The organism is Lysinibacillus sp. BSL11 (assembly GCF_052928325.1).
This window is the reverse complement of record NZ_JAVGCX010000015.1, coordinates 1-57,671: the sequence shown is the minus strand read 5'-3', so window position 1 is coordinate 57,671 and position 57,671 is coordinate 1. Positions and strand designations below refer to the sequence as shown.

Genomic DNA, 57,671 nt, shown 5'->3' with positions numbered 1-57,671 from the left:
AAATTTTTATTTTGAAGAAAAAACGAATAAATGTTCGCTTTTTTCTTGCGCGTTTTCTCAAAAACAAGTATAGTAGAGATAGATAAAAACAGTGAACAGTTTTCGAAGGAGGAAAATGAATGAGTGATCGTAAAGCAGCCTTAGAACAGGCTCTAAAACAAATTGAGAAGAATTTTGGTAAAGGTTCCATCATGAAACTTGGTGAAAAAACTGATTTAGAAATTGCAACATCTTCAAGTGGGTCACTAGCACTTGATGCTGCATTAGGAGTGGGTGGATATCCACGTGGACGTATTATTGAAGTATACGGTCCCGAATCGTCTGGTAAAACAACAGTTGCTCTACATGCCATTGCTGAAGTACAGGCATCAGGTGGACAAGCAGCATTTATCGACGCGGAGCATGCATTAGATCCAATCTATGCACAAAAATTAGGTGTGAATATTGATGAGCTATTATTATCACAGCCCGACACAGGTGAGCAAGCACTTGAAATTGCAGAAGCATTAGTGCGTAGTGGAGCTATTGATATTATTGTTATTGACTCGGTTGCTGCCTTAGTGCCAAAAGCTGAAATTGAAGGGGATATGGGTGACTCTCATGTCGGCTTACAAGCTCGTCTAATGTCTCAAGCTTTACGTAAACTTTCAGGTGCGATTAATAAATCAAAAACGATTGCTATTTTCATTAACCAAATTCGTGAAAAAATTGGTGTCATGTTCGGTAATCCAGAAACAACACCAGGTGGACGTGCGCTTAAATTCTACAGCTCTGTCCGTTTAGAAGTGCGTCGTGCAGAAGCTATTAAGCAAGGTAATGATATTGTTGGTAACCGTACTAAAATTAAAATTGTAAAAAATAAAGTAGCACCACCTTTCCGTACAGCTGAAGTAGATATTATGTATGGAGAAGGGATTTCTAAAGAAGGCGAGACAGTCGATTTAGGCGTGGAATTAGACATTGTGCAAAAAAGCGGTTCTTGGTATGCATATGGCGATGAGCGCTTAGGTCAAGGACGAGAAAATGCTAAACAGTATTTAAAAGAAAATACTGCTGTCCTAGAAGACATAGCAAATAAAATCCGAGCTTCTTATGGTATTGCGGCTTCTTCTTATACAATTGCGGCCCATGATGAAGAAGAGATGGATGAAGAATTAATGTTGCTTCTGGAAGAAGAATAATTAATGATTGCATTGTTCCCACTTTATTGAGGGGGCAATGCATTTTTTTGTCTATATTCTTAAATTTTTACACATAATAAGAGAGAGGCTATGTGTTTATTTCTTATGTACTGTTTTTTTATTAATTGTATTTAACATGAGAAAGTTTCTAGTGAAATAGTAATAGGGAAAAAATTCACTGAATGGATAGGACTTACTTTTTTTGGCTTAGATGGCGAACAGACGCCTGACTATCCTTGACAGAGCTTGAGGCTAGCTATACAATTAAATATGTATAATTTCTGAATTATGACTTTAAATAGGCAGTACATTTTATCCTCATTTAGCAAATGTTTTATAGTGAAATATCCTTTAAAATGGATGTCTAAACGCCTACTGGATGAAGATAATGCCTTTGGCCAATGAAACGGGTTTTGCATAAATTCTAACAAAACCTGGTACATTTTAGCTAAGGCGACATAGATGTATGCGCCGACTGAAACTGTAATACCCAAATAGCAAGAGGAGGTGTTCATATGGATGGAATTACTATCATCTCCGCTTTGCTTGGACTCATCGTTGGTGCCGCTGTTAGCTATATCTACATGAAAAAAGTGAATGACTCAAAAATCACTGGTGCTAAACATGTCGCTGAAACAATCGTTGAAGAAGGAAAACGAGAAGCGGAGGCAATGAAGAAAGAAGCACTACTTGAAGCCAAAGATGAAACTCACAAATTTCGTACTGAAGCTGAAAATGACATTCGTGAACGTCGTTTAGAACTTCAAAAACAAGAGAACCGTTTATTGCAAAGAGAAGAGAATCTTGATCGCAAAGATGATGCTCTAAATAAGAGAGAAGCTGGCTTAGAGCGCAAAGAACAAGCTCTAGCTGAAAGACAACAGCATATTGAACAGATGGAGAGCAAAGTGGACGAGCTCATGGCATCACAAAAAACAGAGCTAGAACGTATTTCTGCTTTGACTAGGGATGAAGCTAAATCAATTATCCTCAATGAAGTAGAAAAAGAGTTATCAACTGATATTGCTGTGATGACGAAAGAAGCTGAAACACGTGCGAAAGAAGACTCAGATAAAAAAGCACGTGAAATTTTATCATTAGCACTACAACGCTTTGCTGCAGATCACGTAGCAGAAACAACTGTATCTGTTGTGAACTTGCCAAATGATGAAATGAAGGGACGTATTATTGGTCGTGAAGGCCGTAATATCCGTACATTGGAAACGTTAACAGGAATTGATTTAATTATTGATGATACGCCAGAAGCGGTTATATTATCAGGCTTTGATCCAATTCGCCGTGAAACAGCTCGACTTGCACTTGAAAAACTTGTACAGGATGGACGTATTCACCCAGCTCGTATTGAGGAAATGGTGGAAAAAGCTCGACGTGAAGTGGATGAACAAATCCGCGAAACAGGTGAGCAAACTACATTTGAAATTGGTATTCATAACTTACATCCAGATTTAATGAAAATTTTAGGCCGCATGAAATATCGTACAAGCTATGGACAAAATGTTCTAAAACATTCAATTGAAGTCGCACATTTAGCAGGATTACTTGCTGCTGAACTTGGTGAAGATGTGGCATTGGCTCGTCGTGCAGGCTTATTACACGATATTGGAAAAGCAATCGATCATGAAGTTGAAGGAAGCCACGTTGAAATTGGTGTGGAATTAGCAACAAAGTATAAGGAACACCCAGTTGTCATTAATAGTATTGCTTCGCATCATGGTGATACTGAAGCAACATCTGTTATTGCGGTATTAGTCGCTGCAGCTGATGCATTATCAGCAGCTCGTCCAGGTGCACGTAGTGAAACACTTGAAAACTATATCCGCAGACTTGAAAAGTTAGAGGAAATTTCAGAAAGCTATGATGGCGTAGAAAAGTCTTATGCAATTCAAGCTGGACGTGAAATTCGTATTATTGTACAACCTGAAAAAATTGATGATTTAGCATCTCATCGTCTTGCCCGTGATATTCGCAAACGTATTGAGGAAGAACTCGATTACCCAGGTCATATTAAAGTAACAGTTATTCGCGAAACACGTGCTGTGGAATATGCGAAATAAATAATAAAATAATAGGCATCCCTTGACCAAGATCAGGGGATGCCTTTTTGTATGTGAAGAAAATTTGATGTGATCTACCGAGTAAGAATAAATGGATGATTCCAACAATATAGTATGGAATAAAGCATAGTGAACTAGCTTCAACATGAATACCCTTATAAAAATTAATCAGCCTAGTCATACTCCATTTTTACAACTGGTTTATGTTTTGACAAGGAGTGAAGAGCTTTGAAAGAAACAATCACATTACAAGATATATTGAAAATAGTCCGAGAAAACTTTCTTTTTATCATAAGTTTTACACTTTTTGCAGCGTTGGTTACGGCCTTTATTAGCATCTTTGTGTTAAAACCTACCTATGAGGCAGAAACGCAAATTTTAGTTAATCAAAAAAATATAGAGCAACCACATTTAGGTGTACAACAGGTTGAAACAGATCTCCGACTTATTAATACGTATAACATTATCATAACAAGTTCTGCTATTTTATCTAAAGTTATAAATAAGCTAGATTTGGATGTCACACCTGCAGTTTTAATGGATCAAATTACTGTATCCAGTGCCAATAACTCACAAGTTGTCAATATTAATGTTGTAGACAAGCAAGCAGAGTTGGCTGTCGATATTGCCAATACAATAGCAGATGTGTTTCAAGAGGAGATCCAAGTTTTAATGACGGTTGATAATGTTAATATTTTGTCAGTTGCACAATTAGATAAGGAACCTGTACCGATTGCGCCAAATAAAACCCTTTATATAGTAGCAGCCTCGTTTATTGGTTTTGTTATAAGTGCTGCTCTCATAATCATAATAGAGAGCTTAGATACTACAATCAAGACGGAGCAAGATATCGAAGAGCTAGTAGGGCTACCAATTATTGGCTTGATTAGTCAAATTAGTGATGCTCACCATAAAAGCACTAGGGTAAAATCTCGTAAAACGAGGAGAGGATCATAATGTTTTGGAAAAAAAAGAAAAAGAAGAAGTTAGTGAAAATGGCAAGAAAACTTGTGACGATTGCCAATGGCCATTCTTTTATTTCAGAACAATTTCGAACAATCCGAACAAATATTACTTTTTCAATGCCTGATAGAGAGATTAAAACAATATTAGTGACATCTGCAACACCAGGTGAAGGAAAGTCAACCAATGCAGCCAATATAGGAGTTGTTTTCGCACAAGAAGGAAAACGAGTCGTCATCGTAGATGCAGATTTGCGAAAACCAACAATGCATTATACGTTTCTATTGCAAAATGCTAGAGGACTATCAAATTTACTAACAAGGCATTTTACAATTTCCGAAGTCGTCAATAATACAGATATTGCTAATCTATATGTCTTGACAAGTGGGCCTATCCCCCCCAATCCAGCAGAGTTACTAGCTTCTACCTTAATGGGGAGTGTAATGGAGGAACTAAAGAAAGGGTTTGACATCATTATTTTTGATGCGCCACCACTGCTATCTGTAACAGATGCTCAAATTTTGTCCAATAAATGTGATGGTACATTATTAATTGTGAACAGTGGAGTTGCAGAAAATGAAAATGTGTTAAAAGCAAAGTCATACCTTGAAGCCTCAAAAGCAAATATTTTAGGCGTAGTATTAAATAACTATAAAATGCCACTCCATCAATATTATGAGCAATATTATCGTTAATTCAAGTATCTAGACAGGGAAGTGAAGTACAGTGATTGATATGCACAGTCATATATTATTTGATGTCGATGATGGTCCGAAAACGATTGAAGAGACACTTTGTTTATTTGAGCAGGCCGTTTTGGAGGGGATTTCAACGATTGTTTCCACTTCGCATGCTTTACATCCATTGTATAATGTCCCCTTTGATGTCGTGAATGAGCAAATTGTACAGTTGCAAATGACAATTGATCAACGTAACATGCCGTTAAAACTTTACACGGGACAAGAGGTACGCTTGGCAGGTAACATTCTAGAATTGTATGAAAAAAAACAAATACATACATTAGCAAATTCCAATTATTTGCTGTTGGAACTTCCCTCTAATCATATTCCCAAATTTACAAAGGATATCATTTACTCGTTATTAACAGCAGGCATAACACCAATTATTGCACACCCAGAGCGAAATAGAGTCATTTCAGAAAATCCAAGTCATTTGGAACAAATTATACGCGAGGGGGCACTTGCACAAATTACATCAGGAAGTTTAGCAGGATTGTTTGGAAAAACCATCCAAAAACTTTCGCTAAATTTAGTGCGCTCGAATCTTATCCATACATATGGTTCGGATGTGCATAACTTAAGTACACGTCCTTTCTTATTTGAAAAGGGACTTAGATTTTTAGAAAAACAAAAAGATTTGGATATGGTAGATTTTTTGCTTGAAAATAACGAACGAATCATTAATAATCAGCCATTAATTGTATATGAACCAGATGATACTTTCACAAAAAAATGGTGGAAGTTTTTTTAAAATGGGAAAGCATCTTTAAGTTGTAAGGATATAAAAGGTAGCAAAAAGTAGCTGAAGTGCTAGAGACATTCAGTGTTTAAGGGGGGGCATATGGGATGCGAGTTGTTTTTATGAGGAGTAACCCTGTTTCTCCAGATCCAAGGGTTGAAAAGGAGGCACATTGTCTTGCAAAAAATAATTGGAATGTTCACATTTTAGCATGGGATAGAGATAAGAAATATAAAATAAAGGACCAACTGTTAGAAGGTGAACATGCAATTCGTATTACAAGGTTTGGTATTCCGGCAACATTTGGAGGAGGTTTGAAAAAGAACTTAGTTCCATTTATAAAATTTCAACTTAAACTTTTTCGATGGTTACTTCGCCATAAAAATACGTATGATATGATTCACGCTTGTGATTTTGATACAGCGCTAATAGGTACAATATGTGGGAAATTACTTCGTAAAAAAGTAATCTACGACGTATTTGATTCGTATACATCACCATTTTATGGACCAGAGAGTATTGGAAAGGTCATTACTAGTATAGATATACGTCTTATGAATAGTGTAGATGCAGTCATTATATGTACAGAAAAGCGCAAAGAACAGATTGCTAAAGCTTCACCTAAAAAAATAGAGGTCATTTATAATACTCCACGTTATATAGATTCAAATAATTGCTTAGATTTGAATCCGAAAAAAGTAAAAATAGTTTATGTAGGTATACTTACTGAAAATCGATTGATTAGTGAATTGGTTGAAGTAGTAAAGAATACACCAAGTTATGAGCTGCATATTGGCGGATTTGGTAAGTTAGCTGATACTTTGCTGCAAACTTCGAAAATGCATGACAATATCCACTTTTATGGTAAGTTACCCTATGAAAAAACAATAGAGTTAGAAAATAGTTGTGACATTATGACGGCTATTTATGATCCTACTATTTCTAACCATTATTATGCGGCACCCAATAAATTCTATGAAGCATTAATGCTTGGTAAGCCTTTGATTATGGTGAAAAATACGGGAATGTCAGAAATAGTTGCAACAAATAATTTTGGAGAACTTATTGATTACAATAGAGAGAGTTTACAAAAAGGAATTGAGAATTTGGTAAAGCGTAGAAAAGAATGGCCAGAAATTTCTCGTGAAATGAAGGCACTGTACGAAGAAGATTATAGCTGGGCGAAAATGGAGAAACGGATAACAGATTTATACAGTAATTTATAAAAGCAATGCGGAGTGTGAGCAGCAAAGGGAGCGGCTCGTAGCGGTTATCGATCCGTTTTTTATCCACAAACGTAAGAGCAATATGAAAATTTACAGTAGTATTTTTAGGGGGACTAATATGAAAATATTAATTGTTGCACAAAATTTTCACATGGGTGGTATCCAAAAGGCGCTAATTAATATGCTAAAAGAAATCAGCCTCTACGAGAAATACGCGATAGATGTTTTTGCATTTAGTGGAGGGGAATTAATGAACGATATTCCCTCCAATGTGAAGGTAAATACAGGGAACTTACTGTTACAACTAATTGCTACACCTTTTGCTGAAGTGAAAAAAAGAAATAACGTATGGCATATTATTTTACGTATTGTGTGTATGATAGTTGTTCGATTAATAGGTTCCCACAATTTCTATTCGATTCTTTTAAAAAAACATCGCAATAATTGTCATTATGATATTGCCATTTCTTATTTTAATGATGTACCCAATCAATATTTCAATAAAGGGACCAATTTATTTGTAGATCAATTTGTGATAGCAGATCGTAAGTTCGCATGGATTCATACAGATCCCATTAAAGCGAATTTTAATTATGAAGCTTGTGTCAAAACCTATAAAAATTTTGATCGATTGTTATGTGTTTCAGAAGCATGTAAGGAAAATTTAATAAATTTCCTTCCAGAATATCAACATAAAATTCAAGTGGTTTATAATTTTTTCCCAATCGAAGAGATTAAAGAACTGGCATGTCAATATACACCGTTTCTTAAATGCGAGTTGGATTTAATATCGGTTGGGCGAATTGAAAATAGTACAAAAAGGTTCGACCTGATTCCACATCTGTGTAAGTTGTTAAAGGAAGCTTCTATAAATAATTTTCGCTGGCGCATTTTAGGTGATGGACCAGATCTACTTTCGAATCAGCAATTAGCTTTGCAACTAGGTGTAGAGGATGTAGTTGAATTTGTAGGGGAAATGAAAAATCCCTATCCATTTATAAAATGTAGTGATGTATTCATTTTAACATCAGCCTACGAAGGCTATCCAATGGTCATAGGGGAGGCATTAATTGTACAAACGCCTGTTATTACAACAGACTTTGCCGCAGCAGGTGAACAAATTTGTCATGGTCATAACGGATTAATAACAGGCTTTAACATGAAAGACATCTTTCACGTCATTTCTAGTGTTATGAAAAATACAGAATTACTACACAATATGAAAAATTACATAGAAGAAAATCACTACACAAACGAAAAAGCTCAAGAGCAACTAGTATTGGAGTTTGATGCTACATGATAGTGGAATCTAAGAAATTTAGTGTGCTCATTTGTATAATTTCAAGTATCTTTGTCGTATTCAAAATATATACAGGTCAAAATCTATTTCTCTGGCTCTTCTTCCTTTTAACCAGTATAGCGATGCTGCTAGATAAGCAGCAGCATCGAATTGACTATTTATTGTTTTTTATTTCGTGGGTTTATGTCATTAAATTCGATATATCAGGATATTCATTACTTGTTGTACTTAGTTCTTTCTATATTTTGTTAAGTATTCTGACGCTCTTTTTACAAAAGCAAGGTATTTCAAAACGACTGTTATTCACCTATTTTTTATTTGCATTTTATACGGTGGCCGTAACGTTAGTTAGTGGTGGTAATCTTATTGCAGTTTTAGGCTTTGTGTTGAATTATAGTGTGCTCTTTTGTGCAATATTGACCCTCAATGATAAGGCATATTTCAGAAGGTATACGTATATCTATACATCGGGTTTACTAGCTGCTTCAATCGTGCGCTTGATCAGTTATTCCGTTCCAGAAATCGATCATTTTATAGAATCAATGACCATTGTGAATACAGTGAAGACAATGAACTCGATTAGTACAAGATTTACGGGTTTAGATTTAGATCCAAATTACTTTAGTTTGCAAATATTAATAGCTATGGCTTGTTTATTAGTGCTTTTTAATCTGGATGGAAAAAAGGAAAAAAAGTCAATTGTATTACTCGTGATATTAGCTTTTTTTGGCATACTGACATATTCCAAAATGTTTATTATTACATTAGTCGTTTTTATTATGATGACATTTATTGTCTTCATTAAAAATAATGTGAAGACAGCTATTAAATTTTCGTCTTTTATCGTGATTATTTGTGGGGTTGCTCTCTATTTTTTTTACGAGAAGTTATTTGAAATTTATTGGATTCGGTTTTTTGGGTCAGGAATATCGACAGATGCCATTACCACTGGTCGAGTGAGTAGTTGGGGCCTATTTATAAATGAAATCTTTCAAAACACGAAAGTATTTGTTTTGGGAGCAGGATTTGGCACAAGCTTTGCGAAGGTGAAAATGGCACATACAATGTACTTATCAACCCCTTATTATATAGGTTTAATTGGAGTGGCCTTGTCAGTATTATACATTTCTAGCCTCTATAAAGTACTTAGAGGGAATGTTGGAAGTATGAATACATCAGGCTTTCAAATCCTCTCAATTAACGCTATTCCTCTCTATATCGTATTAGTAGCGAATATAGGACTTGATTCATTTGTCATGGATTATTTTCCATATCATATTTTATTAATTATGTTTGCACTGACTATGAGTAAAAGTAAGGGAACTACTATGAATGAGAGGTGAGGTGAGTGCCATTTTTAAGCATTATTGTCCCCGTCTATAATACAGAACCTTACTTAAAAATGTGTCTTGATAGTATTTTGAGACAGGATTTCGTAGATTTTGAGTTGATATTAGTAAATGATGGCTCGACTGATAACTGCTCGGTAATCTGCGATGAATATGCCGAATCTGATACAAGAATTACCGTCATTCATAAAGCAAATAGTGGTGCTGTCAGTGCCCGTAAAGCAGGGCTAAGGGTCGCCAAAGGACAGTATGTTGGTTATGTAGATAGTGATGATTGGATAGAAGTTGATATGTATAAATCATTATGTAATACTGCACGTATTTTTGATGTAGATATTGTTATTTGTGACATTATAGAAAATTATCCACTCCAAGAAGTGAAGAGATCACAGCTTGTCGCGCCCGGTTTGTACAGGAAGGATAGGATGGAAAAAGAAGTATATCCGATTATGCTATATTCGGGCGAGTATTACCGTTTTGGATTATATCCATCTTTATCTAATAAAATATTTAAAAGAGACCTATTAGAGAAAAATCTATTTGATGTGGATGATCAAATTTGCATGGGGGACGATGCTGCTTGTACATATCCTAGCTTACTTGATGCAGAAAGTATTTATATATTAGAAAATCAGTATCTCTACCATTACCGTCAGCATTCTTCTTCCATGACAACTAGTTATGATCAGTTGTTTTTTAAAAAAATACTTGTGTTATATGAACATTTGAAAGTTTTAAAGTACAGGAAAGCAGACCAGGTTCCTAATTTTGCTGAACAACTTCAGTATTATTTTACTTATTTAGTGATGGCAGCGGTGAATAATGAATTGAATAGATTCAACCATAAGCGTTTACATGAAAAGCGTACCTTTATTAAGAAAATGTTGATTCATGAAGCGTTTCATGGATCGTTGCATGCGATTCGAGTGACAAATATGCCGCTCAAATTAAAGGTCTATACTTGGCTATTAAAGAAAAAACAAATTCTTTTACTTTTTATGTTGAATAGGCTTAATCGGCAGATCAGTGATTGCAAAGGTTTAATTCCTACTTTTACTAAAAGAAAAGGTGCTTATCAGCATGAGAACTAAGAGAGTAGTTTTAAATTTAATGTCTAATGTATTGCTACAAGTTGTTGCAGCGGTTATTAATTTCATTTTACCTCGACTATTTATGACAACATACGGCTCTGCTACAAACGGGCTTGTTTCGTCGATTAAGCAATTTTTAAGTTACTTAAAAATAGTAGAAGCTGGGGTTGGTAATGCATCTATAGTGGCACTTTATAAGCCACTAGCCAAGGGTGATAAAGACCAAATAAATGGAATTCTTTCAGCGACTAATCGTTTTTATAGACGCTCGGGTTATGTCTTTGTTGGATTAGTCGCCATTTTGTCCATTTGTTATCCGTTATTAGTAGGAGATGAAGTGAATACGCGTACGGCTCTTTACATGGTACTTATTTTGGGAATTAGTGGCGTGTGGGAGTATTTTTTTATAGGGAAATATTTGGTTCTACTGTCGGCAGATCAAAAAAGCTATGTTATTTTTCGCATTCAAACAATGTTGCTTTTTGCGAGTGCATTATTGTCAGTTACTTTAATAGCATTTGGTTTTTCCATCGTCATTGTTGTTGCTAGTTCAAGTGCCTTATTATTACTGGATGTTCTTTTTTTAAGGTTGTATGTTAAAAAGAAATATCCATATTTCGATTGTAAAAAACAAGCTAATACGTTAGCAATTAAAGATAAATGGGATGCTTTAATTCATCAAATTGCCTCGTTAGTGGTATTTAACACACCGTTTATTTTAATAACGATTTTTCTGGGCTTAACAGAAGTCAGTGTATTTACAGTTTATAGTATGGTGTTTAATGCAGTCACATTGTTTATATCTACTTTTTCAGGGGCGATATTAGCAGCTTTTGGCGACATTCTTGTCAAAGAGGATAAGGACGTTCTTCGAAAATATTTTCATCATTTTGAATATGTTTTTTATGGCATCATTGCTTTTAGTTACACATGTACAGCTATTTTAATATTGCCATTTATAACGATTTATACAGCAGGTATTGAAGATGCCAATTACATAAGGCCCTGGTTGGCAATATTGTTTGTCATTGTAGGAGTAGCGAACACAATTCGGATTCCTGCAAATACGTTAGTGAACGCTGCAGGACATTTTAGAGAGACGAAAAAGCGTGCCATTATGGAAGCATTAATTAACCTAGTAGTTTCTCTTGTTTTTGTACAGTATTTTGGCGCAGAAGGAATATTACTGGGAGGAATTTGTTCATACGGGTATCGTACTTATGATTTAATCATTTATTCTTCAAAAAAGATTTTACACAATTCACCTAAAGATACTGCCAAAAAAATTGTGCAAAATAGTATCTTTGCACTTACTGCAGCGACACCATTTATATTTTTTATCGAGCTCCATATTACATCTGCAGGTTCATGGCTTTTAGCCGCTATATGTATTTCCTTGTGGACGATGTTTATTTTATTAGTAGGTAATTTTATTATTGAGCCTCAAACAATGCGAGATATTTTGGTGCAATTAAAGCGAACAATTACCGATAGTAAATAATTTTATCCCTGCATTTAGTAAGGTAAGAGCATAATTGAAAGGCAAATTGATTCCTTTGAAATGGCAGGTGAGGGTGATGAAGCGAGAAATCAAAGAAATATATTTACTACGATTCGTTGCTTGCTTAGGGATTGTGTTAATGCATAGTGTTACGTTGGCATTGAACATGAATGACATAGAAGAAGGTCCACTATTTGTAATCCTGACATCTATTCAGCTGATCTTTATGTTCGGGACCCCTCTTTTTATATTTATCTCAGAGTTTGTCATTGCCTATTCCTATTCAGATCGTTTGCCGAAAAAGTTTTATGTAAAACGTTATAAATATATGTTAACTCCATTTCTTTTTATTGGACTACTTGATGCCGTTCTTAAATCAATCGAATCGCCTTCTATTGAATTTGCCAAAAAACTACTATTAAATTATTTGGAAGGTGATTTCCATGGTTATTTTATCGTGATCATTTTTCAATTTTATATCATACATCCATTTTTTGTGAAATTTATTGTATCGAGATACCCTGCCTATAAAGTAATAATGACTGCGTTTTTCATTAATTTTAGTTACTTAGCCTTTTTTAATTTTTTAGATCCATTTAAGTATTTTCCTGATTTAGCGTATACTAGTTTACAATGGGATTTTTTTAATAAGATGCCATTTCCTGCGTGGATTGCTTATTTTGTAGTAGCTTATTACTGTGGAAAAAATTATAATAAATTTCTATCGTGGTTACAGCGTTTTCGTTATTTGTTACTAGCAGTATTACTAATCACAGTAAGCATTTTGCTAACCTCTCAATTATCAGGTATTATTGCGGAAGTTCATTCAAAGAGAATAGACGTTATCCTTTATACATTCAGTGTAGCTTTTCTGTTATTTTTCATCGCGAGTAACAGAAGAAAAATGCCGAAATTTATCATTTTTATTAGTCGTTATTCCTTCGGTATATATTTATTACATCCCCTAGTTAATAGCCTATTTAAAATTTTTTTAACGAAGTTTATCGAAACATTAAGTGTATTTTCTGTCATTGCCATTTCATTTATTGTCAGTCTCAGTTGCTCCATTTGTATAACATATATAATGAGTAAATGGAAATTCGGCGCGTTTTTTATAGGGCAACTCAATACCAATGGGGACTCCTCTAATAAAAAAGATGCACAATTTCCCATCCAGCAATCCTAGATAAACCGGTGCTAATCAATAAGATAATAGTATTTAAACGTGTAAATTGAGTAAGGCTTGCGTTTTTACTTTGCGATTGCCAAAGCAAAGATGGTAAACTAAAAGATGTTATTTAGAGAAAGTGTGGTCTTGCATAATGAAAGTTCTATTTATTGGTGATATTGTTGGTTCAATTGGTCGAGATGCGGTGGAAAAATATTTACCTCGCTTAAAAAAGAAGTATAATCCAGATGTTGTGATTGCAAATGGGGAAAATGCTGCGGCAGGACGAGGGATTACTCGTAATATTTATAATAGCTTGCTACAAATGGGTGTAGATGTTATTACAATGGGCAATCATACATGGGATAATAAAGATATTTTTGATTTTATTGATGACGCGGATTACTTAATCCGTCCGGCAAACTTTTCAAGTGAAGCACCTGGTAAAGGTATGGTCCAGATTTCTAAAAAGGGTGTGACATTATCTGTCATTAATTTACATGGTCGCGTATTTTTACCACCACATGAGGATCCATTTGCAATGGCAGATCAATTGATTGCAGAGGCTCGACAAATATCTCCACTTGTCTTCGTGGATTTTCATGCTGAAGCGACTAGTGAAAAAATCGCCCTTGGTTGGCATTTAGATGGAAAGGCTTCAGCGGTTGTTGGGACACATACACATGTGCAAACAGCAGATGCAAGAATTTACCCGCAAGGTACAGCTTATATCACGGATGTTGGTATGACAGGGCCGTATGATGAAATTTTAGGTATGACGAAGGAAAGTGTCATCTATAAATTCCAAACAAACATGCCATCTCGTTTTGAAGTTCCGAAAAAAGGGCGAGAGGTTTTAAGTGGTTTCTTTGTAGAGATGGACGATCGAACAGGAAAGGCTATTGCCTGTGAACGCATTTATATAAATGAAGACTATCCATTTCAAGGGTAGATAAGTCGAAGAATGTTTTTTTACGTTTCTTTTACGGGGATATAGGTTTCTTTGTCAAACTAGTCTATTTCCGTTTTGCGGAGCATAAAATGTGCTACGGACAATAACTTGAGGTCCAAAAAGGGGGACATGAGTTGTTGAGCGTAAACACTATTCGCGAAACGGGGAGGAATAATTGTGGATTCATTAAAAGTATCATCACGCTCTAATCCAAATTCAGTTGCAGGTGCATTAGTCGCGGTAATCAGAGAAAAAGGGCAGGCAGAAATGCAAGCAGTTGGGGCAGGTGCACTTAACCAAGCCGTGAAAGCAGTGGCCATCGCACGCGGATTTGTAGCGCCAAGTGGCACAGATTTAATTTGCGCGCCGGCGTTTGCCGATATTTTGATTGCTGGAGAAGAACGAACAGCATTAAAGCTGTTAGTGGAAAAACGTATTCGATAAAAAAGTAATGAAGTAAAATGCTCTGTCACATACTATTGTGGCGGAGCATTTTTTCGTTTTCCTGTTTTACATATGATAGATGTCACTTGAAATAGGGGCGTGATTTTGCTTAGATTTGAAAATTACAACTTTATGAACAGGATTTTCAGTCAAAGGTCTGATTTTCGCCTAAATCGTGGAGAAACAATAGTCCAGACGGTTTCTTCGTGTTAAACTTATGAAGGAAAAATAATAGTACACATTGGATTTAAGGAGTTGTTGACATGTTACATCAGCTTTCATGGAAAGTCGGTGGGCAACAGGGTGAAGGGATTGAGAGTACAGGTGAGATTTTCTCAATGGCAATGAATCGTCTAGGTTATTTCCTATACGGTTATCGTCACTTCTCTTCTCGAATTAAAGGTGGCCATACGAATAATAAAATTACAGTTCGTCCAACAGAAGTACGTTCAATTGCGGATGATTTAGATATTTTAGTGGCATTCGATCAAGAAACAATTGATGTCAATTATAAAGAGCTTACAGAAAAGGGTATTATTTTAGCCGATGCAAAATTTGATCCTGTTAAACCAGAGGATTCAAAAGCACCATTATTTGCAGTACCGTTCACAGAAGTAGCAGCAGAGCTTGGTACTTCGTTAATGAAAAACATGGTGGCTATCGGAGCAACTGCGTCATTGCTAAATCTAGAAGATGCAGTATTCCAAAATGTTGTCGATGATATTTTTGGTAAAAAGGGCGAAGAAGTCGTTCAAAAAAATATGGAAGCCATTACACGTGGTCGTCAAATTATGAATGAGCTTTTAGTTGATCGTATAGGCGAATGGGAGCTTGCACCTGCGGATGGAAAACGTCGTATGTTTATGATTGGGAACGACGCAATAGCACTTGGCGCAATAGCTGCTGGGACACGCTTTATGGCAGCATACCCAATTACACCTGCTTCTGAAATCATGGAATACTTGATTAAAAAATTACCGAAATTCGGTGGTACGGTAATCCAAACGGAAGATGAGATTGCAGCAGCAACAATGGCTATTGGCGCTAACTTTGGTGGCGTACGTTCCTTTACCGCTTCAGCTGGTCCTGGTCTTTCATTGATGATGGAAGCAATTGGTCTTTCAGGTATGACAGAGCAACCTTTAGTAGTAGTGGATACACAACGTGGGGGCCCTTCAACTGGGTTACCAACTAAGCAAGAACAATCTGACTTGATGGCTATGCTTTACGGTACACATGGAGAAATCCCTAAGGTAGTCATTGCACCTTCTACAATGGAGGAAGCTTTCTTTGATACGATCCAAGCATTTAACATTGCAGAGGAATTACAATTACCAGTAATCTTAATGACAGATCTACAATTATCTTTAGGAAAACAATCTGTAGAGCCATTTGATTATAATAAAATTGAAATTCGTCGCGGTAAAATTGTGATGGATGATCTTGAGGAAGCGGCAGATAAAGCCTACTTCAAGCGCTATGAAGATACAGAAGATGGGATTTCACCTCGTGTATTACCGGGTACATTACATGGTATTCACCACGTTACAGGTGTTGAACATGATGAAACAGGGAAGCCATCTGAGGCAACGGGTAATCGCCAAACTCAAATGGATAAACGCTTCCGTAAATTAGAGAGTTTGAAATTTGATAACCCAGTCTTTGTCAATGCACCACATGAGGAAGCCGATATTTTATTAGTAGGCTTTAACTCAACAAGAGGTGCTATTGAAGAAGTGCAAGAGCGACTGAATGCCCAAGGAATGAAAGTGAATCATGCACATATTCGATTAATTCACCCATTCCCATCTGCAGAAATAGCACCTCTTGTTGCACAAGCGAAAAAGGTGATCGTTGTAGAAAATAACTATACAGGTCAATTAGCTAATATTATGAAGATGAATGTTGGTGGTCACGATAAAATCGTGACAATCACTAAATATAACGGTACACCATTCTTGCCAGGTGAATTAGAAAATCGTGTGAAGGAGTTGACTCGCTAATGGCAACATTTAAGGATTTTCGTAATACAGTGAAACCAAACTGGTGCCCAGGCTGTGGAGACTTCTCAGTACAAGCAGCTATCCAACGTGCTGCTGCAAATGTCGGCATTGAACCAAATGAACTTGCTGTCATTTCAGGAATTGGTTGTTCAGGTCGAATTTCAGGATATATCAATTCTTATGGATTCCATGGTATTCATGGCCGTGCACTTCCGATTGCACAGGGATTGAAAATGGCTAATCGTGATTTACATGTTATCGCTTCTGGTGGTGATGGTGATGGATTTGCTATTGGTATGGGGCATACAATTCATGCCATCCGCCGTAATATTGATATAACTTATATTGTAATGGATAACCAAATTTATGGTTTAACAAAAGGTCAAACATCTCCACGTTCAGCTGCTGGATTTATTACAAAATCTACACCAGGTGGAGCGATTGAGCCATCATTGAAACCATTAGAGGTAGCGTTAACAAGTGGTGCAACATTTGTGGCACAGGGCTTCTCTACAGATATTAAAGAATTAACAGCACTAATTGAAGCTGGTATTAACCATAAAGGTTTCTCATTTATCAATGTCTTTTCACCTTGTGTAACGTATAACAAAGTGAACACATATGATTGGTTTAAAGAAAATTTAACAAAATTAGCAGATGTTGAAGGTTATGATCACTCAGATCGTGGTATGGCAATGCGTACAGTGATGGAACACGAGGGCTTAGTAACAGGCATTATTTATCATGATACTGAAACAACGTCGTATCAAGAAAAAGTACCTGGCTACTCTGAGTTACCATTAACAGATATCGATATCAAAATGAGCGAAAATGATTTTAATGATTTAGTAAAAGAATTTATGTAAATTTGATAGGGTCGAAGCATTTGGAATGAAGTCATTCCAAATGCTTTTTTTATGCTTTAGTAATCGATCGCAAGTAAGTAATTGTTATGGAATCCTTATAAAATCCTTATATTTATTTTTTACACTAAGGTCATCGAAAGGATGATGACTAATTATGAAAGATTTGATGTTGAAAACAAACAATCTGAATAAAGCGTTTAAAGGACAAAACATTGTAGATAATTTATCGTTAGAAATTAAACGTAATTCAGTTTATGGCTTACTTGGACCTAACGGAGCGGGAAAATCTACAACCTTAAAGATGATAACGGGCATGCTACGACCTAATGCTGGAGATATCATTTTTAATGGACATCTATGGTCACGAAAAGATTTGCAGGATATCGGGGTCTTAATTGAAACACCACCCTTGTACGATAATTTAACAGCTAAAGAGAATCTAAAAGTTCGAACGATAGCGTTAGGCATACCACAAAGTCGGATTGACGAAGTATTGGAGATTGTAGATTTAACGAATACGGGGAAAAAACGAGCAGGTCAGTTTTCTTTAGGGATGAAGCAACGATTAGGTATAGCAATTGCGCTGTTAAACAAACCGAAACTGTTAATTTTAGATGAGCCGACAAATGGTTTGGATCCAATCGGTATACAAGAGCTTCGTAAGCTCATTCGCTCCTTTCCAGAACAAGGTATCACTGTTATATTGTCTAGTCATATTTTGCCTGAGGTAGAACAAGTCGTGGATGATATTGGCATTATTGCTGGTGGCAAGCTTGGCTATCAGGGACCAGCTCCACAAGGTCATGAATTAGAGTCACTCTTCATGCAGGTTGTCACTGCCAACAGAAAGGCAGGTCATTAGTATGTTAGCCATCATGAAAGCAGAACAATTAAAATGGAAGCGAACTTTTATTCCCAAACTACTTTGGCTTACGCCACTTATAACCTTACTTATAGGCGCTGTACTTATGGGAGGGGAGTATTTTCAAACAGGAGCTTATAACTGGTGGTATACGATGCTTCTGCCAGGTGCACTGACGATTTGCTGTGCCTTAGTGATCGAAAAAGATAAGAAGTTGAAATACCATAGTATACTTGCACTACCACTTGGCCTCAAAAAGGTTTGGTTGGGAAAAATACTTTCATCAGGTGTATGGCTTTTCATTATCACTAGTATGTTCTTTGGAGGAATTACAGTAGGGGGCTGGCTATTTGGTCATAGCTTACCAATAACAAGCAGCTTATTAAGTTCTCTAGTTATTTTCGTAACGTTTTTGTGGCAAATTCCCTTATGTCTTTTTCTGGCAGCTAAATTAGGAACCTATTTGGCTATTTTGCTCAATGTAGTTGCCAATATCGTAGGGATTGTAGTATTTGCTGATGGAGAGCTATGGTATTGCTATCCTTTTGCAATTGGTGCACGTCTATTATGCTCAACTCTCGGTATATTACCAAATGGTCTACCAGTACCTGAGGGTAGTTCTTTACTCAATAACGATGTTATATTTCCTGGATTATTGATAACGATCACTTGGTTTATCATAATCACTTCACTCACGACAAAGTGGTTTCAAAAAAGGGAGGCCAAATAGCAAATGGACATGTTACGATTATTGAGAGCGGAAAGTCTTAAAACAAGACGAACTCCATTACTACTTACACATCTACTTGTCCCCATTGCTATTTCTGGATTGTTTTTAGCTTACTATTCCTATTCACCATGGGATTTTCACGGAAAAGTAACTGCCTATTTTCAAGGCCTAGCGTGTGGACTACCTATGATTATAGGATTAGTATGTGCAATGGCATCCGATCAGGAGGCGAAGGCAGGTCATTATCAAAGCATGCTAGTCTCAACAAAAATAAAAATAAAGGCATACTTGAGTAAGCTTATATTATTATTGATGTATAGCTTTGGAGCCATCTTTATGTCTGTAGCTATTTTTAGTATGGGCTTTAGAGAATTATTACATGAAGTAGATTTTGACTATTTATTTTATAGTGTTGCTGCCTGTATTTTATTCAGCAGTCATATTATTTTTTATATTTTACATTTATTTGTAAGCTTCCAATTTGGAAAAGGTGCTTCGATTGGTTTAGGCATTGTGGAAGCCCTGCTGGTCGCTTTGTTGCTTACTGGTTTAGGTGATGCTATTTGGCCCTTTTTACCGTATGGATGGAGCGGTCACTTTGTTTCTTTATGGATTTTAACTTCGGCGGGCACAAATTTAATATGGCTCGAAGGAAGTATCCAAACTAGTATAATATGGTGCTTAGGTGGAAGCATACTAGCTTTTGCATTATCTTGCCTATGGTTTTGGAGATGGGAAGGTAGAGCAGCTGAATAGTAGGAATGGATGGTTGAGGATAAATTATGGCAAATATATTAGTAGTTGATGATGAAATTGATATTTTAATGCTGGTTAAAAATGCACTACATAAAGATAATCATTTAGTAAATATTGTGTTTAATTCGACAGAGGTAGAGAAGATGGATCTAGGCTTTTTTGATCTAATCTTACTTGATGTGATGATGCCTGCTATTGATGGCTATACGCTATGTAGGCAAATTCGCCATGCTGTAGATTGTCCGATTCTTTTTCTTACCGCTAAAACCTTAGAGGAAGATATTATGTTTGGTCTTGGCTTAGGTGCAGATGACTATTTAATCAAACCTTTTAGTATTGGGGAACTACGGGCAAGGGTAAATGCTCATATTCGACGTGAAAATAGAGAGAAACGGAATGTTCTTTATCATGGTAAAGTTCATTTTAATCTTTCTGGTAAAGAACTATTTGTTCAAAATGAGAGGATTCCGTTAACCAAAAGTGAGTATGAAATATGTGAATTTTTAGCACGTCATCGCGGGCAAGTTTTTTCTAAAGATCAAATATACGAAACGATTTTTGGGTTTGATGGCAAAAGTGACAGTACAGCGATAACAGAGCATATTAAAAATATTCGTTCAAAGCTGCATGCATTTGATATAGAAGTCATTGATACGGTTTGGGGGATTGGCTATAAGTGGAAACCGTAAAACCGAGGAAAGGAACACGTCTGCATACATTTTTTCTGAGATATTTATTTTTTCTTTGCATTGGCATCATTCTTTTAGTGGCACTATTAATAGGTCTATTTATGTTTGCCTTTTCAGCTAGTATTATTTTACCTGCAAATTATGCAGAGACACAAATCACGTTAGCAAAAGATCGAATTGCTACAAGCAGCTCGGTAACGGATGAGATGATCCCTGATCTTGTAGAATATGCAGTGGTTTCAAATCAGGGAGAGTTTATTTCAGGCAATTTAACAAAAGAAGAGGCTTCCTATGCATGGCAGTTAAAACAAAAGGGAGAGAAGCAAGGAAGTTCTCAATTTTATGCATTTATTGAGCGCGAACAAGAAATATGTATTTTACGCTATAGTTTAGTACCTGAGTATCGCTCTGCCATCATAAGAAATTATTTACCTAATCCGCAATTAACGGTTTTATTAGTTTTTATTATTGGAGTTGTTGTACAAGCAGCGGTACTTGCTGTTCATTTTGGCAGAAGACTAAAACAAAAAATGATGGGCTTACAAGAAGCTATTGAAAAAATACAACATCAAAATTTGGCATTTCATTTACAACCGTCTGGAATCCAAGAAATTGATGATATTGCTCTTTCCTTCGAACAAATGAAGGAAGCATTAAATACTTCTTTGACACAGCAATGGCGGGCAGAAAGATTGCGCAGAGAACAAATATCAGCACTGGCACATGACCTGAAAACACCATTGACGATTATTCGGGGAAATGCCGAACTTTTATTGGACACCGCCCAAGATGAAATGCAAAAAGAATTTAACCATTATATATTAAAAAATACGGTTGAAATTGAAAAATTCACAAAGCAATTAATGGATCTTTCGAATGTGGAGCAAGGTATTGTCACCTCAAAATCAAATGTCGCCATGCATTCTTTTATTCAACAGGTCGAACAACAAATGAAAGCTCTTGCTTTAGAAAAAAATCTTGAAGTTACTGTAGAAATGGTCAGGCTACCTACTTCCATTATGATAGAGGAAGAGCTTTTTTATCGGGCTCTATTAAATGTGATTGTCAATGCGGTTGAGCACACACCAAATAACGGGAAAGTCACTTTATCTATTGAAGGAAAGGTGAATGTTATTCATTTTACTGTGAAAGATAGTGGTACAGGTTTTTCAGCAAAAGATTTAAAAGAGGCTACCAAACAATTTTATCGTGGAGACCCAAGTAGAAATACAACAGATCATCATGGTATGGGTCTTTATATTGCAGAGTCAGTTATTAAAAAGCATGATGGGGTAATAACACTCGCTAATGATTCGATAACTGGTGGAGGAAAAGTGACAGTCACTATTCCTGTTATGAGGATGGAGTAACAGTTTATTTTTTCCAATTTACTTCGGGTAGAAATCAAAGTCATTGCTCTAATGAAGTCCTTCATGTTACCCTAGTAATAAATTTAGTCCTTTTTATTGGAAGTAAGGTTTTACAACTAACTATCCTTATAAAGGGCTTTTTTTATAGAAAAAAAGTTTTAAGGGTACTTAAATGGAGGAGTTTTTTTTATGGCAGAAAGAGGTAGACCAAAAGGCGCAAGTGGAGAAGAAAGTCGCGCATTATTACTTGAAATTGCAGCGAAAGAGTTTGCGCAGCATGGATATCATGAAACGAAGGTGAGTACTATAGTAAAAAGTGCATCATTAAGTCAGCCTACTTTTTACCTGTATTTTAAAAATAAAGAGTCCATTTTTGAAGAATTAGAGAATCTTTTTCGTTTACGAATGATGGATTTAGCCAAAAAAAGCCGCTTACAGCCTGCATTAGAGCAAGCAACAGTAAAATCACGTATTATCCATAATGTTAAGGAATTATTAGCGTTTTTTGCTAAAAACCCAAATTTAACAAGAATTGGATTATATTTATCGACAAAGGCTGATGAAATAAAGGCACAAATAGTCAAGCAAATTAAAGAGAATCTGGATTATGAAGTAGATGCTGGCTATTTTCGGAAAGATTTAGATACACATATAGTTGCAGAGAGCTTAATAGGTATTATTGAGCGATTAACATTTGTTCAATTACTGCCAAAGCAAAAAAAGCCAGAAGAGATAGCCACTGATATTGTGAATTTATTAATAGATGGTATGCTGGATAGGGGAAGTCATGACTAATAATCAACCACTTCATAATTTTAAAAAAAGAAAATACTGATTTTTTCTTTTTTTAAAGTTGAATATTACTTTTGAGTAATATAATATTAGAAATAGGTAGTGATTACCATTAGTATTTCAAATGGTTCACTCAATTAAAGAAGAAAAGAGGAGGTGAATGTAATGATGTATCCACCAATGCCATATGTAGGAGATAAAGGTGGCCGTATTACTGTTAAGTAATTATTACTTAAGGGTCTGGCTTATTTAGTCAGACCTGACCTTAATCTTTTAAAATTTTAAAAGGAAAGACTGCTTAATATGCTTGAACAGAGTATAAGTTAGAAAATGTAACTTTCTACTACAGAAAAGAAGGTATAGAGCAATTGATTGGTCAATTAGCAACTGCAGATGGATTAGTGAAATTTCAGGGGACAAGTAGATTCAGAAATACAAAGGTATCATTCATCTATGCGGGGTGTTTTTGGAAAGATTTAGTTACACATATGGGTTTCAGAGTGTTTTAGTGAATTGATTGAATGATTAGCATTCATTCAATTGTTGCCAAAGTAAAAAAGCCAAGAGATAGATAATTTAACTTTAGTAATAGAAGAGATATTTACTAGAGAAAATAGAGGAAATATAACTATATAAAAGAAAATGATTTTTCTTTTTTTAAGTTGAATATTACTTTTGAGTAATATAAATTGCTTATTGTTATTTTATATCAAGATGTAGAAAGAAGGATCTATGAGTACCAAAATAACATCTCTGTTAACGTTCATCCAGATTTTTAGGATTAAATCAAACCTTCTAAGCTACTGTAAAAATCGATGGGGCTTTAAATAGACTTAGTGAATGAGTGACACCATTAAGAAGGGAGATTGTACAGGGGATTGATGTTTAATGTGTAAAATTAAACCAAAATAGTCGCAATTTGCTTTTATAGCAATTTGAAATTTTTAAATAATATAATTATCGTATATGTTTGTTATTCGCATATGCATTAGAACATGATTGATGTAAGAGAGTGTTCCTATTCTTTTTCAATCAAATGGTAGAAGTAAAATGTATAGAAAGAGGAGAATGCTATGAGAAAATGGCAGCAGGCAGTATCGGTATTTGTCATCTATTTGTTAATGGCACAGATTGTAGTTGGTAGTTTCCCAGTGTATGCTGAAACGAATGATCATGAACAGCCCATACTAACTGTCACACTCACAACAGATGGAGAGCCTTATATAGATGGTGACATTGCTTCAAGTCCTGTTACTATTCAAGCGACAACAACTACAGTCGATAGTGCTAGTCTACAGGTAGAGACTTCTAACGACAAAGGAAATACATGGACAGTATTCAATACTTTAACGCCACTTGTTTTAACAGATGCAGGGGACTATCATATTTGGTTTAGAATCATTGGGCAATCCTCCATTAGTAAGCATGTAATTCGCATCGCAGAACAAAAGTCATCGTTATTGTCAGCAGGTAACTCTATTATTTATGTGGACGCAACTGCTACTGTTGGGAATAATGATGGTACAAGTTGGGACAATGCATTTCAAGATTTACAATCCGCTTTACATAGCGCACAAAGTGGACAGCAAATTTGGATTGCCCAAGGAACATACACACCAACTAGAAAAATGGATGTAAATGATTCACGCAGTGTAGCATTCCGAATGAGAAATGGTGTGGAAATTTATGGCGGTTTTAAAGGTGATGAAGAAACATTAGCGCAGCGAGATTTTAACACATACAAAACTATACTAAGTGGAGCACTTCCTAGTGGAGAAAATGCCTATCATGTATTTTATCATCGATATGACCCTGATGTAAGTGTATTAAATGAAACAGCCATTCTCGATGGTGTCACCATTACGGGAGGTCTTGCTAATAAGGGGACGCATATGTATGGTGGTGGGATGTACAATAGCGATGGCAATAACCCACTCTTAAGAAATGTCCTATTTACCGGGAATAAGGCACAGGGAGATGGTGGAGGCTATGGAGGGGCTATGTATAATACTAGAGGGAGTAACCCGATTTTAACAAATGTTCTATTTAGCGGAAATGAAGCGTACCTAGGTGGCGCTATCTACAATGCTAGTAGTAGTCCAAGATTAAGTGGTGTCAAATTTGATGGAAATAAAGCGACTGGCTATGGAGGCGCTATCTATAATGGTGGTAGCAGTAGTCCGACTTTAACAAATATAACATTTACTAGCAATGAAGCAGTATACGGAGGTGGTATATATAACGGTAACGTGAGTAATCCTATCTTAACGGAAGTTGAATTTAATAGAAATAAGGCAACTCAACATGGTGGTGGCATGTACAATTATGCCAGTAATCCAACTTTAACAAACGTAACCTTTAATGAAAATGAAGCTACTTTTTATGGAGGTGCTCTATACAATGATGCTAGCAGTCCCAACTTAATGGAGGTAACATTTAGTGGGAATAAGGCGGAGTATGGAGGAGGGATGTTTAATACTGGTAGCAATAGTAGTCCACTATTGAAAAATGTGCTATTCAATAAAAATCAGGCAAGTCAGTTAGGTGGAGGGATGTTTAATACGAACTATAGTATCCCAAGCTTAACCGATGTGACGTTTGATCAAAACAATGCAATCAATGGGGGCGGCATGCACAATACCAATAGTAGCCCGATGATGACAACTGTTACATTTCGTGAAAATAAGGCAGGTTATGGTGGAGGGGCTATGTCTAATGATGGTGTCAGTAATCCAATTTTAACGAATATGATATTCATTGGAAATGAAGCGTATATTGGGGGCGGTATGTTCAATGATGGCAGTAGCAGCCCCAACTTAAGAAATACGTTATTTACTGACAACAAGGCAGATTTTGATGGTGCTACTATAAGTACTGACTCTCCAACTAGTAATATCATCTTAACGAATGTGACCATCAGTGGCGATGTTCCGAAATATGGAGTGGGTGCTATTTCTGGAGGTGGCTCAGCTAGTAAAATTCAAAATAGTATTATTATCGGAAATAACAAGAAAATTGCCTTTTATAATTATAAAGGTAAAGTTGAAAATAGTTTGCTCGATGTGGAAGTAGGAAAGAACATAAGAGGGAAACTATTTGATACGACTGGGACGGCTGTTGATACGCCCACTTATCTGCCAACAGATGTGTTTATGGATTCAAGCAAGAAAGATTATCGCTTAAAAGCAGATTCTCCAGCATTAGATCAAGGGAATGCTAGTTATCCTGAACTAGCAGATATAACGACAGACCTTGCTGGGAAAAAACGTGTGCAAGGATCGGCGATTGATTTAGGGGCGTATGAAGTGCCAAATAATTATTATAACATTATCTACGATGCAAATGGAGCAACGGGAGGCAGTGTGCCACAAGATGATGGGAAATATGAAGAAAATGCCCTTGTGACAGTGAAGGTTAATAGCGATAATCTTGTGAAAACAGGCTATACCTTTAAAGGCTGGAATACACAGGCAGATGGTAAAGGCACAGCATATGCAGTGGATGATACCTTCCCAATGGGTACAGAAAATATTATATTGTATGCGGAGTGGGTAGCTAACCAAACATATACAGTCAAATATGATGCAAATGGCGCAACAAGTGGTATAGTGCCACAGAATAGTCCATTATATGAGGAAAATGAAAAAGTAATGGTACAAGGAAATAGTGGAAATCTAGTAAGAACTGGCTACACATTCAAAGGCTGGAATACACAAGCAGATGGTAAGGGAATATCCTATGCCGAAAATGCAACCTTTCAAATGGGAAAAGCCGATGTCATCTTGTATGCCCAGTGGACAGCGAACCCAACTTATACAGTCATATATAATGCAAATGGTGCAACAAGTGGGACAGTGCCAAAGGATAGTACATTATATGAAGAAAATGAAAAAGTAATGGTACAAGGAAATAGTGGCAATCTAGTAAGAACAGGCTATACTTTTGCGGGCTGGAATACAGTACAGGATGGTAAGGGAATAGCCTATATAGCAAATACGCCTTTAATAATAGGTGAGGCAGATATAATTTTGTATGCTCAATGGATAGCGAATTCTTCAACACCTGATGGAGGTAGTGCCAATGGTCCTTCAATGCCGGATGGAGGTAGTGCTTCTCATCCATCAACGTCTATTCAAATATCCTTCGAGACAAATGGTGGCCTATCTTTAGAGGACATGGAGATTACCTATAATACAAGAGTCAGCGATTTACCTGTACCAACAAAGGAAGGTTTTCGTTTTGACGGTTGGTATATAGATAAAGCGCTAACGATACAATGGGCTGAAGATACGCTTATGAGGGAGAATTTAACGCTCTATGCAAAATGGATAAAATTGACAGTTGAAGAACAGAAAGAACCACAGCAAAAGCCTTCCGTGATGACTTTCCAAGATATCGAAAACCATTGGGCACAGGATATGATTGAGGCATTAGCAACGCAGGGCATTATTAAAGGATATGAAGATGGTACTTTCCGACCGAATGAATCAATTAGCCGCCAGCATGTTGCCTCATTATTCACACGTGCTTTTGAATTCGAGGTGATCCGCCCAACAGCAGCCTTTTCGGATGTAGCACCAAATCATATGTACTATGATGCGATTATGACCTTACAGCAGGCAGGCATTATTGATGGAGCGGATGGAGCATTTCGTCCAACAGACAATATCACACGGGCACAATTAGCTAAAATTTTAGCAAATACACTACAGCTGAAATCAGAAGGTAAGAGTTCTTTTAAGGATGTAGATAGCAATCATTGGAGTGTTGGCTATATTGCGGCATTAGAGCGAGCAGAGATTACATTAGGGGTTAATGGCAAGTTCCACCCTGAAGCTTCTGTGACAAGAGCACAATTGGCGGTCTTTTTATACCGTGCAATGCAGCAATAAAAATGATTTTTTAGGCGTGAGGCTATCTAACAACTTCACGCCATTATACTATGATAGAGTAATATTTTTGTTAAATATTACTTTTCGATAATATAAAGTAGTGAATAGATAGTGAGGATATTTCTGATGAATCACTAAATAAAGAAGAAGGAGGGATTAGATGCAACAACCATTAAAAAAGGGGAAGCTATTGTTAGTCACTAGTGTTGTTATTATTTTATGTAGTTTAGGATTTTTACCAAATGCAGCAAAGGCAGCAGAAATTACAGTTAATGGAGAGGTTATATCCTATATCCAGTACCTAGAAGGAGATTCTGCAGGGATTCTTCATATATATAGTGGAGATTATTTAACAAAAAATTTTACCGATAGAGATAGTTTACCGACAGATGCGAAATGGATAACATTTTTTCCAATTACTTTGCCATTAGATAATGGTATAGAATACATGTTTAGTCGTGATGGAAAATCTGTAGAAAAGCAGTATGTTCACAATTGGACTGATATTCCTTCTGATGTTAAGTGGATAACAGTAAGTAATTTTGATGGTGATATTGGGAATGGTAAAAACCCAATAACGAATCAAAAATACCGCTATAGTGTAGATGGTGTAAATGTTGTGGAAAGTGCTACCGTTCCTGCTAATGCTTTATGGGCTAATTTAAGCTACTATGAAACCATTTCTAATGGAACACATAAACGTTTAAGGTATGAAAAAGTGAATTACACATTAAAATTAAATCCAACTCCGCCAGTGATCAATTTAACAAAATCCCCTACAGGATGGACAAATGGTGATGTTACAGTTACTGCAAATATTAGTAGTGAAAGTGATTTGAAGATTCAAAAGTGGGATTATGGCATTCAAAATGAATCATATTTTAATACAGCTGGAAACTCATTAGTAGGTTCTTCTGTTAGTGTAGATCAAAATCGAACGATTACTTGGTATGCAAGGGATATTTTATTAAATTCAACTGTTCAAACGATTACTATTGATAATATCGATAAAGATGCACCAATCATTACAAGTGGCAATATGACCATAATTACCAATCAGAAATTAGAAGTTCCAATTACCATTACTGATAGTAAAAGTGGAGTGAAAACGAAGAAATGGGCATTTGGAAATCAGAATGAATCTTATTTTTTGACTGGAGGAAATACGTTCACTGAGAATAAAATTGTTGTGGATAATTTTGGGACATATACATTGTTTGCGGAAGATCATGCAGGAAATAAGTCAATCTCCACCGTGCATTTATATTCAGCGGATTTAGAGGGTTTACATTTAAATGAAGGAACGCTTTCCCCACAATTTTCTAAAGAAATACTTTCTTATGATGTCAATGTAATGAACACGGTTTCAACCATTACAGTCATACCAAATGCTATAGATTCAACTGCAACAGTTAAGGTTAATGGGAATCTAGTCAGTAGTGGTGCAACATCAGCTACAATTCCCCTTAATGTTGGAAGTAATACAATATTAATAGAAGTAACAGCTTTAAATAGCACAAAAAAGACATACCAAGTGAAAGTAACGAGGGCGCTATCAAGTAATGCTAATCTAATTAGTCTTACTTTAAGCTCAGGAATACTATCTCCTGAAATTAGCTCAGGAGATAGCAATTATACAGCAAGCGTAGAGAATGCCATTACTAGTTTAACAATAACACCAACAACAGCAGATGCTACAGCTAAAATAAAGGTGAACGGGCATGCCGTTAACAGTGGTACAGCATCAAATTCGATACCACTGAATGTAGGAGTGAATACAGTAACAATAGAAGTAACAGCAGAAGATGATACAACGCAGAGGACCTATACAATAACGATAACGAGATTCCCATCGAGTAATGCTAACCTGAGTGATCTCACTCTAAGCACGGGGTCATACCTTCCTGTATTTAATGGGGGAGATTTCACCTATACAGCAAGCGTAGAGAATGCTATTACTAGTTTAACAGTAACACCAACAGCAGCAGATGCTACAGCTAAAATAAAGGTGAACGGGCATGCCGTGAGCAGTGGCACAGCATCAAATCCGATTCCGCTGAATGTAGGACAGAATACGGTAACAATAGAAGTAACAGCAGAAGATAAAACAACGCAGACCTATACAGTAACGGTAACGAGATTCCCATCGAGTAACGCAAATTTAAAAAGTCTAACGTTGAATTATGGAATTTTGAAGCCATCATTTGATTCTCAAAGAGAAAAATATTCAGTTAATGTTGATGTAAATGTGAATAGTATAGATTTAACACCAATACTCGATGACAATGATGCAACGCTGATGATTAATGGATTACCAAGCAGCAGTGGAAAGAAAATGACAGTGTCACTAAACTTCGGGGCAAATACTATTATACTAGAAATAACAGCACCAGACGGGGTTACGAAAAAGAAATACAAAGTTGAAATATATCGTGAGCAGCTACCAGCACCCGTAGATTCACTACAAATTCCAGGAAACTCAGCGCCTGTAGAGCCAGCAGCACCAGCACCAATAGAGCTTCCTCAGCTGGTACCTACTGATCCTAAGCAACCGCAAGAGCCCATTACAGATATTATCTTTTCAGACGTGCCCGTGCATCATTGGGCTTACACAATGATTGGTGATTTTGCTAAACGTGGATATATTACAGGGTATGCGGATGGTACTTTTAAACCAAATGATCCGATTTCTCGTCAGCATGTTGCGTTAATATTTTCCCGTATTTTTAAACTAAATCCAATACAGGAAGCACAAACATTTAAGGATATTCCACTAAATCATCGGTATTATGAAACCATCAAGTTGGTGCAACAAGCTGGTCTGTATCAAGGTATTAACGGATACTTTAAGCCAAATGAAAATATGACACGTGCTCAAATAGCGAAAGTATTAGCTATAGCATTAAACTTATCACCAACGAGCACACATACATTTAAAGATATTCCATCAACACATTGGGCACATGACTATATTATCGCTCTGGCGGCAAATGATATTGCGTTAGGGGATAGCGGTTACTTTAAACCAGAATCTTCAGTAACACGTGCCCAATTTGTAGCATTTTTATACAGAGCCTTACAACAATAATCAAATCTCCATCATGGTTCATATTTGTATAATTTTGTTAATCAACATGTGTGATTCTGGGATAAAGGGGATGTTATGAGAAGAACATGGCAACAAGTGGTTTCGTTATTTGTCATCTTGTTGTTACTTATACAACCTGTGTTTGGTAATGTGACCGTATTTGCAAATATAAGTGAGACACTTCATTTTACAATTACAACAGAATCCATCATCAGGTGACAATACCACATCCCCAAACGATAATAACTACTCTTCATTATCAACTGTAAAAATCATTTTTCATACAAATGGTGGTACAATACTTCCGCCACTAGAGATTGCTTATAATACAAGAATAAGTGATTTACCTTTACCTACCAAAGATGGATTCGCTTTGGAGGCTGGTAATGAGGATGCAGCATGTAAAATTAAGTGGGATGAAGATACAGTTATTCGAGTTTGCCAGTGTACGACCGCAAGCACTGATAAGGTTCGATGATATGGATAACCATTGGGCAAAAGAGATAGTTGAGGAACTAGCGACACTAGAGATTATCCAAGGTTATGAAGATGGCACTTTCCGTCCGAATGAACCAATTAGTCGAATGCATGTAGCAGTATTATTTGCACGCGCTTCGAGTTGAATCAATTGCTCAGCAAAAGTCTTTTCTGATATAGCACCAAATCATATCTACCATGAAGAGATCAACACGCTACAGCAAGGGGGAATTATTGATGGGATGGGTGACACATTCCGACCATTAGAAGCTATTACACGTGCACAAGTAGCAAAAATTTTAGCAAAAACATTACAACTAACTTCTAAGGGTACAAGTCCATTTAGTGATGTTTCTAGTAATCATTGGAGCCGGGTTATATTGCAGCACTAGAACAGGCTGGGATTGCATTGGGGAGTAATAGTGAATTTTATCCCGAAACGCCAGTAACACGTGCCGAGCAAGCGACCTTATTATACAGGGCACTCCAATTTTAACTATCTTTTGTGTAATCTAACAGCTTCACATCGTTATGAACACAGTAAAGTCGAATATTACTTTAAGTAATATAGATTAGCGGTGAATAGATATTTTTATAATAATATTTGAAAGCTCATTAATTTAAAGAAGAAAAGTAATGGATATTAAGTATAGCAACAAAGGGTAAAAATATTTTCTTTTTGTAAATAGTCCAATAGATAGAAGAAATTATAAGTTAAATTAGTCTATTATTAGAAGTAAGAAAAAACTGATTTTTCTATTTTTCTAGTTGTATATTACTTTAAAGTAATATAGAATCAAAAATAAGTAGTGATTATCATTAGCTTATCTGATGGTTGTTCACTCAATAGAGAAAAGAAAGTGAGGTGAAAAGTAATGATGTTTCCTCCAATGAGTTTCCCAAAAGGCGATACAAAGCCATTCGGTAAATAATTATTACCTCAAGGTCTGACTTTTTAGTCAGACCTCATCTTTTGAAATTTAAACTGGGAAGGCTGTTTACCATGCTTGAACCAATATATGAATTAGAAAATGTAACTTTCTACTATAAAAAAGGTAAATTTAAAGCAAATAATGGCATTTCATTGACTATATATAAAGGTGAAATAATTGGGTTATTAGGCCCGAATGGTGCAGGAAAAACGACATTGATAAAGCAAATGATAGGACAGCTAGCACCAACAGAGGGATCCGTGAAATTTCATCAACAAGAAGTATCTAAGAATCCGAAGTATGTATTGAAACAGACTGCTTATTATTCACAGGAGACTTTTGCTTTATCATTTTTAAAAACATGGGAAGCCATTTATTTTACGGGTAGATTAAAGGGACTTTCCAAAAAAGAGTCGAAGCAACAGACAGATAATATTTTGCTGAGGTTAGACATGGAAGCTTATCGAGATAAGCTATTGTCAAAGCTTTCAGGTGGTCAAAGAAGACTCATTAGTTTAGGAGCAACTTTGATTGGTCAGGCATCCGTTATGATATTGGATGAGCCTACAAATGAGCTGGATCCATTAAAACGGAAATTAGTATGGGACATCATTCGTGAGCTTAACCAAAAGGGTACAACGATTATTTTAGTCACTCACAATATTCTGGAAGCTGAAAAAGTTGTTCATCGTGTAGCTGTTATAGATAACGGAAAGCTTTTAGCCATTGACCATGTCGAAAAGCTGAAGAGAAAAGTAGACCAAAGAATGCGTTTAGAAATTTATGCACAGGAGGCCTCTATTCACAATATCAAAGACAGACTGAAAGATTTTGGACAAGCAGAATTAGTAGAGGATACAAAACTCACGATGTTAATCGAGAAAAATATGGTTCGTACTATTGTTGAAATAATACAGGATGAGACATTGAACATTAACCAATACTCTCTGTTTCCACCAAGTCTAGAAGATGTCTATTCACTACTTCAAGAACAGCAAAGGAGTGAATAGTTAATGAATGCCTTTAGTCAATTCTTTGTTGAATTACTTATTTTATTTCGTATACAAATAGCCATCGTAAGGCATCAATTATTATGGATTATTGCAATGTCTACCATTTTTCCAATAGTTACTTTAGTGTTTCTCGAATTTTTACTGGGTGAATCTAGCTCTGAACAATTGGCACGATTAATTATCGGTAATATGATTTTTAGTATTCTATTAATGGGGATGAATATTCTAGGGCAGGATATCTCGTATCAAAAATTTGGAGGCTATTTTACATATTACTCATCCCTTCCCATTCGAAAGGTTAATTTTATTTTATCTTTGTTGTTTTATGGTATTTTAACTTCCTTACCTTCGTTTATTATTGTATTTACGTTTGGTCAGCAAATTTATGGGGTCAATCTTCATTTTGAGTGGCTTCTACTACCAGTCGCTTTATTGGCGATTTTTAGTGTAGTAGGCATTGGTGTATTAATGGGGTTTTTATCTCCAAATCCTCAATTTACAAATATTGTAGCGCAATTTTTGTTGATGTTTGTTACTTTCTTAACACCTGTTATGATTGAACTGAAAGACCTTCCCATCGTTCTGCAGTGGATTTCCTACGTGTTACCAACAACATATGTAGCGAATGTATTACACGGTATGCTAACTGTTGGATGGACCAATTCTACATTCATAGATGTTCTAATCTTACTCATTTTTTCCTGTTTTTCTTATCTATTAATCAGTAAAAAAATACATTGGCGTGTTCAATAAATTATTTGAATAGGGAGTTAAATTTAAAATGAAAACTTTTGAAACTAAGTTAGAGCAGTACGCGGAATTGGTCATAAAAGTAGGGATTAATATTCAACAAGGACAGACTTTAGTGATTTCTGCCTCAATGGCTGCTGCCGATTTTGTTCGAAGGGTTTGCCGACATGCCTATCTCAATGGTGCACATTATGTGTATATAAAGTGGATTGATGAAGAGCTTGCTCGTATTGAATATGAATATATGACAGAGCAAGGCTTAACCTATACACCAGATTGGCTTGTGAAGGGGTATGAAGAAATGGCGAGTAGTGGTGCCGCTTTTCTTTATATTATTTCACCCCACCTGCAAAATATGGAGGAAATAGACCCTGTTAAGGTAGAAAAAGCAGAGTATGCTTCTGCACTTGCTTTTCGTTCTTTTACCGAAAAATTGATTAAAATGCAAGTTAGTTGGACTGTTATTGTTTATCCGACGGAGCAATGGGCAGCATCTATTTTCCCTGACTTAGAGCCCAAAAATGCTCTTGAGGAATTATGGGAAAAGTTTTTTGAAATACTTAAATTAAATGAAGAGAGCCCACTACAAGCCTGGGAAGAGCATATTGATATATTAAATAAAAGGGCCGCATTATTGAATGTAAAGTATTTCCGTTATTTACATTTCATTAGCGAAGAGACAAATTTAAAAATAGAGCTACCACAAAATCATCGTTGGGTTAATGGCTTAGAAATGAATGACAAGGGAAGCTCATTTATTTGTAATATGCCGACTGAAGAAATTTATACGACACCACTCAAAAAAGGAGTAAATGGAATAGTCAAAAATACAAAGCCATTAGTTTATGAAGGGCAGATCATTGATCAATTTACACTTACATTTAAAGATGGTGAAATTATTGATTTCTTTGCAGAAAAAGGGATGGATGCATTACAAAATATTCTTCAAAAAGACGAGGGTGCTAGATATATAGGTGAGGTTGCATTGGTTCCTCATGATTCTGCAATCTCTGCGAGCAATCTACTATTTTATCATAATTTATTTGATGAGAATGCATCCAGTCATTTAGCCATTGGGCAAGCCTATACTTCAGGCTTGAAAGAAGATGGTGCAAACCTAGAAAACATAAATAATAGTATGATCCATATTGATTTTATGATAGGCTCACAAAACTTACAGGTGAATGGAATACGAGAGGACGGTACTGCCGAAGCGATTTTAGTGAATGGTGAGTGGGTAATTAAATAAGGGGGAAGATGAATGGAAATAGTGCAGTGTAAGACTGATAAGGATTATGAAAAATTCGCTGTTTTCTTTTTGCAAAATAGAAATATATTTGACGATATGTATCCGATTTTAGATACACTTGGTAGTTTATATGTCATGATAGAGGAAACAAATCTGCTCCTCTTTCAAAATACACAGCAGGAAGTATTTGCTGCAGCAAGCTATACATTGGGTGTAAGAGAAGATCAATTTAAAAATAAACATATCGTTTTTATTGATTGCGCACTACTAAAGAAAGAATATCAAAATAGTCGATCCTTTGTTAAGGGTTTTCTACAAATGCTAAAACATATATTAGAAGAACACCCAGAAGTGAAAGAAGTCCAATTTTATGCTTATCGCCATCATGGCTATATTCACCGTCTTTATAAAAAGTTTGCCACTATTATAGATGAAAAAGAAGGATATTTTGGAATGCAAGATGTCTTCTCTGTGGAATTTCACAAATTGACTACTTTTTTAGAGGAATTTAATAAAAAACAAACCATTTAAATGGAATGGATAAAGGGCTATTTCGGGCAATGTTTCTATAAAAAATGCTACAATAAAAGAAAAAAAGAGGCGATGTACGTGAATAACGTCATTGATTTTATTGCAAAAAAAAAGGAACGTGAAGACCGAAAGCGTGCTCAGGATTTAGAACGTTATGTAGCTACACAATGTAATTTTCAACACCCTGAAAATATTGATGCTCTTGTAGAGGACAAATTGATTGAGGTTAAAGATCATACGTTATTTCTTGGCTTTCTATCCATTTTAAAGGATGAGCAAATAGAACCGTTAGATATTTTTCAAGATGTCTTTTCATTAGAGCCCCCTCGTTTTGAAATGTCCTACAATATGAGATGGTGGTCAGTTGTGCAATTGGCATTTACATTTTTAACAATTCTCAAGGAAAATGAGCCGCATACCTATGCTGATTTTTTAGGTCTCTCCAAATAACCTAAGTATGTGTACGTCTGTAAAGCAAATGTACACATACTTAGGTTTTTCCGTATCTACCCTCGCTAGCTTTACAAGCCTACTATATTTATTCATTAAATTCATAGATTTTTATAATTCCTCAATAATTTTTACTAAATATTCTTAACAACTCCATACTTGCTTAATGTTTGTTTTGTAACATAACGTTTGTAAGCAAATAAAAATAAAGCAAAACAAATGGAGGGTCCAACACATGGCAATTCAAAAACTGTGGAAAAAAGGTCTAATTGGTGCATTAGCTATTTCCATGTTGGCAGCTTGTTCTGACAGTTCATCTAGTGCAAATGAGGTAAAAAAGGACTTATCGCTTGAGGACATTACAGAAAAAGCAAAGGAAGAGGGCACTGTTAATTCTGTCGGTATGCCAGATACATGGGCGAACTGGGTGGAAACCTGGGAGGAACTTGGGACCGAATATAGTATCAAACACAAGGATACGGACATGTCGAGTGCCGAGGAGTTAGCGAAGTTTGAAGCAGAGAAGGATGATGCTACCGCAGATATTGGAGATGTCGGGATTGCTTTTGGACCAATCGCTAAGGACAAGGGCTTAACATTACCATACAAAACGTCTTATTGGGATGAAATACCTGAATGGGCTAAAGATGATGAAGGACACTGGATTGTTGGCTATACAGGAACCATTTCTTTCTTGACAGATAAAAATAATGTGAAGAATGCTCCAACATCATGGGAAGATCTAAAAAATGGAGATTACACAGTCAGTATTGGAGATGCATTAACAGCTAACCAAGCACAGTTTGCCATCTTAGCAGCGGCTATGGCATTTGGTGGAGATGAGTCAAACATCCAACCAGGTATAGATTTCTTTGCAGAATTAGCGAAGCAAGGACGTCTACAGGGAGATCCATCAGTAGCGAACCTAGAAAAAGGTGAAATAGATGTAGCGATCTTATGGGACTTTAATGCATTAGGTTATCGTCATCAAATTGATGAGGACCGCTTTGATGTAGTGATACCTAAAGAGGGATCTGTCACTTCTGGTTATGCAACGGTAATTAATAAATATGCCAAAAACCCACATGCTGCCATGCTCGCACGTGAATATATTTTATCTGATGCAGGTCAAGAAAATTTAGCAAAAGGCTATGCGCGTCCAATTCGAGACGGAGTAAAATTACCACAGGATGTAAAAGATTTACTATTACCCGCTGATATGTATACGAATGCACAACCTGTAAAAGATCAAAAGACATGGGAAGATACAACAAAGCAAATCCCTCAACTCTATCAAGAGCAGGTGTTAATCCATGCAAAATAACAAAGTGGTTCTCATTGTTATCGATGCATTGCGCTTTGACACAGCCTGCACACATATGGGGTTCTTGCATCATTTAGTCGAGCGTCAGGTAGCTGCTCGCTATAAGGTTTGCTCAGAGGTGCCGTCTTTATCAAGACCATTGTATGAGACGATTTTAACAGGTACACCCCCTATTGTACATGGTGTTACCAGCAATATGACAGTGCGTTTATCGAAAGGGCAAAGTGTCTTTCATATCGCAAAGGAGCATGGTTTAACTACAGCAGCCTCCGCTTATTATTGGGTGAGTGAACTTTATAATAGAGCGCCATTTAATCATATGGAGGACAGGCTACAACTCGATACACAATTACCAATTGACAACGGTATGTTCTATTTTGAGGATCATTATCCAGATAGTCATGTATTTGCTGATGCAGCATGGTTAATGGCTCAAAAGCAGCCTGATTTCCTGTATATTCATCCAATGAATGTTGATGATGATGGTCACAAATTTACGGCAGATTCTGCTCAATATCGCAATCGAGTTTTAGCGATGGATGCTTTACTGTCATTGTTTATTCCAAAGTGTATGGCGCTGGGCTATGAGGTTATCGTTACGGCTGATCATGGCATGACAAGAGATGGTAATCATGGCGGCACAACGCATGAGGATCGTCATGTCCCACTATTTGTCATTTCAGATGCTGTAAAGGCAGGTATAAAAGAAGGCATTATTTCTCAATTACAAGTTGCACCACTGTGCTGTCATTTATTAAATATCAAGCCTGCTGAAGATATGGTGCCACTCCTGTTAGAAGGTGTGTTTACAGCAAAAGAGGTTTAAATAAATAGTAGTCGCTCTTATTCTAAGGAGCGGCTATTATCCCCATAAGCCGCAAGTCATTTATAGAAAGAAGTGAGTGTGTTGATATCGAAGCGGCAATCCATTGCTTGGCTTTCGCCTTTTCTTGTATTACTATTATTGTTTTTCTTAGTACCGCTCCTATATATGCTCATTACCAGCTTTCAAAATAGTGAGGGCTTTACACTGAAGCAGTATGAATCAATTTTTACGAACGACTACATTCTTCAAGGTTTTAAAAATAGTATTACATTATCTGTTATCTCAGCTATGATTGCGTTACTTATCACCATGTTTGCAGTTTATGCCATGATGAACTTTTCAGAGCCAGTACGAGAGAAGATTTTAATACTTACGAACTTAACCTCCAATTTTTCAGGTATTCCGCTAGCATTTGCTTTTATCGTTTTACTTGGCAATAGTGGTTTATTTACACTGTTATTTGACAAATGGGATATTGATGAGTTGACATCCTTTTCATTATACAGTTGGAGCGGTTTGTTACTTATTTACATTTACTTTCAGCTGCCATTATCACTAATGCTGCTATATCCCATTTATGATGGAATTCAGCAACAGTGGAAGGAGGCGGCAGCCCTTCTTGGGGCATCTGGCTGGCAGTTTTGGATGAAAATTGGTCTCCCTGTTATGCTCCCGGGGATTGTGGGAACCTTTAGTGTATTGTTTGCCAATGCAATGGGCGCGTATGCCTCTGCTTATGCATTAACAAGCAGTAATTATAATTTAGTGGCGATTCGTATCGGCTCCTTAATAAAAGGTGATATTTTTGCTCAGCCAGAGCTAGCCAGCGCCATTGCAGTTATATTAGCAGTGACAATGGTGACGGCCATGCTGATCAGTGAGTGGAGCATCTCTAAAACAAGGAGGAAAGTAAAATGAAAAAGCGTGGTTTGGCTGATTTCTTTTTCCTTCTGCTCGTGGGATATTTACTATTACCAGTGTTAGCAACAATGCTCTATGCATTTGCAACAAAATGGAATAAAACGATATTGCCAGAAGGACTCACACTAAAATGGCTTTCCACTTTGTTTCAGGATACCGATTTTATTCAGGCATTTGGCCGTTCAGTATTTTTAGCAGGGGGGGCAGTTAGTATCGCACTCCTTGTCATTGTGCCAGCCATTTTCGTCATCGTCCTATACTTTCCAAGATACGAAAAATGGATACAGATGGCAGTGGTGATGGTGTATTCTTTTCCAGGCATCATTTTAGCTGTAGGGCTTATACGCGTATATAGCCAAATAGGTATACCGATGATATTTGTTGTGTTAGGTGCCTATGTTGTGGGGATTCTTCCTTATATCTATCAAGGTACACGAAATAGTTTAAGAAATTTAGATGCGAGGCAGCTACTTGACGCGGCTCAATTGCTAGGCGCATCAAAAAGGCAGGCATTCACAAAAATTTTACTGCCTACTGTTTATCCAGGCTTATTTGCGGGGGCATTGTTATCCTTCTCTGTCTTATTTGGTGAGTTTGTCCTAATTAATCTTGTTGTAGGTTCTCGTTTTGAAACCGTACAAATTTATTTAATGAAAAAGCTTAGCACAAGTGGACATATTGCTAGTGCTGTTGTTTTCATCTATCTCGTACTAATGGGTCTTTTAACATTCGTCATTGCTATCGTAACGAAACGATCGAAAGGTGCTACAAATCTATGAGTTATCTTGTTATTGAAGGGCTTCATAAAAAATATGGACAAGTATCTGTTTTAACCAATATTCATATGGAAATTCAAAAAGGAGAATTTATCACACTATTAGGTCCTAGTGGCTGTGGAAAGAGTACGATTTTGCGTATTGTTGCAGGCTTAACAGATGCATCGGCAGGTAAGATTTTGATTGAAGGAAAAAATATGAGTGGCGTACAACCGAAGGATCGTCAAGTGGGTATGGTCTTTCAATCCTATGCACTTTTTCCTAATATGACGGTGCTCGAAAATGTTGCTTTTGGTTTGCGTATGCAAAAAGTTAATAAGGCAGATATAGAGCAGCGCGTACATGAAATGTTAGCGCTAGTTCATTTAAGTGAGAAAGCCAATGCTTACCCAAAAGAATTATCTGGAGGTCAACAGCAGCGTGTTGCTCTAGCTCGTGCATTAATTGTCCGTCCTAAAGTACTGCTATTAGATGAACCACTTAGTGCGCTTGATGCTCAAATTCGCAAAAAACTTCAAGCAGATTTACGAGCAATTCAACGAAAATTAAATATGACAATGATTCTAGTTACGCATGATCAGGAGGAGGCAATGGCTGTTTCGGATAGAATATTTGTCATGAATAATGGAAGCATTGCCCAAAACGGTACGCCAACGGAAATCTATATGAGACCAAATAATGAATTTATTGCTAATTTTATCGGTCATTATAATGTTTTTCCACGCCAAACTTTAGAAAAAATGCTTGGAGCATCTTTAATAGAGCAATCCACGAAATTTGCAATACGCCCTGAGGCATTACATCTCGATCAACGAGATGGAGACTTATGTCTCTCTGGGGTTGCCAAACAATCATTAATGAGCGGCAATATTATTCGTACTACATTTGAAGGAGAAATGGCGTTTGCAATGGAACAACTGCATCAACAAGGGTATTCGATTGAAATGGGAAAATCCTATAAATGTTATGTCGCACAAGAAGATGTGATTGCGCTATCATGACTTACGCTAAACTGGAAAGATTTGATTTTATTTTAAAACAATTAGATTCTGAAGGGAAAATTATTGTTGCCAATATTGCTGATGCCCTTCAGGTAGCACCAGAAACAATTCGCCGAGATTTTGATGAATTAGAGCAACAGCATTTATTATCAAGAGTTCATGGTGGGGCTATTAAATATACGAATGTACGTAATGAACCGGTATTTTTACGCAAGCTACAAATGCACAAGGACGCAAAGAGACAAATTGCTCGTATTGCAGCAAAACGCATTTGCGATGGCGATACTATTGCAGTAGATACAGGTACTACAACAGTACATATAGCCGATTTTTTACTAGCTGTGGAAGATATAACGGTTGTAACGAATTCAATTGCAGCAGCTATTCAATTTAATTTAGCCATAGAGGAACGACGCATGACAGGCAAGGTCATATTACTAGGGGGCACGGCGAATCCAAAACAATCTTCTGTGGCAGGTGCTATGACGTTAGAAATGCTAGATAATATGAATTTTGATAAGGCCTTTTTATCGTGCGGTGGTATGAGTGAGGGCATTGTTTATGATTACGATTTGGATGAATCTCTTATTTCAAAGAAAATGCTCAAGCATAGCAAAGTGAGTTATTTATTAGCCGATGCATCCAAAATCAATGGCAAATCATTTTTTCAAATCTGTCATCTTGATGAATGTACAGAAATTCTTTGCGAAAGCACTTGTCCATTAGAATGGCAGGCTTATGAGGAAAAATGGACGATATGTAATGGAGGGAAGAGCTGATGACAATTGATTATCATGTACATTTAGAAGAGGGACCTTATTCATTTCGCTGGCTAGAGCGTACATCGCAAGCACTGGAGTTTTTTCATTCGGAAGATGAAACGGAAAAAGGCTCCAAACAACAAATAACTTGTCATCTACAGCGGCTGGCACAGCGCGTGAAAAATGGCTGTTATAGTGAGGAATGGTTGGATTTATATCTCGAACAGGCAAAGCAGCTTGGCTTACGTGAGGTAGGGATTGTCGATCACTTATATCGTTTTCAAGAAACGCGTGCTTATTTTGAGCGCTTTATGAGGCTGGATGATAGTGAAATTGGAAAAATCCAGCGCTATTGGCTAGATCGTGTGATGACAGAAAATATGGATGCTTTTGTAACAACCATTCAGCAGGCAAAGGAAAAATGGCGTCAACATGGCATTACACTGAGACTTGGTATAGAGGCGGATTATTTTGTTGGTGGAGAGGAGGAATTAACGGCTTTACTAGCAGGTTATCCTTGGGATTATGTAATTGGTTCTGTTCATTTTGTTGATGGATGGGGCTTTGATAATCCGCAAACACAATATCTTTTTGAGCAAATGGATCAACCTTCTTTACAACAAAATTATGAGCGTTTTTTTAAAGTAGTAGAGAAAATGATTCTTTCCAATATGTTTGATTTTGTTGCCCATTTAGATAATTTTAAAGTATTTAATTATCAGGTGGAGAATCGTGCGTTTCTTGAAGTTTGGTATAAACGTATTGCAAAGGCACTAACGTCTACTGAAACCGCCACTGAAATCAATGCCGGCCTGTATTATCGTTACCCAGTACAGGAAATGTGCCCGGGTCCCCGTTTTTTACAAACCTTACTTGAGCATGGAGTTGCTTTTACTGTATCCTCGGATGCACATTTCCCAGATGATTTAGGTAAATATACATTTGCTAATTTAGAGCTACTAAAGGGTTATGGCGTTGAAGCCATTGTCTCCTTTGAACAGCGAGTAAAAAAAATGATGACGTTATAGGTTGAGAAAAGGGCACTAAAGCTTCAATGTAGTGCCTTTTATTCGTATTACATAAGTACAATTTAACTCGCATACAAATGATTAAATTCATATTTATAATGTGAGGCGAGTCAAATTGACATTCATTAAAGAACAACCCTTTTTACCCATTATTATACAATCGGGTCAGCATGCATATGGGGTAGCCCGCTCATTTTATGCAGCCTACCGCATGAAAAGTCTTGTCATTGAGCCAGCAAAAAAAGGGAGAACGATGCGCTCACTCCTTTTGGGAGGCTCTCAAGGAATTGCCACACAGAATAGCAGTATTCTGGATTTTCAATATGTTGAACATTTAGATGATCCTACCCGTTTTGTACAAGCTCTAGTGGGATTATCTATGCAGTGCCAACAAAAGAAATTGATTTTATTAGTTTGTGACTGCTATTATGCAGAGCTTATCATTGAAAATAAAGAGCAGCTTGAAAAGTACTTTATTTTACCTTACATTGATCAGGCTTTACTAAAAATTGTCCAAACAAAGGAGAAGTTCTACCAGCTTTGTGATAAATATCAGTTAGAATACCCCAAAACCATCATTATAAAAAAGGAACATCATCTAAATAGAGAAATTCCAATCCAGTATCCCATTATTATTAAACCCTCCAATACCGTGACCTATACGAACTGTTCCTTTCCTGAAAAGAAAAAAATATATATAGTATATGATGCAGATGAGATGCAGCACATCATTCGCTGTATTTATCGTTCTAGCTATCAAGACACCTTAATCGTTCAAGAATTTATTCCAGGCGACGATTCCTATATCCGTGTTCTAGATGTATATGTAGGAAGGGATCGAAAAGTAAAATTAATGTGTGTAAGCAATAAACTACTCGAAGATCCATCTCCACAAAACAAAGGTATTTCTTTAGCTGTTATGACCGATTATGATGAACAGCTAATGGAATCCATTCGGCATTTTTTAGAGGACATCGGCTATACGGGCTTTGCTAATTTTGATATGAAATACGATGCCAGGGACGGGAAATATAAGCTATTTGAAATGAATTTGCGAGCAGGGGCTTCAAGCTACTATGTGACCGCAAGCGGGTATAATTTAATGCAATATGTGGTGGATGATTATTTATTCCAGATTAATCATGAACGAACATATGTCCAGACGAAGCATGTATGGTCACTACTTCCTTCAAAAACGCTATTTAAATACATGAAGAATGAAAAATTAAAAATAGAAGCAAAGCGATTAATGAAAGAAGGGCAATACACGGATGCATTACTATATAAAGAAGATATGAATATAAAGCGCTGGATAAAGCTGAAATTGTATCATTCATATTTACAGGTAAAATACAGCAAGTATTTTAACAAGAGCAATAGATAGCAAATGTGAACTGATGGATAGGTCATTAAAACTTTCAGGATAGAACGCCAGAGCTGATGGATAATTACGCCTAGCTTCATATAATTAAGTCGAAACCTCGACATTTGAGGCGCAAACCTTGTAGGAAGTATCAACTATTCAGTATAATAATAAAATGGGAATTCAAGTGCATGGATTTCGTTTGAAAGGAGTTACCTGATTGCGATGAATGAGGAACAACGCTTAGCTAATCAACAAGTCAATCAACCAAAAAAAGAAGACAAGCCTGAAAAGGATTATAGTAAATATTTTGAGAGGGTCTTTACAGCTCCATCCTTAAAAGATGCTAAAAAACGTGGGAAAGAAGATGTGAAGTATCATAAGGATTTTAGCATTGCAGAAGAGTTCGCAGGAATGGGCAAAGGTCGCACCTTCTATATTCGTACTTATGGCTGCCAAATGAATGAGCATGACACAGAAGTAATGGCCGGAATTTTTATGCAGCTAGGCTACACACCAACAGAGGTGATTGAAGAGGCTGACGTTGTCTTGCTAAATACATGTGCTATTCGTGAAAATGCAGAAAACAAAGTATTTGGAGAACTTGGTTTCCTGCTGAAATATAAACGAAAAAACCCTGAGATGCTAATAGGGGTTTGTGGCTGTATGTCGCAAGAGGAATCTGTGGTTAATAAAATTTTAAGAAGCTATCCACACGTCGATATGGTGTTTGGTACACACAATATTCATCGTCTGCCAAACATTTTAAAAGAAGCCTACATGTCTAAAGAAATGGTCATAGAGGTTTGGTCTAAAGAAGGCGATGTCATTGAAAATCTGCCGAAGAAACGTCTTGGCTCCATTAAAGCTTGGGTTAATATTATGTATGGCTGCGATAAATTCTGTACGTATTGTATCGTTCCCTATACACGTGGTAAAGAGCGCAGTCGCCGACCAGAGGAAATCATTGCTGAAGTTCGTGAGCTAGCAGCAGCGGGCTACAAAGAAATTATGTTATTAGGACAAAATGTCAACGCTTACGGCAAAGATTTTGAGGATATTGATTATCGTCTTGGCGATTTAATGGATGAATTAAGAAAGATCGATATTCCGCGTATTCGATTTACAACGAGTCATCCACGTGACTTTGATGATCATTTAATCGAAGTTCTTGCAAAGCGTGGCAACTTAGTGGAGCATATTCACTTACCAGTACAATCTGGCTCGAATGACGTGCTAAAAATTATGGCGCGTAAATATACACGCGAGCATTTCCTTGGTTTAGTGGATAGAATTAAAGCGGCAATACCTGAAGTAACCTTAACAACAGATATTATCGTTGGCTATCCAAATGAAACAGAGGAGCAGTTTGAGGAAACATTGTCCTTATACCGTGAAGTGGGCTTTGACGCAGCGTTTACGTATATTTATTCGCCACGTGAAGGTACACCAGCTGCAAAAATGATTGACAATGTACCTGAAGAGGTGAAAAAAGAGCGTCTTCAACGTTTAAATGAAGTGGTGGGTGAATACTCTCGCAAAGCATTAGAGCGTTTAAATGGTCAGGTTGTCGAAGTATTAGTTGAAGGCACAAGTAAACGACGCGACGATGTGTTAGCGGGCTATACGAGGAAGAATCGTTTAGTTAACTTCAAAGCACCAGCAGAAGTAATTGGTCAATTAGTGAAAGTAAAAATAACAGAGACTACATCCTATTCACTTACTGGTGAATTTTTGGAAGTCGTAAAAAATGAAAAGGTGGAAGCATAAATGACACAAGTCTTATATACAAAAGAAGATTTAATTAAAAAATCACATGAAATTGCACATATGATTGCAAATACGCCAGAGGTTGAATTTTTCAAAAAGGCAGAAGCGCAAATTAACGAAAATCAACAAGTACGTGAACGTATTGCAAGCTTAAAAAGCTTACAAAAACAAGCGGTTAATTTCCAACACTTAGGAAAAGAAAAAGCTCTAAAAATGATTGAAGATAAAATTGCTAAAATCGAGGAAGAAATTAATGCCATCCCTGTTGTGCAACAATTTAAAGAATCACAAGGCGATGTAAATGATTTATTGCAACTTGTTTCAAATACAATTGCAAATAATGTTACAAATGAAATTATTCGCTCAACTGGTGGCGATGTTCTTCGTGGTGAAACGGGTTCATACGTAGAAAATACTCAACCAGGTAGCTGCTCTTAAAAGATTATAGAAATCAAAGCTCGAATGCTGTAATTCGAGCTTTTTTTACGTCTTCTTCTATTGAAGCATTCAGCTGCTATAATAGACCTCTCATCGAAAAGTTTTAAATGATCCATTTCATTCTCTAAAAATATATGTTCACCCAATGGGCGCTACCTGCATATGATGGAGTGAAAAGAGTCGAAGGAGGAATTGCGCTGAAACGTTTACGACAAATCGTGACGAAAGCAGTAGTTGCCAAAGGGAAGAAGAGAACGGAAGAACGTGTAACATTATCACCAACAAATAAACCGACAAGTATTTTAGGGTGCTGGGTAATCAATCACACTTGCTCTGCAAAAAGAGTCGGGAAATTTGTAGAAGTAACAGGGAAATTTGATGTCAATGTTTGGTATGCCTATAGTAATCATTCGAAAACAGCTGTGTTTTCTGAAACGATTCACTATAAAGACAAAGTGAAGCTTCACTATCGAGACGGTGAAATTAGCGTTGGTGATGATGTTCGTGTACGTGTGATACAAGAACCAAATTGTATTGAAGCGATTATCTCTCCATGTGGTACAAAGTTTGAAATTGTAGTGGAACGTGAAGTAGTTGTTGAGGTAATGGGTGAAACAACAATTTGTATTAGTGTCCATCCACTAGACTATGAAGAAGATTGGAGCCTTAATGATGAAAGTTCATCTTCATCCTCATCAAGCTCTAGTTCTAGCTCCTCTTCAAGTTCTGAAGGAGAAGGCAGGTATGTGTTAGAGTCTTCATCGTTTCCTGATGAACGACCAAGATAAGTCTAAAAAACATCATTTTTTGATACATGCGAAATGCTAGCATCTTAAAAAAGGTGAATGAAGCGTTTCGCATGTATCTTTTGTTATAATAAATATATCTATAAGGCAAGAGCGAGGTAAATAGTGATATGACAACATATACACCAATGATGCAACAGTATCTACAGGTAAAGGAAGATTACAAAGATGCCTTTTTATTTTTTAGATTAGGTGACTTTTATGAAATGTTTTTTGAGGACGCAATTAATGCCTCACAAATTTTAGAAATTACATTAACAAGCCGAGATGCAGGCGCAAAAGAACGAATACCAATGTGCGGTGTGCCGCATCATTCGGCTAAAAATTATATTGAAACACTTGTGCAAAAAGGCTATAAAGTGGCTATTTGTGAACAAACAGAAGATCCAAAGCAAGCAAAAGGTGTGGTCAAACGTGAAGTGGTTCAGCTTATCACACCAGGAACAATTATGGAAGGAAAGGCTCTTGATGGTAAATCTAATCATTTTATTGGAGCGGCAGAGCAATTAGATGACACAACATTTGGCTATGCTTATTTAGATTTATCCACAGGTGAGGCAGTAGCATCTTCTATTGAAGGCGATGGCAAAGCCTTATTAATGCAAATGCAGGCTTACGGAATTCGAGAGCTGATTGTAACGGATAGTTTGCAGCTATTATTAGCAGAGCATGCCGTCAATGCTGGTATCGTACTTTCAATTGAAGTGAATGAAATGCCCATGGACAAAGCAGCAAGTTATCTAGAAGCTGTACCAAAACCGTTACAAATTGCATGTCTTCGATTGTTAGCTTATATCGACCAAACGCAAATGAGATCTTTATCACATATTCAGGCATTCACATTTAATGAAATTAAAAATTATTTACGCATTGATTCTAGCTCAAAGCGCAATTTAGAGCTGATTCAATCGATTCGTGGTGGCGATCAAAAAGGTACCCTCTTATGGCTATTAGATGACACCGTGACAGCGATGGGTGGACGAAAATTAAAGCAATGGCTACACCAACCGCTTGCCACACGTTCAGCAATAGAGGCTAGACTAGCGATTGTTACGGATTTGTTGGAAGAATATTTTGTACGAACAGAGCTTCAAGCATCCTTAAAACAAGTATATGATTTAGAGCGTTTGGCTGGTCGTGTTGCTTTTGGCAATGTGGGTGGACGAGATTTAGCCCAATTGCGTGATTCTTTACGCCAAGTGCCGACTATTCAGCAACAGTTGATGGGGTCAAATAAAGAAACATTACAACAATTAGGTGCGGAGCTTGATACATGCTCAGATGTCGAGGCATTATTAGCAAAAGCGATTACAGATAATCCCCCTATTACCATTAAAGAAGGGGATGTTATCCGTGACGGCTATAATGAACGCTTAGACGAACTTCGCTATGCCGCTCGTAATGGTAAGGATTGGATTGCCCAACTTGAACAAGAAGAGCGTGTGAAAACGGGTATTAAAAACTTAAAAATTGGCTATAATCGCATTTTTGGTTACTATATAGAAATTACAAAATCAAATATTCATTTAGCAGATTTAACACGCTATGAGCGCAAACAAACACTGGCGAATGCGGAACGCTATATTACACAGGAACTAAAAGAAAAAGAAGCATTGATTTTAAATGCTGAAGAAGAAAGCTTAACATTGGAGTACAACCTGTTTGTAGAAATTCGTGATGTATTAAAAGCTTATATTCCGCGTGTCCAAGCACTGGCAGCAAACATTAGTGAATTGGATGTTTTACTAAGCTTTGCAAGTGTCTCAGAAAAATATCGCTTTACGAAACCGCAATTTCATGGTGGACGTGCCCTAGAAATTATAGAAGGACGCCATCCTGTCGTTGAAAAAATGCTGAATAAGCAAATGTATGTACCAAACGATTGTGTGCTAGAAGAGCAGAACAATATGATGCTTATTACAGGGCCGAATATGTCAGGTAAAAGTACTTATATGCGCCAAGTTGCATTAATTGTTGTTATGGCACAAATGGGCTGCTATGTACCCGCTGAAAAAGCGAAGCTGCCGATTACTGATCAAATTTTTACTAGGATTGGAGCGGCTGATGATTTAGCGGCAGGGCAATCTACATTTATGGTGGAGATGCTTGAATCGCAACATGCAATTACGCATGCAACAAAAAATAGCTTGATGCTATTTGATGAAATTGGACGTGGAACATCGACATATGATGGAATGAGTTTGGCACAATCGATGATGGAATATATTCATGATAAAATTGGGGCCAATACGTTATTTTCTACGCACTATCATGAATTGACAGCACTTGAAAAGGATTTGCCACGCTTACAAAATGTGCATGTTTCAGCCACTGAAAAAAATGGTACGGTCGTTTTCCTGCATAAGGTGAAAAAAGGAGCGGCTGATAAATCCTATGGTATACATGTGGCACAGCTTGCTCAATTACCTGAGGAAATTTTAGCTAGAGCACGTGTATTACTTGAGAACTTTGAGGCAGGGAAAGAAGTAGTTGCCGAAACACAAGTGATAGCTGAACAACCAGTACAGATGTCTTTATTTGCAGAGGAGGAACCGATTTCCCCAGCCGAGACAATGGTGCTAAAGAAATTGGAAAAGGTAAATATTCTAGGTACTTCACCGATGCAGGCAATGAATATTTTATATGAGCTACAGCAAGAACTAGTGAACGCTAAAAAATAAAGGAGTGATACGTTAGTGGGAAACATACAAATTATGGACGAATGGCTATCCAATAAAATCGCAGCAGGAGAGGTAGTAGAAAGGCCAGCCTCTGTTGTCAAAGAGCTAGTGGAAAATGCTATTGATGCTGGGAGTACGTCCATTGATGTTTTTTTACTAGAAGCAGGTCTCACTTCCATTCAAGTAATAGATAATGGTAGCGGTATGGATGAAGAGGATGCACTAATGTCATTCTCTCGTCATGCTACTAGTAAAATTCATCAGGAACATGATTTATTTCGTATTCGAACACTTGGCTTCCGTGGTGAGGCTCTAGCATCCATTGCCTCTGTTTCTAAAATGACATTGATTACATCAAATGGTGAATCCGGAACACATTTAGACCTTGAAGGTGGACATATCCTCACTCATAAACCTGGTCCGTTGCGTAAAGGGACTGATTTAACAGTCTCCCAGCTATTCTTTAATACACCCGCCCGTTTAAAATATATGAAAACCATTCAAACCGAACTTGGGCATACAATAGACCTGATGAATCGCCTCGCACTTGGTAACCCACAAATAGCATTCAGATTATTGCATAATGGTCAACAATTACTGCAAACAAATGGCCGAGGAGATGTACAACAAGTGCTTGCAGCTATTTATGGAATACATAATGCCAAGAAAATGGTGCCATTCCAAGGCGAGTCACATGATTATCGAATTTCTGGCTTTGCATCCTTACCAGAGGTAACACGTGCTTCTAAAAATTATATGACTCTATTTGTCAATGGTCGTTGGGTCAAGCATTATTTAGTACAAAAGGCTATTGTAGATGCTTACCATACGTATTTACCTATCGAGCGCTTCCCAATAGTTGTTCTATATATAGAGGGTGATCCTTACTTAACAGACGTGAATGTGCATCCTGCAAAACATCAAATTCGTTTAAGTAAAGAGGCTGAGCTTTTGAAGTTAATAGAGGAAACCATTCGTGAAACAATACGCAACATTATTCGAGTTCCACAAATGGAAAAGAAAGAAAAAATAGTTAAACCAGCTACTGAACAATTAAACATATGGAAGCCTGCTCCAAAGATTGATGTGGAGAAAATGAATGCCATCGTAGAAAAATTATATGATGTCCAAACCATTCAAGAAAACAATCTTGAACAGATAGTTGAGCCTAAGCCTATTTCTACGGTTCGAGATGAAAGTTGGCAGCTTACACCACAAATAGAGGCTGAAACAATTGATGAAGTAACAATAGCTGCACAGTCGGAAATATTGGAAGAAATGCCTACAAAGGAACCCTTTCCTGAACTCGAAGTAGTGGGGCAAATACATGGCACATACATTGTCGCGCAAATGGAGGATGGTTTTTATTTAATTGATCAGCATGCTGCTCAGGAACGCATTAAATACGAATTCTTCCGTGAAAAAGTCGGTCAAGTTAATCCTCATGAACGTCAGGCATTATTGTTACCACTAACATTCCATTATGCAGCCGATGAAGCACTGATCTTACGAGAACACAGGCATGAATTAGAAGCTGTAGGCGTGTTTTTAGAGGAATTTGGACAGTCATCTTTTGTTGTACGTGAGCATCCGAGTTGGTTCCCACAAGGGGAGGAACAGGAAATCATTGAGGATTTAATTGAACAGGTGCTGACAACTAAAAAGGCTGATATCAAAAAACTACGTGAGGCAGCCGCGATTATGATGAGCTGTAAAAAGTCAATCAAAGCCAATCATTATTTAACAAAAGAGCAAATGGAAACATTGCTGCGTGATTTACGCAATGCAGATAATCCATTTACATGCCCACACGGACGTCCAGTGCTTATTCACTTTACATCATATGAAGTGGAAAAAATGTTCAAACGGGTTATGTAAGGAAGAGGGGGAAAATGGATGGGCGAATTTATTTTAGCGATTGATCAAGGAACGACAAGTTCAAGAGCCATTTTATTTGATAAAAAAGGTCAAATTGTTCATGTAGCACAAAAAGAATTTCAACAAATTTTTCCAAAGGCTGGCTGGGTAGAGCATAATGCCAATGAAATATGGGGTTCTATCTTGTCCGTTATTGCGGCAGTATTAACCGAAAGTGGCCATGAAGCAAGTGAGGTTCATGCGATTGGTATTACCAATCAGCGCGAAACAACAGTGGTGTGGGATAAACACACAGGTCAGCCGATTTACAATGCGATTGTCTGGCAATCACGCCAAACACAGGACATTGTGAATACCTTAAAAGAACAAGGACATGAAGAACATTTTCAGCAAAAGACAGGGCTTCGCTTAGATGCTTATTTTTCAGCGACAAAAATTAAATGGATCTTAGATAATGTTGAAGGTGCTCGTGAAAAGGCAGACAATGGCGATTTATTATTTGGGACGATTGATTCGTGGATTGTTTGGCGATTATCAAAGGGAAAGGCTCATGTGACCGATTACTCAAATGCAGCTCGAACAATGCTCTACAATATTCATGAATTGAAGTGGGATGAGGAACTTTGTGAGCTTTTAGCTATCCCAATTTCCATGCTTCCAGAAGTGAGAAATTCATCAGAAATATATACAGAAACGGCTCCAAGTATATTTTTTGGAGAAAAAATTCCGATAGCTGGGATTGCGGGTGATCAGCAAGCCGCACTTTTTGGACAAACTTGTTTTAGCAAAGGAATGGCTAAAAACACGTATGGCACTGGCTGCTTTATGCTATTAAATACAGGAAAGCAGGCAGTGACATCAGAAAATGGTTTATTGACAACCATTGCGTGGGGAATAGATGGGAAAGTGACCTATGCATTGGAAGGTAGCGTTTTCGTAGCAGGATCAGCTATTCAATGGCTACGCGATGGACTAAGGATGATCCGTACAGCAGAGGATTCTGAAACCTATGCTAGAAAAGTAGATCATACCGATGGGGTTTATGTTGTCCCTGCCTTTGTTGGGCTAGGTACGCCTTACTGGGATACAGATGCACGTGGCGCAATTTTTGGGTTAACACGTGGAACATCAAAAGAACATTTTATTCGAGCAACACTAGAATCATTAGCCTATCAAACGAAAGATGTACTAGACGCAATGGAAGAAGCAGCAGGTACTCCGATTGAAGTACTGCGTGTAGATGGTGGAGCTGTCAAAAATCAATTTTTAATGCAGTTCCAAAGTGATGTTTTACAGCTACAAGTAGAGCTAGCAAAATTGAATGAGTCAACAGCACTCGGTGCAGCCTATTTAGCGGGGCTGGCGACAAGCTTCTGGCCAAACCAAGAGGCTTTATCGGCATTATGGGTGAGTGGGGAAACCTATCAACCTCACATGGATGAAGAACAAGCCACAGCTCTGTACACAGGATGGCAGAAGGCTGTAGAGGCAACACGAATTTTTAAATCATAGCTATTGGGGGAGAAAGGTATGTTTTCATTTGAGCAGCGACCAAAAATTTTATATTATCTAGAGCACTATAGCTTTGACGTATTAGTAATTGGTGGCGGTATTACAGGTGCAGGAATTGCATTAGATGCCGCATCAAGAGGCCTTTCTGTTGCATTAATTGATATGCAGGATTTTTCGGCTGGTACGTCGAGCCGTTCAACCAAATTGATTCACGGTGGTTTACGTTATTTAAAGCAATTTGATGTAGGAGTTGTAGCCGAAGTAGGGCGAGAGCGTGAAATTGTTTATGATAATGCTGTACATGTCACAACGCCTGAAAAAATGCTATTACCATTATATAAAAAGGGTTCACTCGGTCCCTTCACAACATCTATGGCATTAAAGGTCTATGACCGCTTGGCAGGTGTCAAAAAACATGAACGTAGAACGATGTTAAATGCTCAGGAAACCTTGGCATTAGAGCCTTTACTCAATCAAGAGGGTTTAGTCGGCGGTGGCTATTATGTAGAATACCGTACAGATGATGCCCGCCTAACAATTGAAGTATTAAAAAAGGCTGTAGAATATGGAGCGCTTTGCCTCAATTATGCTGAAATGACGGAATTTATCTACGAAAAGAAAAAGCTTGTTGGCATTAAAGTGAGGGATCATGTGACAGGGAAAATGCTCAATGTCCATGCCGCCCAAATTGTGAATGCAACAGGTCCTTGGGTTGATGACGTACGACAAAAAGATAAAGTAGCAGATAACAAGCAATTACGTCTAACAAAGGGCGTTCATATTGTCTTCAAACAAAAGGATTTTCCGCTAAAGCAAGCTGTTTATTTTGATATTGCTGATGGTCGTATGGCCTTTGCCATTCCACGAGATGGCAAAACCTATGTAGGGACTACGGATACTGTCTATGAAGGTAATCCTGTACATCCAGTGGCAACACAGCAAGATGTGGATTATCTAATGGAGGCTGCAAAAAAGATCTTTCCAACTGCTACTATCACAAGAGACACAATTGAATCCTCTTGGGCAGGGGTCCGACCTCTGATTTATGAAAAAGGCAAGGATCCATCAGAAATTTCAAGGAAAGATGAAATTTGGACAGCGCCAAGTGGTTTAATGACGATTGCGGGTGGAAAGCTAACGGGCTATCGCCAAATGGCTGAAACGATTGTGGATAAAATTGTGAAGGCCCGTCGCTACAAGCATGCAAGTGCCTGTTTAACACGTGAGCTAGCACTTTCTGGTGCAAAGGGAATCAACGCTATTAATTTCCCTGACTATATTGCCTATAAAGCACGAGAAGGCGTACAGTATGGCTTAAATTATGACGAAGCCAAGCATCTCGTACAAAAGTATGGCACGAATGTAGATGCCTTATTCGATCGCGTGAAATTTTTACATGAACATGGCAGTACAATGCCTCTTGCCTTACATGCGATGCTACTGTATGGCATTGAAGCCGAAATGGTCTATACACCAAGCGACTTCTTTATTCGTCGGACTGGTTTATTATACTTCGATATTGAAGCAGTAAAGCTTTATAAACAGCAAGTGATTCAAGTGATGCAACAACGTTTAAATTATACGGAGGAACAAAAAAATAGGTATATTGCTGAATTAGAGCAAGCCATTAACGATGCAACAAATTTTGTGAAAGAAGGGGAGTAAGGGATGGAGCGTTATATTCAAATGTCGGATGAACAATTTGTCTTCACTCGAACATTGGAGCCTTCAACGCCATGTATTGGACATATTCACATTTTGCATGGCATGGCAGAGCACAGCGGTCGCTATTTAACCTTTGCGAAAACACTTAACGCAGCAGGCTATGTTGTGACGATGCACGATCACCGTGGGCATGGTGAAACGGCAGCATATAATGGGACATTGGGCTTTTTTGCTGAAGAAAACGGCTTTGAGCGTGTTGTAAAAGATGCTCATGAAGTGATTACACAACTTCACGTACCATACGCTAATGTACCATTTATTCTCTTTGGCCATAGTATGGGTTCCTTCATTACTAGACGCTATATTCAATTATATGGAGAGCAAGTAGACAATGTTATTCTCTGTGGCACTGGAAATGTGACAGCCTTGCATGCTGTAGGAAATCTAGTAGCTAAGGCTTTAGCTATGGGACTAGGAAAAGAAACTGAAAGTAAGCTGTTAAATCAATTGAGCTTTGGTAGCTTTAATAAGCAATTTCCCAATCCGAAGACTGCCTATGATTGGTTATGTTCAGTACAACAAGAGGTGCAAAGGTATATCGATGATCCCTATTGTGGCTTTATTCCAACGAATCAATTTTTCGTGGATTTGACAACTGGCTTTGCCACACTAAATCGTAAAAAAGAATTAGCAAAAGTAAGAAAAAGCCTCCCTATTCTTTTGATTAGTGGCAGTAAAGATCCAGTTGGTGAACAGGGGCTAGGCGTTTACAAAGTTGCTGAACAGTTAGCAGCAGTGGGTGTAGAGGATGTAACGGTTTATTTATTCGAGGATAAACGACATGAAATTTTAAATGAAGACAATCAAGAAGCGGTCTTTCAAGTTTTATTACGGTGGTTAGAAAAATATGATAGAAACTAAACTGCAGCAGGCAGAGGTCGTAGCAATAGTGGGGCCGACTGCCTCTGGTAAAACGGCATTAAGCATTGAACTAGCAAAAAAATATAACGGTGAAGTCATTAATGGTGATTCCATGCAAGTTTATAAAGGGCTCGATATTGGGACAGCTAAAATTACCGAAGAAGAGATGGAGGGCGTTCCTCATCATTTACTAAGCTTTTTAGAGCCTACAGAATCTTTTTCGGTAGCAGATTATCAAAAATTAGTACGTGCGAAGATCGCGGAAATTCAATCTCGTCAAAAATTACCTATAATAGTAGGGGGCTCTGGCTTATATGTACAAGCTGTCCTCTATGATTTCCAATTTACTGATGAAAAAGTAGATGAAGAAGCACGAAAAGCCTACTATGAGGAATTAGCAAAGCTTGGCCCTGAGGCAATGCATGACAAATTAAAGCAACTAGACCCTCAAACAGCGGAGACAATCCATCCAAACAATACACGTCGTGTTATTCGTGCATTAGAAATGCTGGAATTAAGCGGGGTATCAAAAGCAGCTGAAGCGCAAAATCGAGGGGAAGTACCCCTTTACCAACATGTTATTTTAGGGTTAGGTCAAAACATGTCTCGTGACGTGCTATATGACCGTATTAATCGTCGTGTTGATTTAATGATGGAAAATGGTCTTCTGCAAGAGGTGAAGGGATTATGGCAGCAAAATATCCGTGGTGTGCAGTCTATACAAGCCATCGGGTATAAAGAATTATATGATTATTTAGATGGTAAATGTACCCTAGAGGAAGCCATTGATAGCTTAAAACAAAATTCCCGTCGCTATGCAAAAAGACAGCTTACTTATTTCCGTAATAAAATGGATGTCCATTTTATTACGCCTGATGATCGATTATAAGAAATAAGAAAAATTTCTAAAAATTACTAATTGATAAATTGGTAGAACATGCTACTATAGGAATGAAGAGGTAGAAAGTTAGTAGGGAGGCTATTTGATGAAATCAATCAATTTGCAAGATACGTTCTTGAACCAACTACGTAAAAACAGTGTTTTTGTAACTGTATTTCTGTTAAACGGATTTCAGTTAAAAGGGACTGTGAAATCATATGATAATTTTACAGTATTACTACTTGATGCTGAAAATAAGCAGCACCTAATCTACAAGCACGCCATTTCTACATTCGTACCAGCAAAACAAATTGAGTTTTTAGAGACAGAAATATAATAAGTTTGTTAAACAGTTAGTGTACTCACACTGGCTGTTTTTTTTTCTACAAGCTATAATGATAGTGGAATTTTATATTTTGGAGGACAAAGTTTATGAAAACAATGGAAACAACACAATTATTAGATCTGTTAGATGCAAATGAGGACCTATATATTATCGATGTTCGTGAAGAGGATGAAGTAGCACATGGCATGATCCCAGGTGCTCAACATATTGCACTCGGAACTATCCCTGAACGTTTAGAGGAATTAGATGTAGAAAAGCCATATATTATTGTATGTAAGGCTGGGGCTCGTTCTGCCAATGCATGTGCTTACTTAGAGGCACAAGGATTTGATGTAACAAACCTTGAAGGCGGCATGCTGGCTTATGATGGAGAATTAGAATTTAAATAAAGTGTGAGTAAAAAAGAGTTCCTTATCTTGGAATGACAACTTTCAACCCTATTAAAATTAATAGACCAGACATATTATGTGAACTGCACCCCGTCAAGTAGACAGTGGAAATAATAAAAAATGTATTAAGCGGCTTGAGTCCTGAATTCTAACGGACTCAAGCCGCTTAACCTTTTCTGATAACGATCGTAATTATAAAAATGAAT

The 57,671-nt window shown here is 37.1% G+C and carries 53 protein-coding genes and 1 pseudogene; 53 read left to right on the top strand and 1 reads right to left on the bottom strand.

Going from position 1 to position 57,671, the window contains the following annotated elements; translation table 11 throughout:
• Positions 1 to 119 precede the first annotated feature (119 nt).
• The 53 genes and pseudogenes from recA to RCJ95_RS17590 all read left to right on the top strand — a co-directional run bounded on the left by recA (position 120) and on the right by RCJ95_RS17590 (position 57,465).
• Positions 120 to 1,181 (top strand): recombinase RecA, encoded by a 1,062-nt coding sequence (gene recA / locus RCJ95_RS17850; protein ID WP_274771982.1) that lies wholly within the window; start codon positions 120 to 122, stop codon positions 1,179 to 1,181.
• Between the two features lie 515 nt (positions 1,182 to 1,696).
• A complete protein-coding gene (gene rny, locus RCJ95_RS17845) occupies positions 1,697 to 3,256 on the top strand; it encodes a ribonuclease Y (RefSeq protein ID WP_004224930.1) in 1,560 nt (519 codons plus the stop codon).
• Between the two features lie 228 nt (positions 3,257 to 3,484).
• Positions 3,485 to 4,213: a YveK family protein gene (locus tag RCJ95_RS17840; protein WP_313150393.1), complete on the top strand. Its 729-nt coding sequence runs from the start codon at positions 3,485 to 3,487 to the stop codon at positions 4,211 to 4,213.
• Positions 4,213 to 4,914 (top strand): CpsD/CapB family tyrosine-protein kinase, encoded by a 702-nt coding sequence (locus RCJ95_RS17835; protein ID WP_237497167.1) that lies wholly within the window; start codon positions 4,213 to 4,215, stop codon positions 4,912 to 4,914. The genes RCJ95_RS17840 and RCJ95_RS17835 overlap by 1 nt, the downstream gene beginning before the upstream one ends.
• Before the next feature lie 40 nt (positions 4,915 to 4,954).
• The gene (locus tag RCJ95_RS17830) at positions 4,955 to 5,710 is read left to right on the top strand and encodes a tyrosine-protein phosphatase (RefSeq protein WP_255601698.1); all 756 of its coding nucleotides are present in this window, start codon (positions 4,955 to 4,957) and stop codon (positions 5,708 to 5,710) included.
• Between the two features lie 95 nt (positions 5,711 to 5,805).
• Positions 5,806 to 6,924: a glycosyltransferase family 4 protein gene (locus tag RCJ95_RS17825; RefSeq protein WP_313150394.1), complete on the top strand. Its 1,119-nt coding sequence runs from the start codon at positions 5,806 to 5,808 to the stop codon at positions 6,922 to 6,924.
• 118 nt (positions 6,925 to 7,042) lie between these two features.
• The gene (locus RCJ95_RS17820; RefSeq protein WP_313150395.1) at positions 7,043 to 8,224 is read left to right on the top strand and encodes a glycosyltransferase; all 1,182 of its coding nucleotides are present in this window, start codon (positions 7,043 to 7,045) and stop codon (positions 8,222 to 8,224) included.
• The gene (locus tag RCJ95_RS17815) at positions 8,221 to 9,567 is read left to right on the top strand and encodes a hypothetical protein (RefSeq protein ID WP_446722596.1); all 1,347 of its coding nucleotides are present in this window, start codon (positions 8,221 to 8,223) and stop codon (positions 9,565 to 9,567) included. Before RCJ95_RS17820 ends, RCJ95_RS17815 begins: the two co-directional genes overlap by 4 nt.
• A gap of 5 nt (positions 9,568 to 9,572) precedes the next feature.
• Positions 9,573 to 10,664 carry a glycosyltransferase gene (locus RCJ95_RS17810; protein WP_257521322.1) on the top strand — a complete coding sequence of 364 codons (1,092 nt, stop codon included), beginning with the start codon at positions 9,573 to 9,575 and terminating at the stop codon, positions 10,662 to 10,664.
• Complete coding sequence (locus tag RCJ95_RS17805) at positions 10,654 to 12,165, top strand: lipopolysaccharide biosynthesis protein (RefSeq protein WP_257521323.1); 1,512 nt, start codon at positions 10,654 to 10,656, stop codon at positions 12,163 to 12,165. The genes RCJ95_RS17810 and RCJ95_RS17805 overlap by 11 nt, the downstream gene beginning before the upstream one ends.
• Positions 12,166 to 12,241: 76 nt before the next feature.
• Positions 12,242 to 13,351: an acyltransferase family protein gene (locus tag RCJ95_RS17800; protein ID WP_257521324.1), complete on the top strand. Its 1,110-nt coding sequence runs from the start codon at positions 12,242 to 12,244 to the stop codon at positions 13,349 to 13,351.
• A 136-nt stretch (positions 13,352 to 13,487) separates the two neighbouring features.
• Positions 13,488 to 14,285 carry a TIGR00282 family metallophosphoesterase gene (locus tag RCJ95_RS17795; protein ID WP_257521325.1) on the top strand — a complete coding sequence of 266 codons (798 nt, stop codon included), beginning with the start codon at positions 13,488 to 13,490 and terminating at the stop codon, positions 14,283 to 14,285.
• Positions 14,286 to 14,462: 177 nt separating this feature from the next.
• The gene (locus RCJ95_RS17790; RefSeq protein WP_004224903.1) at positions 14,463 to 14,729 is read left to right on the top strand and encodes a stage V sporulation protein S; all 267 of its coding nucleotides are present in this window, start codon (positions 14,463 to 14,465) and stop codon (positions 14,727 to 14,729) included.
• 263 nt (positions 14,730 to 14,992) lie between these two features.
• Positions 14,993 to 16,732, top strand: coding sequence for a 2-oxoacid:acceptor oxidoreductase subunit alpha (locus RCJ95_RS17785; protein ID WP_221682722.1), 1,740 nt, complete (start codon positions 14,993 to 14,995; stop codon positions 16,730 to 16,732).
• Positions 16,732 to 17,598 (top strand): 2-oxoacid:ferredoxin oxidoreductase subunit beta, encoded by an 867-nt coding sequence (locus RCJ95_RS17780; protein ID WP_004224896.1) that lies wholly within the window; start codon positions 16,732 to 16,734, stop codon positions 17,596 to 17,598. Before RCJ95_RS17785 ends, RCJ95_RS17780 begins: the two co-directional genes overlap by 1 nt.
• A 154-nt stretch (positions 17,599 to 17,752) precedes the next feature.
• Positions 17,753 to 18,460, top strand: a complete 708-nt coding sequence (locus RCJ95_RS17775) for a lantibiotic protection ABC transporter ATP-binding protein (protein ID WP_221682721.1) — start codon at positions 17,753 to 17,755, stop codon at positions 18,458 to 18,460.
• Between the two features lies 1 nt (position 18,461).
• Positions 18,462 to 19,190, top strand: coding sequence for a lantibiotic immunity ABC transporter MutE/EpiE family permease subunit (locus RCJ95_RS17770; RefSeq protein ID WP_221682720.1), 729 nt, complete (start codon positions 18,462 to 18,464; stop codon positions 19,188 to 19,190).
• Positions 19,191 to 19,193: 3 nt separating this feature from the next.
• A complete protein-coding gene (locus RCJ95_RS17765) occupies positions 19,194 to 19,946 on the top strand; it encodes a lantibiotic immunity ABC transporter MutG family permease subunit (RefSeq protein WP_257521326.1) in 753 nt (250 codons plus the stop codon).
• 26 nt (positions 19,947 to 19,972) lie between these two features.
• Positions 19,973 to 20,635 (top strand): response regulator transcription factor, encoded by a 663-nt coding sequence (locus tag RCJ95_RS17760; protein WP_221682718.1) that lies wholly within the window; start codon positions 19,973 to 19,975, stop codon positions 20,633 to 20,635.
• Entirely contained in the window at positions 20,623 to 22,005 is a 1,383-nt protein-coding gene (locus RCJ95_RS17755; RefSeq protein ID WP_221682717.1) for a sensor histidine kinase, read from the top strand. The genes RCJ95_RS17760 and RCJ95_RS17755 overlap by 13 nt, the downstream gene beginning before the upstream one ends.
• A gap of 189 nt (positions 22,006 to 22,194) precedes the next feature.
• On the top strand, positions 22,195 to 22,800 hold the full coding sequence (locus tag RCJ95_RS17750; protein ID WP_004224884.1) for a TetR/AcrR family transcriptional regulator: 606 nt from the start codon (positions 22,195 to 22,197) through the stop codon (positions 22,798 to 22,800).
• Between the two features lie 1,070 nt (positions 22,801 to 23,870).
• Entirely contained in the window at positions 23,871 to 27,689 is a 3,819-nt protein-coding gene (locus RCJ95_RS17745; RefSeq protein ID WP_369354469.1) for an InlB B-repeat-containing protein, read from the top strand.
• 160 nt (positions 27,690 to 27,849) lie between these two features.
• Positions 27,850 to 30,777, top strand: coding sequence for a cadherin-like beta sandwich domain-containing protein (locus RCJ95_RS17740; RefSeq protein WP_369354468.1), 2,928 nt, complete (start codon positions 27,850 to 27,852; stop codon positions 30,775 to 30,777).
• Between the two features lie 75 nt (positions 30,778 to 30,852).
• Complete coding sequence (locus RCJ95_RS17735) at positions 30,853 to 30,996, top strand: hypothetical protein (protein ID WP_221682770.1); 144 nt, start codon at positions 30,853 to 30,855, stop codon at positions 30,994 to 30,996.
• Entirely contained in the window at positions 30,950 to 31,255 is a 306-nt protein-coding gene (locus tag RCJ95_RS17730) for an InlB B-repeat-containing protein (protein ID WP_312128628.1), read from the top strand. Before RCJ95_RS17735 ends, RCJ95_RS17730 begins: the two co-directional genes overlap by 47 nt.
• A complete protein-coding gene (locus RCJ95_RS17725; RefSeq protein WP_255601692.1) occupies positions 31,164 to 31,400 on the top strand; it encodes an S-layer homology domain-containing protein in 237 nt (78 codons plus the stop codon). The genes RCJ95_RS17730 and RCJ95_RS17725 overlap by 92 nt, the downstream gene beginning before the upstream one ends.
• Positions 31,401 to 31,487: pseudogene (locus tag RCJ95_RS17720) on the top strand (hypothetical protein); the annotation flags it as partial.
• 9 nt (positions 31,488 to 31,496) lie between these two features.
• Complete coding sequence (locus tag RCJ95_RS17715; protein ID WP_257521330.1) at positions 31,497 to 31,646, top strand: S-layer homology domain-containing protein; 150 nt, start codon at positions 31,497 to 31,499, stop codon at positions 31,644 to 31,646.
• Positions 31,619 to 31,750: an S-layer homology domain-containing protein gene (locus RCJ95_RS17710; protein WP_312128627.1), complete on the top strand. Its 132-nt coding sequence runs from the start codon at positions 31,619 to 31,621 to the stop codon at positions 31,748 to 31,750. The genes RCJ95_RS17715 and RCJ95_RS17710 overlap by 28 nt, the downstream gene beginning before the upstream one ends.
• A gap of 507 nt (positions 31,751 to 32,257) precedes the next feature.
• A complete protein-coding gene (locus RCJ95_RS17705; protein ID WP_221682715.1) occupies positions 32,258 to 33,196 on the top strand; it encodes an ABC transporter ATP-binding protein in 939 nt (312 codons plus the stop codon).
• Between the two features lie 3 nt (positions 33,197 to 33,199).
• The gene (locus RCJ95_RS17700) at positions 33,200 to 33,952 is read left to right on the top strand and encodes an ABC transporter permease (protein WP_257521331.1); all 753 of its coding nucleotides are present in this window, start codon (positions 33,200 to 33,202) and stop codon (positions 33,950 to 33,952) included.
• A gap of 28 nt (positions 33,953 to 33,980) precedes the next feature.
• Positions 33,981 to 35,198: an aminopeptidase gene (locus tag RCJ95_RS17695; RefSeq protein ID WP_257521332.1), complete on the top strand. Its 1,218-nt coding sequence runs from the start codon at positions 33,981 to 33,983 to the stop codon at positions 35,196 to 35,198.
• Between the two features lie 12 nt (positions 35,199 to 35,210).
• Positions 35,211 to 35,729: a hypothetical protein gene (locus RCJ95_RS17690; protein ID WP_004225870.1), complete on the top strand. Its 519-nt coding sequence runs from the start codon at positions 35,211 to 35,213 to the stop codon at positions 35,727 to 35,729.
• A 72-nt stretch (positions 35,730 to 35,801) separates the two neighbouring features.
• The gene (locus RCJ95_RS17685) at positions 35,802 to 36,179 is read left to right on the top strand and encodes an ELKS/Rab6-interacting/CAST family protein (RefSeq protein WP_255601691.1); all 378 of its coding nucleotides are present in this window, start codon (positions 35,802 to 35,804) and stop codon (positions 36,177 to 36,179) included.
• Between the two features lie 235 nt (positions 36,180 to 36,414).
• Positions 36,415 to 37,503 (top strand): ABC transporter substrate-binding protein, encoded by a 1,089-nt coding sequence (locus RCJ95_RS17680; protein WP_257521333.1) that lies wholly within the window; start codon positions 36,415 to 36,417, stop codon positions 37,501 to 37,503.
• On the top strand, positions 37,493 to 38,329 hold the full coding sequence (locus tag RCJ95_RS17675; RefSeq protein ID WP_202341630.1) for an alkaline phosphatase family protein: 837 nt from the start codon (positions 37,493 to 37,495) through the stop codon (positions 38,327 to 38,329). Before RCJ95_RS17680 ends, RCJ95_RS17675 begins: the two co-directional genes overlap by 11 nt.
• A gap of 72 nt (positions 38,330 to 38,401) precedes the next feature.
• Complete coding sequence (locus RCJ95_RS17670; RefSeq protein WP_369354467.1) at positions 38,402 to 39,247, top strand: ABC transporter permease; 846 nt, start codon at positions 38,402 to 38,404, stop codon at positions 39,245 to 39,247.
• Positions 39,244 to 40,029 (top strand): ABC transporter permease, encoded by a 786-nt coding sequence (locus RCJ95_RS17665; protein WP_221682710.1) that lies wholly within the window; start codon positions 39,244 to 39,246, stop codon positions 40,027 to 40,029. The genes RCJ95_RS17670 and RCJ95_RS17665 overlap by 4 nt, the downstream gene beginning before the upstream one ends.
• Entirely contained in the window at positions 40,026 to 41,027 is a 1,002-nt protein-coding gene (locus tag RCJ95_RS17660) for an ABC transporter ATP-binding protein (RefSeq protein WP_221682709.1), read from the top strand. The genes RCJ95_RS17665 and RCJ95_RS17660 overlap by 4 nt, the downstream gene beginning before the upstream one ends.
• Positions 41,024 to 41,806, top strand: coding sequence for a DeoR/GlpR family DNA-binding transcription regulator (locus RCJ95_RS17655; RefSeq protein ID WP_221682708.1), 783 nt, complete (start codon positions 41,024 to 41,026; stop codon positions 41,804 to 41,806). The genes RCJ95_RS17660 and RCJ95_RS17655 overlap by 4 nt, the downstream gene beginning before the upstream one ends.
• Positions 41,806 to 42,816 (top strand): histidinol phosphate phosphatase domain-containing protein, encoded by a 1,011-nt coding sequence (locus RCJ95_RS17650; protein ID WP_221682707.1) that lies wholly within the window; start codon positions 41,806 to 41,808, stop codon positions 42,814 to 42,816. Before RCJ95_RS17655 ends, RCJ95_RS17650 begins: the two co-directional genes overlap by 1 nt.
• A gap of 115 nt (positions 42,817 to 42,931) precedes the next feature.
• Positions 42,932 to 44,200, top strand: a complete 1,269-nt coding sequence (locus RCJ95_RS17645) for a carboxylate--amine ligase (protein WP_221682706.1) — start codon at positions 42,932 to 42,934, stop codon at positions 44,198 to 44,200.
• Between the two features lie 204 nt (positions 44,201 to 44,404).
• Positions 44,405 to 45,949 carry a tRNA (N6-isopentenyl adenosine(37)-C2)-methylthiotransferase MiaB gene (gene miaB, locus RCJ95_RS17640; RefSeq protein WP_221682705.1) on the top strand — a complete coding sequence of 515 codons (1,545 nt, stop codon included), beginning with the start codon at positions 44,405 to 44,407 and terminating at the stop codon, positions 45,947 to 45,949.
• Positions 45,950 to 46,387: a RicAFT regulatory complex protein RicA family protein gene (locus RCJ95_RS17635; protein WP_004225842.1), complete on the top strand. Its 438-nt coding sequence runs from the start codon at positions 45,950 to 45,952 to the stop codon at positions 46,385 to 46,387. It abuts the gene before it with no gap.
• A 134-nt stretch (positions 46,388 to 46,521) separates the two neighbouring features.
• Entirely contained in the window at positions 46,522 to 47,175 is a 654-nt protein-coding gene (gene cotE / locus RCJ95_RS17630; protein ID WP_221682704.1) for an outer spore coat protein CotE, read from the top strand.
• Between the two features lie 128 nt (positions 47,176 to 47,303).
• Entirely contained in the window at positions 47,304 to 49,874 is a 2,571-nt protein-coding gene (gene mutS / locus RCJ95_RS17625; protein ID WP_221682703.1) for a DNA mismatch repair protein MutS, read from the top strand.
• Positions 49,875 to 49,889: 15 nt separating this feature from the next.
• Positions 49,890 to 51,752: a DNA mismatch repair endonuclease MutL gene (gene mutL / locus RCJ95_RS17620; RefSeq protein ID WP_221682702.1), complete on the top strand. Its 1,863-nt coding sequence runs from the start codon at positions 49,890 to 49,892 to the stop codon at positions 51,750 to 51,752.
• 18 nt (positions 51,753 to 51,770) lie between these two features.
• Positions 51,771 to 53,264 (top strand): glycerol kinase GlpK, encoded by a 1,494-nt coding sequence (gene glpK / locus RCJ95_RS17615; protein WP_221682701.1) that lies wholly within the window; start codon positions 51,771 to 51,773, stop codon positions 53,262 to 53,264.
• An 18-nt stretch (positions 53,265 to 53,282) separates the two neighbouring features.
• Positions 53,283 to 54,929, top strand: a complete 1,647-nt coding sequence (locus tag RCJ95_RS17610) for a glycerol-3-phosphate dehydrogenase/oxidase (protein WP_221682700.1) — start codon at positions 53,283 to 53,285, stop codon at positions 54,927 to 54,929.
• 3 nt (positions 54,930 to 54,932) lie between these two features.
• The gene (locus tag RCJ95_RS17605; protein ID WP_446722595.1) at positions 54,933 to 55,850 is read left to right on the top strand and encodes an alpha/beta fold hydrolase; all 918 of its coding nucleotides are present in this window, start codon (positions 54,933 to 54,935) and stop codon (positions 55,848 to 55,850) included.
• The gene (miaA, locus tag RCJ95_RS17600) at positions 55,837 to 56,739 is read left to right on the top strand and encodes a tRNA (adenosine(37)-N6)-dimethylallyltransferase MiaA (RefSeq protein WP_255601689.1); all 903 of its coding nucleotides are present in this window, start codon (positions 55,837 to 55,839) and stop codon (positions 56,737 to 56,739) included. The genes RCJ95_RS17605 and miaA overlap by 14 nt, the downstream gene beginning before the upstream one ends.
• 97 nt (positions 56,740 to 56,836) lie before the next feature.
• Complete coding sequence (hfq, locus tag RCJ95_RS17595; protein ID WP_369354466.1) at positions 56,837 to 57,067, top strand: RNA chaperone Hfq; 231 nt, start codon at positions 56,837 to 56,839, stop codon at positions 57,065 to 57,067.
• A 95-nt stretch (positions 57,068 to 57,162) separates the two neighbouring features.
• Positions 57,163 to 57,465 carry a rhodanese-like domain-containing protein gene (locus tag RCJ95_RS17590; RefSeq protein ID WP_009371183.1) on the top strand — a complete coding sequence of 101 codons (303 nt, stop codon included), beginning with the start codon at positions 57,163 to 57,165 and terminating at the stop codon, positions 57,463 to 57,465.
• A gap of 125 nt (positions 57,466 to 57,590) precedes the next feature.
• On the opposite strand, the gene RCJ95_RS17585 is transcribed toward RCJ95_RS17590, so the two are convergent.
• Positions 57,591 to 57,671, bottom strand: a complete 81-nt coding sequence (locus RCJ95_RS17585) for an IS3 family transposase (RefSeq protein ID WP_446721857.1) — start codon at positions 57,669 to 57,671, stop codon at positions 57,591 to 57,593.

Coding starts and splice junctions, on each gene's coding strand:
- recA (WP_274771982.1), top strand. CDS start 120: ATGAGTGATCGTAAAGCAGCCTTAGAACAGGCTCTAAAACAAATTGAG.
- rny (WP_004224930.1), top strand. CDS start 1,697: ATGGATGGAATTACTATCATCTCCGCTTTGCTTGGACTCATCGTTGGT.
- RCJ95_RS17835 (WP_237497167.1), top strand. CDS start 4,213: ATGTTTTGGAAAAAAAAGAAAAAGAAGAAGTTAGTGAAAATGGCAAGA.
- RCJ95_RS17830 (WP_255601698.1), top strand. CDS start 4,955: ATGCACAGTCATATATTATTTGATGTCGATGATGGTCCGAAAACGATT.
- RCJ95_RS17825 (WP_313150394.1), top strand. CDS start 5,806: ATGCGAGTTGTTTTTATGAGGAGTAACCCTGTTTCTCCAGATCCAAGG.
- RCJ95_RS17820 (WP_313150395.1), top strand. CDS start 7,043: ATGAAAATATTAATTGTTGCACAAAATTTTCACATGGGTGGTATCCAA.
- RCJ95_RS17815 (WP_446722596.1), top strand. CDS start 8,221: ATGATAGTGGAATCTAAGAAATTTAGTGTGCTCATTTGTATAATTTCA.
- RCJ95_RS17805 (WP_257521323.1), top strand. CDS start 10,654: ATGAGAACTAAGAGAGTAGTTTTAAATTTAATGTCTAATGTATTGCTA.
- RCJ95_RS17800 (WP_257521324.1), top strand. CDS start 12,242: ATGAAGCGAGAAATCAAAGAAATATATTTACTACGATTCGTTGCTTGC.
- RCJ95_RS17795 (WP_257521325.1), top strand. CDS start 13,488: ATGAAAGTTCTATTTATTGGTGATATTGTTGGTTCAATTGGTCGAGAT.
- RCJ95_RS17785 (WP_221682722.1), top strand. CDS start 14,993: ATGTTACATCAGCTTTCATGGAAAGTCGGTGGGCAACAGGGTGAAGGG.
- RCJ95_RS17780 (WP_004224896.1), top strand. CDS start 16,732: ATGGCAACATTTAAGGATTTTCGTAATACAGTGAAACCAAACTGGTGC.
- RCJ95_RS17775 (WP_221682721.1), top strand. CDS start 17,753: ATGAAAGATTTGATGTTGAAAACAAACAATCTGAATAAAGCGTTTAAA.
- RCJ95_RS17770 (WP_221682720.1), top strand. CDS start 18,462: ATGTTAGCCATCATGAAAGCAGAACAATTAAAATGGAAGCGAACTTTT.
- RCJ95_RS17765 (WP_257521326.1), top strand. CDS start 19,194: ATGGACATGTTACGATTATTGAGAGCGGAAAGTCTTAAAACAAGACGA.
- RCJ95_RS17760 (WP_221682718.1), top strand. CDS start 19,973: ATGGCAAATATATTAGTAGTTGATGATGAAATTGATATTTTAATGCTG.
- RCJ95_RS17750 (WP_004224884.1), top strand. CDS start 22,195: ATGGCAGAAAGAGGTAGACCAAAAGGCGCAAGTGGAGAAGAAAGTCGC.
- RCJ95_RS17745 (WP_369354469.1), top strand. CDS start 23,871: ATGAGAAAATGGCAGCAGGCAGTATCGGTATTTGTCATCTATTTGTTA.
- RCJ95_RS17740 (WP_369354468.1), top strand. CDS start 27,850: ATGCAACAACCATTAAAAAAGGGGAAGCTATTGTTAGTCACTAGTGTT.
- RCJ95_RS17735 (WP_221682770.1), top strand. CDS start 30,853: ATGAGAAGAACATGGCAACAAGTGGTTTCGTTATTTGTCATCTTGTTG.
- RCJ95_RS17725 (WP_255601692.1), top strand. CDS start 31,164: ATGAGGATGCAGCATGTAAAATTAAGTGGGATGAAGATACAGTTATTC.
- RCJ95_RS17715 (WP_257521330.1), top strand. CDS start 31,497: ATGGGTGACACATTCCGACCATTAGAAGCTATTACACGTGCACAAGTA.
- RCJ95_RS17705 (WP_221682715.1), top strand. CDS start 32,258: ATGCTTGAACCAATATATGAATTAGAAAATGTAACTTTCTACTATAAA.
- RCJ95_RS17700 (WP_257521331.1), top strand. CDS start 33,200: ATGAATGCCTTTAGTCAATTCTTTGTTGAATTACTTATTTTATTTCGT.
- RCJ95_RS17695 (WP_257521332.1), top strand. CDS start 33,981: ATGAAAACTTTTGAAACTAAGTTAGAGCAGTACGCGGAATTGGTCATA.
- RCJ95_RS17690 (WP_004225870.1), top strand. CDS start 35,211: ATGGAAATAGTGCAGTGTAAGACTGATAAGGATTATGAAAAATTCGCT.
- RCJ95_RS17685 (WP_255601691.1), top strand. CDS start 35,802: ATGTACGTGAATAACGTCATTGATTTTATTGCAAAAAAAAAGGAACGT.
- RCJ95_RS17680 (WP_257521333.1), top strand. CDS start 36,415: ATGGCAATTCAAAAACTGTGGAAAAAAGGTCTAATTGGTGCATTAGCT.
- RCJ95_RS17675 (WP_202341630.1), top strand. CDS start 37,493: ATGCAAAATAACAAAGTGGTTCTCATTGTTATCGATGCATTGCGCTTT.
- RCJ95_RS17665 (WP_221682710.1), top strand. CDS start 39,244: ATGAAAAAGCGTGGTTTGGCTGATTTCTTTTTCCTTCTGCTCGTGGGA.
- RCJ95_RS17660 (WP_221682709.1), top strand. CDS start 40,026: ATGAGTTATCTTGTTATTGAAGGGCTTCATAAAAAATATGGACAAGTA.
- RCJ95_RS17655 (WP_221682708.1), top strand. CDS start 41,024: ATGACTTACGCTAAACTGGAAAGATTTGATTTTATTTTAAAACAATTA.
- RCJ95_RS17650 (WP_221682707.1), top strand. CDS start 41,806: ATGACAATTGATTATCATGTACATTTAGAAGAGGGACCTTATTCATTT.
- miaB (WP_221682705.1), top strand. CDS start 44,405: ATGAATGAGGAACAACGCTTAGCTAATCAACAAGTCAATCAACCAAAA.
- RCJ95_RS17635 (WP_004225842.1), top strand. CDS start 45,950: ATGACACAAGTCTTATATACAAAAGAAGATTTAATTAAAAAATCACAT.
- cotE (WP_221682704.1), top strand. CDS start 46,522: ATGTTCACCCAATGGGCGCTACCTGCATATGATGGAGTGAAAAGAGTC.
- mutS (WP_221682703.1), top strand. CDS start 47,304: ATGACAACATATACACCAATGATGCAACAGTATCTACAGGTAAAGGAA.
- glpK (WP_221682701.1), top strand. CDS start 51,771: ATGGGCGAATTTATTTTAGCGATTGATCAAGGAACGACAAGTTCAAGA.
- RCJ95_RS17610 (WP_221682700.1), top strand. CDS start 53,283: ATGTTTTCATTTGAGCAGCGACCAAAAATTTTATATTATCTAGAGCAC.
- RCJ95_RS17605 (WP_446722595.1), top strand. CDS start 54,933: ATGGAGCGTTATATTCAAATGTCGGATGAACAATTTGTCTTCACTCGA.
- miaA (WP_255601689.1), top strand. CDS start 55,837: ATGATAGAAACTAAACTGCAGCAGGCAGAGGTCGTAGCAATAGTGGGG.
- hfq (WP_369354466.1), top strand. CDS start 56,837: ATGAAATCAATCAATTTGCAAGATACGTTCTTGAACCAACTACGTAAA.
- RCJ95_RS17590 (WP_009371183.1), top strand. CDS start 57,163: ATGAAAACAATGGAAACAACACAATTATTAGATCTGTTAGATGCAAAT.